The following is a 55492-nucleotide window of genomic DNA, read 5'->3' as shown; positions in this document are numbered from 1 at the left end:
ATGCAGCCCAGGTCGCCGGGCTTCTCGGCGCTGGCCTTGAACTCGTAGAACTCGTTGCGGTTGCAGCCGTGATGCACCAGCTGGTCGGCGTAGAAGCGCGGGCGGCCCAGGGCGTCGATGTCGGCCGCGCCGAACTGCCCCAGCGCAAGGGCCAGCAGGGTGTCGGTGACCCAGTCCGGGTGGGTGGGGCAGCCGGCCACGTTGATGACCGGCAGGCCGGCGCCGGAACGGTAGTCGCCCCCCAGCAGGCCGCCCCGGTGCTCGCCGTCGTACTGCAGGCCGATGGCGCCGGCCGGGTTGTTGCCCGCCGCGGTGATGCCGCCGTAGGCCGCGCAGGTGCCCACGCCCAGGGTGTAGCGGGCGCGGGCGGCGAGGCGCTTCACCCAGTCGATCATCGGCCGGCCGGTGCCCGCCAGCAGGTGGAAGCGCCCGCTGCCATTGGGGCCGGTGAGGAGCGAGCCTTCGACGCACAGCAGATCCAGCGGCCGGGCGCCGGATTCAAAATCGGCCAGCAGCGCCCGCACCTCGTCACCCGAGGCTTCCGACAACGACGGATGCCAGGCGAGCGCGATGCCCGCCGACGACAGCAGCCCCAGCACGTCCCGCGCACCGGAGCACAGCAGCGACATGGTGCAGCCGCCACAGCCGCCGGACTGGAGCCACAGGAGGTTCATTCGTCGTCGCCCCCCTTGCCGCCGTCGAGGCCGAAGCGGGCCAGCTTGGCGCGCAGGCCCACGCGGGACAGGCCCAGCTCGTTGGCGGCGCGGGTCTTGTTCCAGCGCAGGCGGATCAGGGTCTCCTTGAGCACGCGGGCCTCCAGCGCATCGACGCGCTCCTGCAGGGTGCCGGAGAAGCCCACCGCGGCGAGTTCGTCCACCGGGCCGTCGGGGCGGCCGTCGGCGCCGGCCTGGAGCACCCGCGGCGCCAGCAGGTGGGCGCCCAGGCGCGGCTCGGTGGCCAGCGCCAGCATGCGCAGGATGGCGTTCTGCAGCTCGCGCACGTTGCCCGGCCAGCGGTAGGCCGACAGGCAGGCCAGTGCCTCGGCGGTGAAGCCTTCGGTGTCCTTGCCCAGGGCGCGGCGGCTGGCGTCGAGGAGTCGTTCGGCGAGCAGCGGGATGTCCATCGGGCGTTCGCGCAGGGGCGGCACGTGGATGGGCACGATGGCGAGGCGGTAGTACAGATCCTCCCGGAAGCGGCCTTCGCGCACCTCGGTTTCCAGATCGCGGTTGGTGGCGGCAATCACCCGCACGTCCACCGTCACCGGGCGCGGGCTGCCCAGGGGGCGGAACTCGCCCTCCTGCAGCACCCGCAGCAGCTTGACCTGGAAGGCCGGCGAGGTTTCGCCGATCTCGTCGAGGAACAGCGTGCCGCCGTCGGCCTGCTGGAACAGGCCGGTGCGGTCTTCATAGGCGCCGGTGAAGGCGCCGCGCTTGTAGCCGAACAGCTCGGCCTCCAGCAGCTCGTCGGGCAGCGCGCCGCAGTTCTCCACCACGAAGGCCTTGTCGGCGCGGCGGCTGCGGTAGTGGATGGCACGGGCAATCATCTCCTTGCCGGTGCCGGATTCGCCGGAGATGAGCACGGAGAGGTCGAAGGGCGCCACCTGGGCGATGAGGTCGCACACCGGGTTCAGCGGGCTGTCGGGCGCGCGGGTGAGGCCGTCGAGCCCGAATTCGCGCTTCACGCGCTCGTACTTCATCTCGACGCGCTTCTTGAGCACCGGGCCGGTGGTGCGCAGCTCCAGGCTCAGGCGCTGGTTCTCGGCCTGCAGACGGTGCAGCTCGGCGGCGTTGCGCATGGCCATCAGCAGGTTGTCGGGCTGCCAGGGCTTGAGCAGGTACTGGTAGATGCCCGCGTCGTTGATGCCGGCGATGATGTCTTCCGAGTCGGTGTAGCCCGAGATGATGATGCGCACCACGTCGGGCCATTGTTCGCGCACCCGCTTGAGGAAGGCCACGCCGGACTCGCCGGGCATGCGCTGGTCGCACAGCAGCACCTGCACCGTCTCGCGTTCGAGGATCTTCCAGGCCTCGTCGGACGAGGACGCGGTGAACACCTCGAAGGCTTCGTCGAGGGTGCGGCGCAGGGCTTCCTGGGAGCGGACTTCGTCGTCCACCACCAGCACCGCGGGCAAGCGGGGGGCAGGTTTGATCGGGCTGTTCATCGCTGGGCTGGGCGGGCCCCGGCGCGGTCGCGGTGCCGGGCGAGGTGGCGGGGCGTCCACGACTGGGGGCTCTTCATCACGAAATGGTAGCGCGCCCCGTGGTAGCTGGGGTCGAAGCCGTAGAAGTTGCGGTGCATCCGGGCGAGTTCCTCGTCCCGGTAGGCGGAAAGAGGCTTGGCGGCTTCATCAAACGCGCGGCGGGCCTGTCTGGCGGCGAGGCGCGCGGCGTAGTCCGGCGCTTCGGCCAGCGCCTGGGCGCGGGCGAGCACTTCGGCCTCGAAGGCCGGGCGGTCGGCGCCGAAGGCGGCGTCGATCAGACCCGCCTGGGCGGCGCGGGGTGCGCCCAGGGGCAGGCGCTGGGCCATGATCGCCCGGGCCGCGGCGTCGCCCACCCGGCGGGGTAGCAGGTAGGTCCAGTACTCGGAGCCGTACAGGTTGCCCATGTTCTTGTAGTGGGGGTTGAGGATCACGCCCTCCCGCGCCCACACCTCATCCGCCGCCAGCGCCAGAAAGCAGCCGCCGGCCCCGGCGTTGCCGCGCAGCGCCGCCACGGTGAGACGATCCGTGAGCTGCAGGATGGCGAGGCACACGTCGTCCATCGCGTCGATGTTGGCCCAGGATTCGTCCGCCGCCGACCCGCCGGCCTGCTGCTGGGCCTCGATGCGGTTGAGGTGGATGCCGTTGGACCAGAAATCCGCCCCGCCCTCCAGCACCAGCACGCGGGTGGGCCGGGCGCGGGCGAAGGCGATGGCGTCGATGAGGCGCCGGCACTGGTCGGCGGCCATGGCGCCGTTGTAGAAGTCGAAGGACAGCAGGCCGACGGCGCCCTCCTCGCGGTAGCGCAGCTCGCCCCAGTCGGCGGCGTCGCGCATCAGCGGCGCCGGGCGCTCGGGCAGGCTGCCGACCTCGGCGGCGAAGGCGACGGTGGCGGGCAGCTTGATGCCGCCGGGGCGTTTGACGTGGCCGATCCACAGGGCGCCGTCGCGGGTGGCGCGCAGCACGGCACCGTCGCGGCGGGCGATGAGCTGGCCGGGCGTGGCGCCGGGCTCAGGCGCGGCCGGATGGGCGTCGAAGAGGTGGCAGGGCTGGCCGAACAGGGCGTCGGCCACGCCGGGAAAGCCGTCGGCGGCGCGGATGCGGGCGAGGATCGTCGCGGTATCGTCCCGGGCCCAGTCGATGGCGCGATCCGGCTGGCGCATCGGGGGCTGGAGCGTGCCGCGCACGGCCGGGTCGTCGGGCTGCGGGCGAGTCGGCTGCCAGCGGCCGGCGCGCCAGTCGTCGAAGCGGGCCAGCGCCTCGCGCACCGCGGCCAGCGCGGCCTCGGTCACTTCGCTGCGATAGAGGCTGGCCTTGGGCGCGGCGCGCATCGGGAAGACGCGGCTCGCCCACACCGGGCCGGCGTCCATCTCGGCCTCGGCCTGCAGCACGGTGACGCCCCACTCGGCCTCGCCCCGCTGGATCGCCCAATCCAGGGCCGACGGGCCGCGGTCGCCGACGATGCCCGGATGCACGACGAGGCACGGCAGGCGCGACCACACGGATTCGGGGATCGCCCGCTTGAGGAAGGGTGCCAGCAGCAGATCGGGCTGGAACAGGGCGACGGCCTCTTCGGTGACCGGGTCGGCGATGTCGAACTCCACCGACAGGTCGTGGCCGTCCACCGCCAGCGCGTCGAAGAGGCGCTGGGTGAGGCTGTTGAAGCTGTGGCAGAGGATGAGGATGCGCATTCGGCTTACAAGACGGCCTCGAAGCCCTCGAACTGGGGCGGGCCCAGGTAGATGTCGCGGCGGCTGCCGGCCCCGGCGTGGGCCTTGCGGAAGGCGTCGGAGCGCGTCCACGCCTCGAAGGCGGCGGCGGAGTTCCACACCGAGTGGCTGGCGAAGAGGGTGAACTCCGGCGTGGTGGGGCCCTGCAGCAGGTTGAAGGACTGGAAGCCGGGCACCTGATCGAGGTGGGATTCGCGCTGCTTCCAGATCTCGATGAAGTCGGCCTCGCGGCCGGGGGCGATGCGGAAGCGGTTCATGGCGATGAACATGGCGGGCTCTCGGGAAAAGGGAAAGACGGGATCAGCAGATGCGCGGCAGCTGCTCGCCGGCGAGCCAGTCCACCATGCGGCGGCCGCCGAAGGCGGTCTTCATCTGCACGAAGCGGTGCTCGTCGGCAATGACCTCACCCACCCGCGCGGCGCGGGTGCCAAGGGGGTGGGCGCGCAGCGCGGCGACCAGGGCGGCGGCTTCATCGCCCGGGCACACGGCGATCAGTTTGCCCTCGTTGGCGATGTTGAGGGGGTCGAGGCCCAGGAACTCGCAGGCGGCGGCCACCTGCGGGTCGACGGGAATCGCCGCCTCGTCGAGCACGATGCCGACGCCGGATTGCTGGGCGATCTCGTTGAGGGTGGCCGCCAGCCCGCCGCGGGTGGGGTCGCGCAGCAGGCGCAGGCCCGGCGCGGCGGCCATCGCCACGGCGGCGAGGCCGTGGAGCGCGGCGGTGTCGGAGCGGATTTCGGCGTCGAAGGCGAGGTTCTCGCGCTGGGCCATGATGGCCATGCCGTGATCGCCCAGGGTGCCGGAGACGATCACCGCGTCGCCCGCCCGGGCATTGGCGCCGGAGAGCTGGCGGCCAACCGGCAGCGCGCCGATGCCGGTGGTGGTGATGAACACCCCGTCGCCCTTGCCGCGCTCGACCACCTTGGTGTCGCCCGTGACCACCGGCACGCCGGCCTCCTTCGCCGCGGCGGCCATGCTGGCGACGATGCGGGCGAGGTCGGCGAGGGGGAAGCCCTCTTCGAGGATGAAGCTGGCGGCCAGATACAGCGGCCGGGCGCCCATCGCGGCCACGTCATTGACCGTGCCGTGCACCGCCAGGCAGCCGATGTCGCCGCCGGGAAAGCACAGCGGCGAGACCACGTGGGCGTCGGTGGCGACCACCAGCCGCTCGCCGGGGCCGGGGGCCGGCAGCACGGCGCCGTCGTCGCCCTGGCGCAGCCATTCGTTGTCGAAGGCCTTGCCGAAAACGTCGGCGATGAGCTGGACCATCGCGCGGCCGCCGCCGCCGTGGGAGAGGTCGACGCTGCCGTGACGCAGGTCGAGGGGTCGGACGTAGTTTTTTTTCATCGCACGCGTGTCGTTTCGGTCGGTGGCCCGGCCGGCCCGGCACGCGTGCACGTGCCCGGGCGCGGGGTCAGGCCTGGGTGAGCTGGTTTTCGGTGAGGTGTTTGAGGGTGTCGGCCACCGCCCGGGTGTGGTCGGCGTTGCCGGCGGTCTGGCTGCTGATGGTTTCGATGTCGGTGAGGAGCGACGACAGGTGCGACACGTCGCCGGACTGGCGTTCGATCTCCTGGGCCACGCGGCCGATCTCGCTGGCGAGCGACGAGATGTCGGCGCCGATCTCGCCTGCGCTGGTGCGGGATTTCTCGGCGAGCTTGCGCACCTCGTCGGCCACCACCGCAAAGCCGCGCCCGGCCTCGCCGGCCCGGGCGGCCTCGATGGCGGCGTTGAGGGCGAGCAGGTTGGTCTGGTCGGCGATCTGCTGGATCACCTCGACCACGCCCTGGATGCGTCCGCTGGCCTGGGCGAGCTGGCGGGCGCTGTCGGCAGCGGCGCTGGCCTGGCTGGTGAGGCGGGCGACCATCGATCCGGCGTCGTGGATTACCCGGCCCTGCTCGTCCACATGCCGGCCCAGCGCGCCGACCGAGGCGTAGAGATCGCCGGCACAGGCTTCGAGCTGGTGGGCGGTATCGGCGCGCAGGGCGCAGGACGACTGGAGGGTCTGCCCCAGGCTGTTGAGGCCGCGCACCACCGGCGCGATGTTGTCGTCGAAGCCGGACGGGTCGAGCTGGCTGTCGAAGCTCTCGGCCTGGTAGTCGGCGATCTGGCGGACGATCACCCGCGACAGGCCGGCAAACTTGTTGCTCTGACGACGCAGGAAGAAGGCCTTGAACTCGCCGTAGTGGGCGACGAAGTTGTCCACGAACTCGTCGCGGAAGGGCGCGCCCTCCGGCACCCGGAAGAAGAAGACCGCGGTGAGGGTCTGGTTGAGGTTGAGGCCGAGGATCTCGCCGAAGGTGGAGAAGCCGGCCATCTGCCCGCCGGGCAGCACCTCGCCGAGGCGGGCGAGTTCCTTGTCGTTGTAGAGCCGGCGCAGGATACAGTCGTTGAGGATGCCGGCCACCGGCAGGCCGGGCTTGCCGGTCATGAAGGCTTTGAAGTCGCGCTCGGTGGCCTGGGCAAGGCCGGTGCGGCGGACCAGCCGGAGGTCTTCGCCCGGCGAGATGTCGCAGTAGAAGCTGACCCGGCCGGCGGCCAGGTCGATGCCCGACACCGAGCGCACGAACAGCTCGTCGCCCACCTGGATGGCGAAGGAGTAGTCGGCCAGCTTGGTCTCCAGCGCCTCCGGCCCGCAGCGCAAGTGCCGGCACAGGGCGTCGATGAAGCCGACGATCTGCCCGTCGGCGTCGATGGTCTGGCTGACGTAGCGCTGCTCGGGCGAGGCGCCAATCACCGGGAAGCAGGCGCCGTCGGGCTGGAAGTTGTGGCTCTTGAACACGCCGAAGCGGGTGCCCCGGGCCACCTTGAGGAAGGCGATCAGGGCGTGGTTTTCGAGCTTGCGGGTGCCGTCGTGAATCCAGGTGTTCTTGAAGTCGAACTTGCCGCCGGCCGAACCGCCGACGAACAGGCACGGGAAACGCCCGGATTCGTAGAGGGCCTCCATGAAGAAGGATTCGGACGCCGACAGGCCGTCGAACAGGATGTGGGCGAAGGTGTCCCGGTGGTCGATGTCCAGGTCGACCCGCAGCTCGCGGATGCGCCGGGTGAGGGCGGCCACCCGCTCGCGCACCGGCAGGTCGCACTGGCCGCGGCGCAGGTCTTCGCAGCCCAGGGGCACGGCGACCACCTGGGCGCGGGCGATCAGCGACGCGTCGAAGCACTGGACGACCACCCGGTCCCAGCTGTTGCCGGTGGCGCAATAGAGCGGGCCGCCGCCGCTGCACAGCTCGCCGGCGGTGGAGCACAGCATCGTCGGCACACCGGGGAAGCGGGCCGTCACCGCCCGGGCGACGGACTCGATATCCACGTGGGGCGACACGTAGCCGCTGACGAAGGTGGGCTGGATGGCGACCGCGGCGAGGGCCGCGGTCAGGTCGCCGGCACGGCACTGCAGGGTGTGCACGCCCGGCTGCGGCGCACTGCGCAGCTTGTTGAACAGGTTCACTTCCAGTCTCCTTGCCGGCCTCGAAACGGGCCGTGTCCGGCGTGTATCGGCAGGCGGTCGGCAAGGTTGAGCGCGCGCCGGCAGAAGCCGCCCGCCCCGGGGGCGACATCCGTCATCGAGGCAGGCGAAGTGAGTAGCGGCGCCCGAAACCATCGCGGGTCAGCCGGCCACCACCGGAATGTCGCGGAAGCGCCCGTAGGTGTAGTGGGCGGCGCAGGCGCCTTCGGACGACACCATGCACGAGCCCATCGGCGTCTCGGGGGTGCACACCGTGCCGAAGAGCTTGCAGTCGAGGGGCGTCTTGACCCCGCGCAGGATCGCCCCGCACTCGCACGACTTGTGATCCGGCACGGGCTGATAGACCAGCCCGAAGCGGGCCTCGGCGTCGAAGGCGGCGAAGCGCTCGCGGATGCGCAGGGCCGAATACGGCACCAGACCCAGCCCGCGCCATTCGAAGGACTGGCGCAGCTCGAGCACCTCCGACACCAGGGCCTGGGCCTTGAGGTTGCCGTCTTCGGTGACGGCGCGGGTGAATTCGTTCTCCACCTCGGTGCGGCCTTCGTTCACCTGACGCACCAGCATGCGGATGGCCTGCATCACGTCCAGCGGCTCGAAGCCGGCGATCACCACCGGCTTGCGGTATTCCTCGGCAAAGTGGGCGTAGGGTCGGCTGCCGATGATGGTGCTGACGTGGGCCGGGCCGATGAAGCCGTCCAGCGGCACGGTGCCCAGTTCGCGCACCTCGGGGGATTCGAGGATCGCGGTGATCGCCGATGGGGTGAGCACATGACAGCACAGCACCGAGAAGTTGGTGAGCCCGAGCTGGGCCGCCTGACGGATCACCAGCGCAGTGGGCGGGGTGGTGGTCTCGAAGCCGATGGCGAAGAACACCACCTGGCGCTGCGGCTCCCGCTGGGCCAGCGCCAGCGCGTCGGCGGCGGAGTAGATCATCCGGATGTCGGCGCCGCGGGCGCGGGCGCGGAGCATGGAGAGCCCCTCGGAGGCCGGCACGCGCAGGGTGTCGCCGTAGGTGCACACCGTGACGCCCTCGTCCAGCGCCAGCTGGATGGCCTGGTCGATGCGGCCGATGGGCAGCACGCACACCGGGCAGCCGGGGCCGTGGATCATCCGCACGGAAGGCGGCAGCAGGTCGGCCACGCCGTAGCGGGAGATGGCGTGGGTGTGGCCGCCGCAGAACTCCATGAAGGCGTAGCGCCGGCCGGGCTCGACCTCGCGGGCGATGGCGGCGGCGAGGCCACGGGCCACGTCGCCGTCGCGGAACTCGTCGACGTACTTCATGGGGCTTCGGCCCCCACGTCGATACCGGCCTGGATCATCAGCGCGAGGGTCTGCTCGGCCTCGACGGGGTCGAGCCGGGTGAGCGCGTAGCCTACGTGGACGATCACGTAGTCGCCCACGGCCACGCCATCGACCAGCGCCAGCGAGATGGTCTTGCGGACGCCGCCCAGGTCGACCACGGCCTGGCTGTCGGGGAGGAGTTCGACCACGCGGGTCGGGATGGCGAGGCACATGAGGTCAATCCTTGCTGGCGCCGACGCGCGCCTTGCGCTCGGCGGTGTAGGCCCACCACGGGCGGGCCGGCTCGCCGCCCATGAAGCGGGTGGCGGCGATGAAGGTGTCGAGCAGGCAGGGGTCGTGGCGGGTGCCGGTGACGGCGTTGAGTTCGGCGTAGAGCGCGTAGGGGTCGCGTCCGACGAGGGCCATCGGGGTGTCGATGCCGATGCGGCGCAGGGCCGCGGCGACGGCCTTGCCCACATTGGGGATGTCTTCGAGCCGGCCGACGCTGACGGCGGTGGTCGGAGCCTCGATCACAGCAGCCCCCGTCGCAGCTCCGCCCGCGCCACCCAGGCCTGACCAAGGGCGATGCCGCCGTCGCCGGGCGGCACGTGCTGGGCCTCGAACACCGCGAGGCCGCGGGCACCGAGCTTGTGACGCAGGCCGCCGGCCAGCTCGCGATTGAGCAGACAGCCGCCGGAGAGCGCCACCCGGCGCTGCCCGGTGGCGTGGGCGGCGTCGCCGATCCACTGGGCGAGCCCGTCGATCAGGGTGGCGTGGAAGTGGCTGGCGCCGCGGGCGGCGTCGGTTTCGCCCACCAGCAGGTGGAGCAGCGGATAGAGGTTGAGCACCGAGGGGCCGTCGGCGCGGGTGTCGATGTGGTAGCCGCCGGCCAGCGGGAAGGTCTGGCCGATGCGCCGGGCGAGGGTCTCGAGGCGCATCGCGGCCTGACCTTCGAAGCTGGTGGTGTCGGCAAGGCCAAGCAGGCCGGCGGCGGCGTCGAACCAGCGCCCGAGGCTGGTGGTGGGCGGGCAGCGCACGCCGCGTTCGAGCATCGCCAGCACCTGCTCCACGGCCGGCTGGTGGGCGAAGCGGCGGGCGGCCTCGTCGCGCTGGCCCAGGGCGTGGAGCACGGCGCAGGCGACGCGCCAGGGCTCGCGGGCGGCCCGGTCGCCGCCGGGCAGGGCCAGCGGGCTGAGGTGGCCCAGGCGGCGGAACTCGGCGCCATCCACGTAGAGCAGCTCGCCGCCCCAGGGCAGGCCGTCGGTGCCAAGGCCCACCCCGTCGGCGGCAAACCCGAGCACCGGGCCGTCGAGGCGATGCTCGGCGCACACCGCGGCGATGTGGGCGTGGTGGTGGTGGACGGCGATGGAGGGCACGTCGAGGGCGTCCGCCAGCGCCAGCGCGGCGCGGGTGGAGTAGTAATCCGGGTGGGCGTCGTGGGCGACGGCGGCCGGGCGCACAGAGAGGATGGCCTGCAGGTGGGCGGCGGCTTCGTCGAGGGCGGCGCAGGCGGCGGGGTTGTCGAGCCCGCCGATGTGCTGGGACAGAAACGCCTCGGCCCCGCGGGCGAGGCACAAGGTGGCCTTGAAATGGGCGCCGAAGGCCAGCACCGCCGGGCCGCTGGCGTCGAGGGGCATCGCCAGCGGGGTGAAGCCCCGGGCGCGGCGCAGGAACTGCACGCCGGCGCGCTTGCCGTCGCCCTCGCCCGGCGTGGCGGGCAGGTCGGGCCGCAGGCGCAGCACCGAGTCGTCGCAGCGCACCACGATGTCCCGGTCGTGCATCAGCAGCACGTCGGCGATGTCGGCGAGGCGTTCGAAGGCTTCGTCGTTGCGCTGGACGAGCGGCTCGCCGTGGGGGTTGGCGCTGGTCATCACCAGGGCCAGGGGCTGGGCGTCGTCGAGCCAGGCGGTGCCGGCGGGGCGGCCGGCGGCTTCGTGGAACAGCAGGTAGTGGAGCGGCGTGCCGGGCAGCATCGCGCCGATCTCGTCGAGATCGGGGGCAATGCCGGGGAAGGCCTCGTCGCAGCCGGGCAGCTTGGCCAGCAGCACGATGGGGCGCTCGGGGCTTTCGAGCACCGCGGCCTCGGCGGCACCGATCTTCGCCCGACCGGCCAGGCTGGCGACGTTGGCGACCATCAGCGCGAGGGGCTGGTGGGGGCGCGCCTTGCGTTCGCGCAGGCGGGCGACGGCAGCGGCGTTGGACGCGTCGCAGGCCAGATGGAAGCCGCCCAGGCCCTTGAGGGCGACGATCTCGCCCAGCTGGAGCCGGCGCACGGCCTCGGCCAGCGGATCGCGGGCCAGGGCGGTGAGGCCGTGGGGCTCGTGCAAGCTGAGGCGCGGGCCGCACTCGGGGCAGGCGTTGGGTTCGGCGTGGAAGCGCCGGTCGCCGGGGTGGCCGTATTCGGCGGCGCAGCCGGCGCACAATTCGAAGGCGGCCATGCTGGTGCGCGCCCGGTCGTAGGGCAGGCTGCGGGTGATGGTGTAGCGCGGGCCGCAGTGGGTGCAGTTGATGAAGGGGTAGCGCCAGCGCCGGTCGTCGGGGTTGAACAGTTCGGAGAGGCAGGCGCGGCACACGCCCACGTCGGGGCCAATGGCGGTGGCGACCTCGCCTTCGGCGCTGGGCAGGATCGCGAAATCCTTGCGGGAGTGATCGGGCGGGATGACCTCCGGCTCGATGACGTCCACCCGCGCGAGGGGCGGCGCCTCGCTGGCGAGGCACTGGGTGAAGGCGTCGAGCACGGGCTCGCTGCCCTGGATCTCGATCTCCACCCCGCCGCCGTCGTTGCGCACCCAGCCGACGAGGCCGAGGGAGTTGGCGAAGCGGTACACGAAGGGCCGGAAGCCCACGCCCTGCACCACGCCACGCACGCGCAGGCGGCGGGCGACGCGGGTCGGGTCGACGACGATCAGCATGGGCGGGTCAGCCTTTCGCGGCGAGCTGCGCTTCGAGCTGGGCGATGCGGGCGCGCAGCTGCTCGACGGTGGCCACCCGGGCGGCCCGGGCCGCGGCGTGGCGCGCGTCGATCCAGCCCAGCCATTCGTCGAAGCCAGCGCCGGTGGTGGCGGACACCTGGATCACCTGCAGCTGGGGATTGACCCGGCGGGCGAAGTCGATGGCACGGGCCACGTCGAAGCTGAGGTAGGGCAACAGGTCAACCTTATTGACCAACATCAGGCTGGCGGCGGCGAACATGTCCGGGTATTTGAGGGGCTTGTCCTCGCCCTCGGTGACCGACAGCACCACCACCTTGGCGGCTTCGCCCAGGTCGAAGGCGGCCGGGCAGACGAGGTTGCCGACGTTCTCGATGAGCAGCACGCTGTCGTCGGGCGGGGCGAGCTTTTCGAGCGCGTGGCCGACCATCAGCGCATCGAGGTGGCAGCCCTTGCCGGTGTTGATCTGCAGCGCCGGGGCGCCAGTGGCGCGGATGCGCTCGGCGTCGAAGCTGGTCTGCTGGTCGCCTTCCACCACCGCCACCGGCACCGCGCCGGGGCGGGCCTTGAGGGCGTCGATGGTGCGCACCAGCAGGGTCGTCTTGCCCGAGCCGGGGCTGGACACAAGGTTGAGGGCGAGGATGCCCCGGTCGGCCAGCCAGCCGCGGTTGCGCTCGGCGTAGCCGTCGTTCTTGGCGAGGATGTTCTGCTCGATCTTGACCATCTGGGCCTGGCTCATGCCCGGGGCGTGGGCGCCGGCCGGGCCGTGGCCGTAGTGCAGGCTGCCGTCGCCGGCATCCGTGTGGGGATGGGCGTGGTCGGCGGTGTGGACGTGGTCGTGGCTGTGCCAGGTGCCGTCGGCGTGCCGGTGCAGGTGGCCGTGGGCGCCGGCGGGCACCCACTGGTGGCTGTGGGCGTGCTCGCCCTCGTGGCCGTGGGCGTGGCGGTGCACGGTGCCGTCGGCGTGGACGTGCTCGTGGGCGTGGCCATCCCGGTCCAGCGCCTCGCCTTCGATGCGGGTTTCTCCGGCCCCGCAGCCGCACACATTGCACATGTCAGTTTGCTTTCATTCGATTTCGAGTTCCTTCACCCGCATCTCGGTGCCGCCGGTGGCCTGCACCTGGTAGCTGCCGCAATGGGGGCACGGATCATACAGGGCGGCGATGGGCACGGTGGCGGCGCATTGCATGCACCAGCCCTGGCCGGGCACGGCGTCGATCTGGAGGGCGGCGCCGTCGGCGATGCTGTCCTTCATCACCACGTCGAAGCAGAAGGCGAGCGCCTCGGGTTCGACCGACGAGAGCTGGCCGATTTCCAGCACCACCGTCTTCACCTTGCGAAAACCCTGGGCGCGCCCGGCGTCCTCGACGATCTGGCGGATGCCTTCCGCCAGCGACATTTCATGCATCCACGATCTCCACGGTGTAAGGCACGCAGGGGTCGAGCAGCAGCACGGCCCGCTCCACGGCACGGCGGGCCGCCTCGATGCTGGGCAGGCTGGCCGGCAGGCGCTCCACGATACCCCTTTCGTCGGCGAAATTGCGATCCGTCGGCGCATCCACCTGCCAGCGGGCGACGCGCCCGTCGGCCAGCTGCAGCCCATGGCGCAGGCGCCCACGGGCGGTGTGGACCCAGGCATCCCCCTGACCGGCGGCGGGGCTGCCGTCGCTGCCCCAGGGGTAGGGGAGGTCGTCCTGCAGCGCCCGGGCGGCGGCGGCGAAGGCGGCGCGCCGGTCGGCGGCCTCGCCCTGAGCGGGGAGCGCGGCACTCACCTGCCGGGTGGCCTCGACGAGGGTGTCCCGGTTGTGGCGGGCGGCGCGCCAGGCGGCGAACGCCTGGGCCCGGGGCGCTTCGCCCATCAGCCGCGGCCAGTCGAGGAGCAGCCGCCAGAGGTGTTCGTGCAGGCATTCGGCCCACAGCTGCCAGGACGGCACCGGCGCGGCGCCCACCCAGCCGGCGGCGGCCAGGGCCAGCCGGCCGGCTTCGCGCTGGGCGTGGCTGCACAGGGAAAAATAGAGGGGGATGCGGGCCAGCGCGAGCGCCGGCTCAAGCCCGACGAGGGCGCGGGCCACCGGCGGGCGGACGAGCTGCACCTGCCAGCCGCCGAGCGCCCCCGCCTGCCAGCGGGCCGCAACCCGCAGGCTGCCGGCGAGCCCGGACGGGCTCATCGGGCCCGCCTCCGGGCTGCGCGCGCGCCCTCCTCCACCCGCCTAGCAGGGCGGTGAGCACCCGGGGCGGGCCGCCGCACGGGGGCGCTCATGCGGGGCTGCGCCCGAACAGCCAGCGACGCCGACCAGCCGCGGCCTGGGGCGCCGGGGGCTCGACGGGGGCCCGGAGCAGCGCCGTGAGGGCGGCGGCGGCGGTGTCGCAGGCGACTTCCATCGAGTCGAACTCCAGCGCGGGCGAGAACAGCGAGCACACCTGATAGGGGCCGAAGCCCACGTCGCTGCCGTAGACGAAGTCGTAGTCGCCGCTGGGAAAGCGCCAGCGGATCTTGGCGAGGGATTCGGCCTCCTGCCAAGGGGCGTCGCCGGGCAGGATCAGCAGGTTGATGGCCCACGGCATCACCAGCGCCGCCACCCGCACGCCCGCCCACTCCGCCAGCCCGGCCAGGCGCACCGACAGGCGCGGGTTGCAGATGGGCACGTCGGCCATCGGCCCCGCGGCAACGGCGCGGTAGTGGGCTTCGATGCGGGCACCGAGCTGGGCGGCAGTGGGCTGGCCGGTCACGCGTCGCCCTTCAGCACCATGAACTTGTGGCGCGGGGCGTCGCAGTTGGGGCAGCGCCAGTGTTCGGGCAGCTGCGCGAACGGCGTGCCGGGCGGGATGCCCCAGTGGGGGTCGCCCGCGGCGGGGTCGTACACCTGCCAGCAGATGCCGCATTCGAGGCGGTCGTCGGCGGCCAGCTTGTCGCCGTCGCCCAGGAAGGAGCCTTCGAACACGGTCAGCTTTCCCGCAGCATGGCGAGGTATTCGCCGAGACGTTCGAGGGTGTCGGCGTAGTCTTCCTGCGCGGCGAGCACCACCTCGGGCATGTCCACCACCTCGATGGTGTTGAGGATCAGGGTGTCCATACTGTTGAAGTACTGCACCCACCACACGTGGGCCAGCCGGGTGCTGGTGACCCGGCAGTTGCCGTAGCCGCGGGAGAGCATCGACACGTCCCGGTGGCCAAGGGCGCCGTAGAGGTAGTCCAGGTCGGCCTCGCTCACCGGCAACAGGGTGAGGTTGATGACATGGGCGGGCTGGCCGACCACGTGGCGGGCGGACTGCTGCTGGATTTCGGCGAGCAGGGCTTCGCCGTTCATCATGCCGGCGGCGAGGGGCGGCGGGGTGAGGGCCGGCAGGGTGGTGGCGCGCATGGCGGCGTAGAGTTCGGCCGGCAGCGGGCTGGCCTCCAGGCGGTCGGCGACGATGCGCCCGTCGGGCCCCTCTTCCAGCACCCGCCAGAGGGCGGCGAAGGCGGTCTCCTGCACGCGGATGCGGGTGGGCGCCAGGGTGAAGGCGGAGACTTCGCCGAAGCCCAGGGATTCGGTGAGCAGGTCGCGCACGCCGCGGGGTTCGCCGGCCAGGTCCACGGCGGGCGGCTGACCGGCGCCGAGGGCCTGGGCGCGCATCCCGGCGAGGAGCCGGGTCAGGATGTCGGCCGCGCGGGCGAGGTCGGCGTCGCTCATGGCTTCGGGCAGACGGGGGGCGCGGAAGGTGCTCATCCCGCTGGGCATGGCGAGGTATTCGGGGGATTCGTCGGTCTGGGAGCCGGGGCCGACCGGCACGACGGGAATCGGAAAGGGTTTCATGCGCAGCTCCGGGTGGCCTGGGTAGCGATGGAAATGGGCGGGCGGCTGGGCGCGAGGGCGCCAATCCGCGCAAGCTCGGTGACGAAGGGGCCCCAGTCGAGGATGCCGGTGAGCACGCCCAGGTAGGCGCCGTCCCGCAGCACGACCACCGCCGGGTAGCGATTGACGCCGAAGCGACGGGCGAGTGCCGGGCTCAGGTCGGCGCCGGCAGCAAGGCCCCGGGCGGCCATGCCGAGGGCGCTCAGGGCTTCCGGCAGCACCACCGCCACGTCGAGGCTTTCGGGGCTGCGCTGGGGGTCGTCGGTGAGGAGCAGCGCGGCCAGGCCGCTGCCGTCGAGGGCCGCGTCAAGGGCAGCCTCGTTGGCCAGACGCGTGAAGCCGTGGCGGTCGGCGAGCCGCTTGAGGGCGGCGTCGAGCTTGTCGAGGGTCGACGGGGGCGGGGCGAACTGGGCGCTCATCGAGGCTCCGTAAGGTGGGCGGGAAGGGTTGGCGTGCGCTCGATCAGATCGGCGAACAGGGCGTCGATGCCGGCCTGGTCGCCGCGCATGGCGGCGTCGAGGGCGGCCAGCGCGTTGTTGATGGCGTGGGCGCGCGCCGCGTCGATGACTTCGCGGGCCGCACCGAGAAAAGTGAGCAGCCAGGTGCCGGGCGGCTGCGCGCCGACCAGCGCCAGATCGATGGTCTGCTCGCCGTCCGGCCCCAGACAGCGGGCCGTCCAGCCGGTGGATTCGATGACCTGCACGGGAATGCCCAGGCACATGGCTCAGTCCTCCCGGATGAAGCGGGCGTCGCCGCTGCGCCAGGCGACCTGCTCGCTGGGGCGGCCGGCTTCGTAGGCGTCCATGGTCAGGCTGGCGGCGTTGAGGCGCGGGCCGGCGTCGGCGCGCGGCACCGGCGCGGCGCCCCAGCGGGTGAGCCAGTCGCAGGCCACCTCGAGGGCCGGGCCGATCTGGGCCTTCACCGCGTCGCGCAGGCTGCCGCCAAAGTCTTCCAGCTCGACCGGCTGGCAGCCGATCAGCACCAGCTCGTCGGGCAGGCGACCGAGCAGCTCGGCGGAGGCCAGCACCTCCTGGAAGCCGGTCTGGTGCAGGCTCATCTTCTTGGCGCCCATGAAGCGAGGCACCTCGTCGCCGACCACCACGCGCAGGGTGCCCGGCGGGTCGCCGTAGTCCACCGCGTCGAACACCAGCAGGCGGCGGGCCTCCTCCACGTAGGGCAGCAGGTAGAGGCCCTGGGTGCCGCCGTCCATCGCGGTGACCTGGGGCGGCAGCACGAAACGCTCGGCCAGCGCCTCGACGCAGCGCACGCCGAAGCCTTCGTCGGCCCACAGGAGGTTGCCGATACCCAGAACGAGAACGGAAGGAGGCGCGGTCATGGCAGCAGAAGCTTGAGGAGGTGGTCACCTTAATCAAGTTCCGTGCCGGCCTGCCCGGCCGGCGCAGGAATGGACAGGCGGCTTTCAGGACAAGGCTTTAGCGTAAGGCCCGAAACCGCCCAATCGGCAAAACGGAATAAACCCTTCCACTCATCACATAAAATGGAATTATTTCTTCCACACAACAAACCGGCGCCCTCAACGACATCGCCATGCCCGCCGCCGTCAGCGCCCCGCCGCACCCCCTCTCGCATGACATACGGCTCAAATTGGGTATTTTTGCAAGCTCACAATAAATATGACTTTTGTCGCGTCGCCACATCGGTTCACAATCCGCTCTCGCTCGCGCTGATTTATCGTTCCCGCCCATGAAAAACCTTGTTTCGGCCCTCTCGGCCCTCACCCTGCTCGCCGCGCCGCTCCCGGCGCTTGCCGCCACGGCGGGCGAAACCGCCCCCCAGAAGACCGAGGCCGCCCCCACCGCCGCGGGGGACACCGCCGCGCTGCCCGCCCCGCCGAAGGTGACCCGCTGGGAAGATACGGGGATGAAGCCGGCCGAAGCGCGGGAGTGGCAGAACTACGGCTTCTCGCCCCACGATGGCATGAACTGGCACACCGCGGGCTTCGAGCCGGTGGTGGCGCGCACCTGGTCCGACAAGGGCTTCGACGCCGACGAGGCGCGGGCGTGGCGCGACTCCGCCCGCCAGAGCCGGTCGATGATGGCGGAGCTGGACCACTCCGATCCGGCCGCCTGGAAACGCGAAGGCTTCTCGCCGGCGGACCGGCTGGCCTGGTGGGACGCCGGCTTCGTGTTCGACGACGCGGTGCTCCTGGCCCGCTCCGGCATGACGCCGAATCAGGCCGCCTGGCACGGCCACGAGAAGCTCAAGGAGCTGCGCAGCAGTGGCGCGAGCGTCGCCCCGGATGCCGCCAAGACGGCAAGCCCGGCCGCGCCGGCCGCCATCCAGGCCCCGAGCCCGGCCGCCATCTGGACCATCGTGGGCCCCTTCCTGAAGGTTGGCCTGGTGGCGCTGGTGGTGTTCCTCTCCGCGGGCTTCGCGTTCTTCATCTATCGGCGCGCCCAGGCCAACAGCAAGCTCGCCACGCTCAAGCCCAGCGCGGCGGACAGCGCGCCTGACAGCGAACTGCCCCCCGAATCCGAGCCGCCCGCCAAGCTCGGCCGCAAGGTGCTCGAGAAGCGCAAGCCGGCCCGGGCGGTGAAGCTCTTCAAGAGCGCCTCGCCCCACTGCATCCACTGCAAGAGCAGCAACGTGCGCCGCTCCAAGATGCACCCGCACAAGTTCGCCGGGATCAACTTCACCGAGTACTTCCGCTGCAAGAACTGCGGCCGGCACTTCGCGATCGTCAGCTACACCTCGATCCTGGCCGCCGGCGGCGCCGTCGTGCTGGCCCTGCTGCTGATCACCGCGTCCTTCATCTACGTGTTCTCGATCGCCTGACGAGGCGGCGGCCCGACGAAAAAATGGCCCGGTCGGAACCGGGCCATTTTGTCTGGCAAGGCGGGGGGCGTTCAGTCCTTGAACATCCGCCAGCCGGAGACCATCGTCGAGATCAGGCTCTGGCGGCTCATGATGTCCTCGCGGATCGCCGCGTACACGTGCACCACCACGAAGCTCATCATGATCCACATCCCCAGCCGGTGCAGGCTGTGGACCTGCATCGAGCCGCCCAGCAGCGGCAGCACCCAGCCAAAGAGACGATCCGCCCACGAGCCCAGCCCCAGGCCTTCGCTGTACAGGGCGAAGCCGGTGAAGAGCATCCCGAAGGCCAGCACGGTAAAGAAGAAGAACATCATCAGCTGGGCCATCGGGTTGTGGCCGACGTACTTCTTGGGGTGCTTCTCGAGGAACAGATACCAGCGCAGCTCGAAGAACACCTCGCCCCACCACTGCCCGTTGGTGATCGGCAGCTTGAAGATCTGCCGGGCGTGGTGGTTGCCCACCAGCGCCCAGTAGGCCCGGCCCACCAACCCCACCGCGAAGATGTAGGCCGCGGCGAAGTGGGCGAAGCGGATGTAGCCCATCAGGAAGTGGTCCGACGCCTCGCCGGGCATCGTCGGCAGCGGCTTGCCGATGAAGTAGCCGCTCGCCGCCAGCACGACGATGGCCAGGGCGTTGATCCAGTGCCACAGGCGCACCGGCGCCTCATACACGTAGATCGACCGCACCTGCCGGCCGTGCCGTTCGGCCTCCAGCATGTCTTGTTGTGAAAGCATGGCCAGCCCTCCTTGTCAGCGGACCTTGATCGACGCCATTTCCTGCCCGTCCGGCGACAGCACATGGGTGGAGCAGGCCATGCACGGGTCGAAGGAATGCAGGGTGCGCAGGATCTCCAGCGGCTCGTCGGCCTTGGCCACCGGGGTATCCAGCAGCGAGGCCTCGAAGGCGCCGATCTGACCCTTGGCGTCCCGCGGGCCGCCGTTCCAGGTGGTGGGCACCACGGCCTGGTAGTTGTCGATCCGGGTGTCCTTGATGCGGATCCAGTGGCCCAGCGCGCCGCGCGGCGCCTCGGTGAAGCCCACGCCCTTGGCCTCCTTCGGCCAGGTGGCGGGTTCCCACTTGTCGATGTTGGCGGTGGAGAGATCGCCGGCCTTGAGGTTGGCCATCAGCTTGTCGAAGAAGTAGCGCGACTTGTGGGCCGCCCAGGATGCCTCCAGCCCCCGCGCCGCGGTGCGGCCGAGGGTGGAGAAGATCGCCTTGAGGGGCAGGCCGAGATCCTTCAGCAGCTTGTCCACCGGCTCCTTGAACTCGGGGTTGTTCTGGGCGTAGCCGATCACGTAGCGCGACAGGGGGCCAACCTCCATCGCGTGGCCGCGCCAGCGGGGGGCCTTGATCCACGAGTACTTGCCCGCTTCGTCCAGGTTCTCGATCCTGGTCTTGGTGCCCTTGGTGGCCTTGCCCAGCTCGAAGTTGGGCTCGGTGACGCCGTCCCACGGGTGCAGGCCGCGGGTCTCATCGGCGTACTTGTACCAGCTGTGGGCCACATGTTCCTGCACCTGCTCGGGGTCGCGCAGGTCAACCTCGTGCACCTTGGTGAGGTCGCCGTTGATGATGGCGCCGCGGGGCAGCAGCAGGTTCTTGGCCGAGTAGTCGTTGGCCACGTCCGGGATGTCGCCGTACGACAGCACGCACTGGCTCGACAGCCCGCCGCCGTAGGTCCAGTCCTTGTAGAAGCTGGCGATGGCCACGAGATCCGGCACGTACACCATGTCGATGAACTCGATGCAGCGGTCGATGATCGAGGCGATCAGGTTGAGCCGCTCCATGTTGATCGCGCCCACCGCGCCCGCACCTTCCAGGTTGATCGCGCAGGGCACGCCGCCCACCAGCCAGTTCGGGTGCGGGTTCTTGCCGCCGAAGATGGTGTGGATCTTGACGATCTCCTTCTGGAAGTCGAGCGCCTCCAGGTAGTGGGTGACCGCCATCAGGTTGGCTTCCGGCGGCAGCCGGTAGGCCGGGTTGCCCCAGTAGCCGTTCATGAAGGGGCCCAGCTGGCCGGATTCGACGAACTTCTTCAGGCGGTTCTGCACGTCGCGGAAGTAGCCCGGCGACGACAGCGGCCAGCTGGAGATGCTCTGGGCGAGTTCGGAGGTCTTCTTGGGATCGGCCTTCAGGGCCGACACCACGTCCACCCAGTCCAGCGCGTGCAGGTGGTAGAAGTGAACCAGGTGGTCGTGAATCTGGAGCGCCAGCTGCATCAGGTTGCGGATGATGTTGGCGTTGTCGGGAATCTTGATGTTGAGGGCGTCTTCCACCGCCCGCACCGAGGTGAGCGCGTGGGTGCCGGTGCACACGCCGCAGATCCGCTCGGTGAAGGCCCACGCGTCGCGCGGGTCGCGGCCCTTCAGGATCACCTCCAGCCCGCGCCACATGGTGCCGGTCGACACCGCGTTGCGGATCACGTTCTTTTCGTCGATGTTCACCTCGACGCGCAGGTGGCCCTCGATCCGGCACACAGGATCGACCACCACGCGCTTGCCCGAGTTGTCGAGCTTGAAGCCCTGGGTTTCCAGCACGGTCATTGTTTGTCTCCCGAGTTCTTGTCTTCATGCTGCGAGCGGGCGCGCGCCAGCGCCGTCACCGCCGCGTGGGCCGCCACCGCGGCGCCCACCGCGCCGGCGGCCGCCATGCCCACCTTGTCCGCATTGCTCTCGACGCCGAACTGGTGAATGTCGGTCACCCGGTCGTAGAAGCTGCCCTTGTCCCAGAAGCCCTCTTCCGAGCAGCCGATGCAGCCGTGGCCGGACTGCACCGGCCAGCTCACGCCGCCGTTCCAGCGCATCGACGAGCAGGCGTTGTAGGTGGTCGGGCCCTTGCAGCCCATCTTGTAGAGGCAGTAGCCCTTGCGCGCGGCGTCGTCGTCCCAGTTCTCGACGAACTGGCCGGCGTCGAAGTGCGGGCGGCGGTAGCACTTGTCGTGGATGCGCTGGCCGTAGAACATCTTCGGCCGGCCCTGGCGGTCCAGCTCGGGGATGCGGTCGAAGGTCAGCATGTAGGTGACCACGCCAGTCATCACCTCGGCGATCGGCGGGCAGCCGGGCACGCGGACGATGGGCTTGTTGGTGATGACCTGATGCACCGGGGTGGCGCGGGTCGGGTTCGGCTTGGCGGCCTGCACGCAGCCGTAGGACGCACAGGCGCCCCAGCTGATGATCGCCTTGGCGTCGGCGCAGGTCTCCTTCAGCACCTCCACGAAGGGCCGGCCGCCGTGGATGCAGAACATCCCGTCCTCGTTGAGGGGCGGGTTGCCCTCCACCGCCACGATGTAGTTGCCCTTGTACTTCTTCTTGACCTCTTCGATGATCGCCTCGGCCTGGTGGCCAGCGGCGGCCATCAGGGTGTCGTCGTAGTCGAGGGACAGCATCGACAGCACCACGTCCTTGGTGAGCGGGTGCGCCGAGCGGATGAAAGATTCGGAACAGCAGGTGCATTCCAGCCCGTGCAGCCAGATCACCGGCGTGCGCGGCTTGGTCTCCAGCGCGTGGGCGATCTTCGGCACAAAGGCGCTGCCCAGCCCCAGCGACGTGGCGGTGAGGCTGCAGAACTTCATGAAGCTGCGCCGGGTGATCCCCTGCCGGCGCAGCACCTCGTAAAATGTTTCGGTCATGGACGTCAGCCCTCCCCTCCTGGAACATCGCGCCCGGATATCTTCTGATCTGCCGCGACGAAACCGGGCCAACAAGGTCGCGCAGCCAGAGGAGGAAATAACAAGAACCATGCCCAAACCGGCCACCCGTCAAAAACCCTGCCGTCGCAAAGGCTTAGCGCCTGGGGGCGGCGGCGACGAGAGCCCTCCCGGCGATACCGGCAAGCCACTGACCGGCCAATCGGAAACCCACTAACCAGCCCTTCCGCTCCAGATGACCACCCTCACCCTCCAGCCCGTCGACTTCGACGACCCACGGCAGACCGCCGATTTCCTGTTCCTGCTCGACCACTACATGCGCGGCCCCACCGGCAGCGGCGAGCCCATGGGCGACGAGCTGCGCGCCCGCCTGCCGGAGGCCCTGCGCCGCCGGCCAACCGTCCTGAGCTACCTCGCCTACGCCGGAGGCGACGACGGACAGCCCCAGCCCGCCGGGCTCATCAACTGCGTCGAAGGCTTCTCCACCTTTGCCGGCAAGCCGCTGCTCAACATCCACGACATCGTGGTGCACGAGGATTTCCGCCGCCGCGGCATCGCCCGCGCCCTGCTCGCCCACGCCGAAGCGGTGGCCCGGGAACGGGGCTGCTGCAAACTGACGCTGGAGGTGCTGGAAGGCAACCGCGGCGCCCACCGGGCCTATCTGGATTTCGGCTTTACGGCCTACCAGCTCGACCCGGCGATGGGCGCCGCGATGTTCATGGAAAAGAAACTGGGCTGAAGCCCGGCGGGCGAGGCCGCCCTCAGAAGGCGACCCACTCTTCGAGCAGGCGGTATTCGCTGCCCCGCAGCCCCTGCTTGAAGCGGCCGTAGCCGTCGGACGACGAGTAGCCGCCCAGGTCGAAGCGCTCGCAGCCGCGGGCCTGCATGGAAAGCAGCGCGTTCCACATCAGAAAGTTGCCGGCCTTCTTCCGCCGCGCCTCCGGGCCGAACCAGCCGACGAAATACTCGGCGCTGCGGGCGAAGCGGAACACCAGCATCCCGGCCAGGGGCTCGCCGTCGTGGAGCACCCGGCACACGAAGACATCCGCCGGCGCCCGCTCCCACAGCGCCCGCAGGAAATCCGGCGAGGTGCCGGCGAAGCCCTTGTCGCGCATGTTTTCCTGGTGGCGGGCGAGCATCCACTCGAAATCGGCCTCCGCCCCGGAGACCTCGAACACCAGCCCAGCCCGCTCCGCACCGTTGAGCTGGGTGCGCCAGGTGGAGGCCAGGCGCCGACGCAGCACGGCGGCGTCTTCGGTCAGATCCAGCACCGCCGAACACCAGCCCGCCGCACGCCGGGGGATGAAGCCCGCCTCCCGCAGCCACTGGCGGTGTTCGTCCGATTCGGCGAGGCCCGGCGCCAGCACCAGCAGGCCGCGACGGCCGAAACGCCAGCGCTTGCGCAGCGCCGCGTACACGGCGCGCACCTCGTCGGCTACCGGGCGAGACGCAAGGAACTGCGGCCCGCGGTTGATCCGCGCCGCCAACGCCAGCCCCAGCACACGCTTCACCAGCACCTGGCAGATCGCCACCGGCTGACCGCCGCGCTCGAAGACCAGCCGCTCCACCCGCCAGCCACCCGCCGCCTTGGCCTCGCCGTAGGCCCAGGCCTGGACGATGGCCGGCGCAGGCAGGCGCGCGAACAGCCCATCCCACTCGTCGCGCCCGCGGGCCGGCCGCAGCAGGCAGTCGTTCACGGACGAAAACGGCAGCGACGCCAGGGAAAAATCGCAGGAGCCATGCTTCATGAAGGGGGAAGATCGGGGGAACGGCCGGAGTCTAGCCATGGATGCCCCCGCGCCCCGCAACGCCCGTCACAACAAGACACAAACACCCGACGATCTGCACCGCGGGCGGGCGGAAGTCACGCCCCCGGAAGCGAAAAGCCCGGCACGGGGCCGGGCTTTCCTTGCTGCTCGGACGAAACGATCAGCGCTGGACTTGGGTCACGTCGCGCACCGCGCCGGTGTCGGCGCTGGTGGTAAGCGCCGCGTAGGCCTGCAGCGCGGCGGACACCACGCGCTCCCGGCTCGCCGGCTTCCAGCCCCGGGCGTCCTGGGCAGCCCGGCGGGCAGCCAGCACGTCGTCGGCCACCGCCAGATGGATGCGACGGTTGGGGATGTCGATCTCGATGGTGTCACCCTCTTCCACCAGGCCGATGGCGCCGCCGCAGGCGGCCTCCGGCGAGGCATGGCCGATGGACAGGCCGGAAGTGCCACCCGAGAAGCGGCCGTCGGTGAGCAGCGCACAGCTCTTGCCCAGGCCCTTGGACTTGAGATAGCTGGTGGGGTAGAGCATCTCCTGCATGCCCGGGCCGCCCTTCGGGCCTTCGTAGCGGATCACCACCACGTCGCCGGCCACGATCTGGTCGGCGAGGATGCCGGCCACGGCGTCTTCCTGGCTTTCGAACACACGGGCGCGGCCGGTGAAGGTCCAGATGGATTCATCCACCCCGGCGGTCTTCACGATGCAGCCCTTCTCGGCGATGTTGCCGTACAGCACGGCGAGGCCGCCGTCCTGGCTGAAGGCGTTGGCCTTGTCGCGGATCACGCCGTGGCTGCGGTCCAGGTCGAGTTCGTTCCAGCGGCGATCCTGGCTGAACGCCACCTGGGTGGGCACGCCGCCCGGCGCGGCCTTGAAGAAGTTGAACACCCCCGCGTCGTGGGCCTTCATCACGTCCCAGGTGGCCAGCGCCTCGGCCATGGTCTTGCTGTGGACGGTGGGCAGGTCGGTATGGAGCAGGCCGGCGCGGTTAAGCTCGCCCAGGATGCCCATGATGCCGCCGGCGCGGTGCACGTCCTCGATGTGCACGTCGGCCACCGCCGGCGCCACCTTGCACAGGCAGGGCACCTTGCGGGAGATGCGGTCGATGTCCTTCATCGTGAAGTCGACGCCGGCCTCCTTGGCCGCGGCCAGCAGGTGCAGCACGGTGTTGGTGGAGCCGCCCATGGCCACGTCGAGGCTGATGGCGTTCTCGAAGGCCTTGAAGCTGGCGATCGAGCGCGGCAGCACCGAGGCGTCGTCCTTCTCGTAGTAGCGGCGGGCCAGCTCGACGATGCGGCGGCCGGCTTCCTTGAACAGGCGCTCGCGGTCGGCGTGGGTGGCCACCACCGTGCCGTTGCCGGGCAGCGACAGGCCCAGGGCTTCGGTCAGGCAGTTCATGGAGTTGGCGGTGAACATGCCGGAGCAGGAGCCGCAGGTGGGGCAAGCGGAGCGCTCGACGGCGTCCACTTCCTCGTCGGAACAGCTGCTGTCGGCGGCCTTGACCATCGCGTCGACCAGATCGAGCGAGATCACCTTGGCCTCCCACTTCACCTTGCCGGCTTCCATCGGGCCGCCGGAGACGAAGATGGCGGGGATGTTGAGGCGCAGCGCGGCCATCAGCATGCCCGGGGTGATCTTGTCGCAGTTGGAGATGCACACCAGCGCGTCGGCGGTGTGGGCGTTGGCCATGTACTCGACGCTGTCGGCGATCAGGTCGCGGGAGGGCAGCGAGTAGAGCATGCCGCCGTGGCCCATGGCGATGCCGTCGTCGATGGCGATGGTGTTGAATTCCTTGGCGACGCCGCCGGCGGCTTCGATCTCGCGCGCCACCAGCTGGCCCAGATCCTTCAGGTGGACATGGCCCGGCACAAACTGGGTGAAGCTGTTGACCACGGCGACGATCGGCTTTTCAAAGTCGCCGTCCTTCATGCCGGTGGCGCGCCACAGGGCGCGGGCGCCGGCCATGTTGCGACCGGCGGTGGAGGTGCGGGAACGATACTGGGGCATCTCGGGAAACTCCGTCTTCAACGAATGGGGTGTTGCTGACCTTCCATTCTAGCGCGTTGGGAGGCGCGCGCCGCCCCGCGTTGCATCAATTCCGCGCGGGCTCCGTGGCGGCCACCGGGCGCGGCTGGCTGCGGGCCGCCATGCCGATCAGCCACAGCAGGATGACCGATGCCGGATAGGCGAAATAGCGCTCGGTGTAGATCGGCAGCAACGCCAGATGGGCTAGCACGAAAAGCCCGGGCACCAGCAGCAGCAGGCGGGTGGCGTGAGGGTCGGCGCCGGCCGCGCGCCCCTCGCCGAACAGCGCCTTGCGATGGATGAAGGCCACGCACGCCGCCACGAAGTAGATCGCCACATGAGGGCTGCGGGTGAGCGTCTTGAGCATCCGCCCGTAGGCCGCCAGATAGTCGGCCGGGTTGGTGGAGACGGCCAGGGTGGCCGGGTAAGGGTCGAGGCCGATCAGGGTGAAGTGGAACACGGTGAGAAAACTGTAGCCGGCATTGAGCCGATTGTTGAGCACGTAAGCCGCCACCGCCGCGACCAGCCCGGCCACCGCGATCCGACGCTCCCCACGCAGGAACAACACCCCCATCAGCAGGGCCGAGAACAGCACGAAATCGGTGCGCACCAGGGGCAGCGCCACCGCAAAGAGGCAGGCCCACGGGCTGCGCCTCAGCGCCAGCAGGGTGGCGGCCAGGGTGAAGGCGCAGGCCATCGCGTCGGGGGTCGAGAGCTGGGCCAGCTCACCGTAGTTGGCGAGGAACACGACTCCCGGGATCGCCCAGGGCGACACCCCGATCCGGGCCGCGATGGCGCCCAGCAGCAGCACCGAGATGGCCTGGAAGCAGGCAGCGATGAGATAGGACGAGCGGGCGTAATCCACCCCCGCCCGGTGGGCGAGTTCCATCAGCCAGACATAGCCCTGGCGGATGCGGTAGAAGGGCAACTGCTGTTCGAGGGACACCGGGTCGTTGCGCACGGTGCTGCCGTAGGGGCCGGAGAGCAGCGCCGCCAGACGGGCATCGCCGATCTCGGCGCTCACCTCGGCGTAGGTCTGGCTGGCCAGCGCTTCGCCGCGCAGGCCCTGGTTGTAGTGGGCGGTGGCCACGTAACCCACGATGTCGAAGTTGTGGGCGGGCCGCAAGGCCCCCACGAGGAGGATGGCGAGCGCCGTGGCCAGCACGATCAGGTAGCGCAGTTGCATGGGGTCACCCGGGTCCGGTTGCTTCGGCGGTCGCCGTGCCAAACCGGGACGCCGCGTCGAGGGTCTCAATTGTGGCGAAACGTGAGCAGCGCGCAAGCATGTCGGCCGCCCTCAGTGTGACCTATTCCCGCCCGCCCCGCAGACGTCATGCCGGAATGACAAAAGGCCGGCCGGGCCGGCCTCCGTCGGAGGGCGCCGGCGTCACACCCGGAAGCGGGACACCGTCTGCTGGAGCTGGCTGGCCAGCGCTTCCATGTCGCGGGCGGCAGCGGCGGTGGATTCGACGGCGGTGTCGTTCTCCCGGGCGGTGGCGGTGATGGCGCCGATGCTGTCCACCACCTCCTCGCCGGCCCGCCGCTGGTTTTCGGTGGCGACGGCGATCTCGTCGAGGCCGTGGCCCACCGCCACCACCGACGCGTTGGCCGCCTCGATTGCCGCCGACACGGTGCTCACCGCCTCCCGGCTGGAGGCCAGGTGGTCAAGCCCCGAGTGGATGGCATCGCGCACCGCCACCGACTGACGGGAGATCTGCGACGTGACCGCGTCGATCTCGCCGGCCGACCGGGCCGACTTCTCGGCCAGCTTGCGCACCTCGTCGGCGACCACCGCGAAGCCGCGGCCCTGTTCGCCGGCGCGCGCCGCCTCGATCGCCGCATTGAGGGCGAGGAGGTTGGTCTGGTCGGCGATCTCCCGCACCTCGCGGGTCATGGTGGTGATGACCGTGGTGGACTGGACGAACTGCTCCACCGAATCGGCCATCTGGCGGACGGCGTCCTCGGCCAGATTGACCTCGGCCACCAGCGAGTCGAGCGTCCTGCTGCCCTCGCCGGCCCGGCGCAGGCTCTCCTGGGAGCGTTGGTGAACCTGCTCCGCGCTCACGGTGACATCCGAAATGTTGGCCGCCATCCGCGCCACCGCCTCGCTCGCCTGGTCCGACTGGTCGTGCTGGCGGCGGGAGCCTTCCGTCACCAGCGCGGCGCCGGCCGCAAGCTGGTGGGACGAACCGATCACCCGCCCGGCGGCCTCGCTCACTTGCCGCACGAGCTGAGCGATGGTGCCCAGCATCTCGTTGAAGGCGGAGGCGGTCTGCCCGATCTCATCCTGGCCGGTCACCTTCAGGCGCCGGGTCAGATCGCCCTCGCCCTTGGCGATCTCGGCGAGGCTGCGGTTCATCTCCCGCAGCGGGGTGACCACGAAGCGGTGAACGAAGAAGGCCACGAAACCGATCAGCGGCAAGGCGATGAGCACCGCCGCAACGATCCGCTGCCACATGAATCGATCCACCGCGGCGTTCACCTTCTCGAGGGACACCTTCATGCTCACCAGCCCGAGCACCGTGCCCGCCGGCACCTGGTGGCAGGCGATGCAGTTCTTGCCCAGATAGTTCTCGGCGGCCACGGTGGGCTTGACCACCCGCAGGTACTCGCCCGCCTGGGCGTCGTTCTCCACCTTCACCACCGGCTTGCTGGAGGCCAGCACCGCCTGCTCGTCCGCATCGAGGGCGGGCTGGGTTCGCGTGCCGGCCCCGAACTGACGGCTCACCGCATCCGCCCGGATCACCTGGAGGTCGCGTATCACGCTGAGTTGCTTGATCTGATCGAGGAAGACCTCGCGCTGGCCGACGGTGCCGGTAATCATCATCCCGGTCAGCCCCGCCATGGTCATCTCGTGGATCGAGTTGGCGAAGTCCTCTGCCTGGTCGATGGCGGTCTCGCGATTGACCCGGGTTTCCCAGGCGATCATGCCGCCCCAGGCAACGACCAGCATCAGCCAGATGGCTGCGGTCAGTCGCAGCCAGACGGGCGTATCGGAAAGTTTGCGCATTTAAGAGTCCCCTCCATCGGGCGGACGCTCGGGGCGCCGCCCTGATTTATGGCGGGTCTACGGCGGGAGGGCGACAAGCTTTAAGTCGTCCTGCGACGACGTGCCCCGCTCAGGGCGTCGGGCGGGGCGGCTTGGGGGCGGCCGGGCGGGTATTGAGGCGCTGGGTGGCGGCGTTCCAGTCGCCCCGCGCCATCAGCGGCCAGGCCAGCAGGGCGCGGTCGAGGGATTCGTCGATGAGTTCGGACTCCTCGCGACGAGGCGGCTTGAGGACGAAGTTGACCACCTCGTTGCGGTCGCCCGGGTGGCCGATGCCAACCCGCAGGCGCCAGTAATCCTGGGTGCCCAGATGGGCGGTGATGTCTTTCAGGCCGTTGTGGCCACCGAGGCCGCCGCCAAACTTGAGGCGCAGCTGGCCTGGAGGAATGTCGAGTTCGTCATGGACGACGAGGATCTCGGCCGGATCGATCCGGTAAAAACGGGCAAGCGCGGCGACCGACTGACCGGAACGGTTCATGAAGGTCTGGGGCATCAGCAGCCACACGCCATCGGCGCGGGCGTTAGCGGCGAGGCCGTGGAAACGCGCCTCCTTGCCGAAGGAGACGCCCAGCTCGCGAGCCAGGCGCTCACAAAACCAAAACCCGGCGTTATGCCGGGTTTCAGCGTATTCCGCACCGGGGTTGCCAAGGCCGACGATGAGCTTTGGTGCAAGCTGGCTCATGGTGTCGACGGCCCTGCAACCCCGCGGGACGATCAGGCAGCCGGGGTTTCCTCGGCGGCGTCGTCGCCACCGCGGATCGCCAGAATGGTGGCCACGACCGGGTCTTCACCGTGGGTCAGGGCCTTCACGCCGGCCGGCAGGTTGAGGTTGGAGACGTGGATGGAGGCGCCGCTCTTCAGGTCCTTCAGGTCAACTTCGATGAACTCCGGCAGCACGCCCGGCAGGCAGCCGACGGTCAGCTCGGTGATCGGGTGGGAGACCATGCCGCCTTCGAGCTTGACGCCCGGGGCGATGTCGGCGTTGATGAAGTGCAGCGGCACCTTCACGTGGATCTCGTGGGTGGCGTCGACGCGCTGGAAGTCCAGGTGCAGCACTTGCTGCTTATACGGGTGCCACTGGGTGTCCTTCAGGATCACGGACTCGGTGGCACCGTCGAGGTTCATGGACAGCACGGACGAGTGGAACGCCTCATTGCGCAGGGCGTGGTAAATCTCGTTGTGGTCGACCTCGATGCGGGTCGGCTCGCCGGAACCGAAGACGATGGCGGGGACGCTGCCGGCACGACGCAGGCGGCGGCTCGCACTCGAACCCTGCACTTCGCGCTTCTTGGCGTTGAATTGAATGGTCATTACAGCTACTCCAGGTTGTATCGCCCGACCGCGACCAGACGGGCGTCGGAAAAAAGCCGGCGGGCTTGCACCCACCGGCTCGAGAAAAACAGGCTTACTCGTTGAACAGCGAGCTGACCGACTCTTCGTTGCTGATCCGCAGGATGGTGTCGGCCAGCAGTTCGGCGATCGACACGCTGCGGATGCGCTTGCAGGCGCGGGCCTCGTCGGACAGCGGGATGGTGTCGGTGACGACCAGCTCGTCCAGATCGGATTCGTTGATGCGGCTGATCGCCGGGCCGGACAGCACGGCGTGGGTGGCGTAGGCCATCACGCGCTTGGCGCCGTTTTCCTTGAGGGCCTGCGCGGCCTTGCAGAGGGTGCCGGCGGTATCGACGATGTCGTCCATGATCACGCAGGTGCGGCCTTCGACCTCGCCGATGATGTTCATCACTTCGGACACGTTGGCCTTCGGCCGACGCTTGTCGATGATCGCCAGATCGCACTCGAGGCGCTTGGCGAAGGCCCGGGCGCGCACCACGCCGCCCACGTCCGGCGAGACGACCAGCAGGTCGTCGATCCGCTGCTTCTCGAGGTCGTCGAGCAGCACCGGCGCGGCGTAGATGTTGTCGACGGGGATGTCGAAGAAGCCCTGGATCTGGTCGGCGTGGAGATCGACGGTGAGGACGCGCTGCACCCCGGCGGCCTGCAGCATGTTGGCCACGACCTTGGCGGTGATGGGCACGCGGGCAGAACGAGGACGGCGGTCCTGACGGGCGTAGCCGAAGTAGGGAATCGCTGCGGTGATGCGGCCGGCCGAAGCCCGCTTGAGCGCATCCACCATGATCAGCAATTCCATGATGTTATCGTTGGTGGGAACGCAGGTCGGCTGAAGGACGAAGACGTCCTTGCCGCGCACGTTTTCCAGCAGTTCGACATTGACCTCGCCGTCCGAGAAACGCCCCACGGTGGCGGAACCCAGAGACTTGCCCAGGCGCCGCACCACATCTGCGGCAAGCTTGGGGTTGGCGTTGCCGGTGAAAACCATCAGGCTGCCCGAAGCCATGATCACCTCACGTTGCTGCTATCAAAAGATGCAAAAAACAAAACGGGCAGGCTTTCGGCCTGCCCGCTGAGTTTGGCTGAGGAGGAAGGATTCGAACCTTCGAATGCCGGAATCAAAATCCGGTGCCTTGACCAACTTGGCGACTCCCCAAGAAATCGTTTTCACAGCTACACGACCCAGCCCTTCAGCGGATGCCTGTCAAGCCCTTGGGCGATCCAGACGCGCCAGCCTTCCGGGGCCTTGGCCCTGACTTGCTCTGCCGCTGCCTTCGAATCGAAGGGAGCGAAGATACAAGCCCCCGAACCGCTCATTCTTGCTGCCCCGAACTGCGACAACCAATCGAGCGCTTCAGCCACTTCGGGAAACAGCTTGCAGACCGTTGCCTGCATGTCGTTTCGCGTTGCGTGTGTTGCGAAGCCCCGCATTATTATGGGTTCGCTATCCCGTGTCAACTCCGGCGCAGAAAAAATTTGAGCGGTGGGCACCGACACCTTCGGCGCGACCATCACATACCAGGCCGGCGGCACGTCGAGGGGCTGCAGGGCCTCGCCCACGCCTTCGGCAAACGCGGTCTCGCCGAACACGAAGAACGGCACGTCGGCGCCCAAGGCGAGGCCGATCTCCTGCAGGCGGGCACGCGACAGGCCGCAACCCCAGATGCGGTTGAGGGCGATCAGCACGCTGGCGGCGTCCGAGCTGCCGCCACCGAGCCCGCCGCCCATCGGGATGCGCTTGTCTACACCGATGTCGGCGCCGAAGGGCGATCCGGTGGCGGCCTTCAGGGCCCGCGCGGCGCGCACCACCAGATCGGCTTCGGGCGGCACGCCGGGCACGTCGGTGGCGCGCAGGATCTGCCCGTCGTCGCGCCGCTGCAGGCTGATCTCGTCGCCCCAGTCGATCATCCGGAAGGCGGTCTGAAGGAGGTGGTAGCCGTCGGGGCGACGCCCGACGATGTGCAGAAAGAGGTTGATCTTGGCCGGCGCGGGGACGCGCACGGGAGCGGCGGGGTCGAAGGTTTGGGTGGTCGTCATCTCAGGGGTTCCAGGCATCGACGATGAGGCGCAGCCGGGTGTCGCCCCGGTGGATGTCGATCTTGCGCGGCAGCGCGTCGGCGGCGCCCTCGTCGGCGTATTCGGCGTAGTCGATGGTCCAGCCCAGATCCACCAGCTGGCGCGGCCGGCCCTGGGCATCGACGGCCCGCACCTGGGCGCCGGCGCCGGGCCTGGCGGTGATCCAGCGCGGCAGGCTCGCGAAGGGCGCCTCCACGCCAAGCAGGGAGGCGGCCAGCTCCGCCGCGGAGGCTGCCTCGGCGCGCCGCCCGTCGGAGAGCGTCATGCGGGCGCCGGCGGCATCGGATTCGATCCGCGCGAGGCCCTGCCCCAGCGGCCCGGTGAACAGCCATTCGTCCCGCGGGCCGTCGTGCAGCCAGTCGAAGCCTACCGCCGCGCTGCGCTCGCCGTCGCGCACCTGGAGCCGGCCCTCGACCGCGAAGCGGGCGATCTCGGCGACGGGCGCCAGATCGGCCGGCGGTGTGCGCAGCGCAGGCGCCGCGCAGCCGACGAGGCCGAACGCAAGGATCAGGGCAACGGGCTTCAAGGCTTGAACTTCTTGATGACGTCGGCCAGCACGGTGTTGTCGGGGTGCGCCTTGGCGGCTTCGCGCCAGGTTTTGGCGGCCTCGTCCCGGCGCCCCAGCATCCACAGCACCTCGCCCAGGTGAGCGGCGATCTCGGGGTCGGCGCGCAGCCCGTAGGCGCGCTGCAGGGTTTCGAGGGCTTCGCCCAGCTTGCCCCGGCGGTACTGGGCCCAGCCCAGGCTGTCGATGATGAAGGGGTCGTTCGGCGCCAGGGCCAGGCCCTTGCGGATCAGGGCCTCGGCCTCGTCGAGGCGCAGGTTGCGATCGACCAGCGAGTAACCCAGCGCGTTGTAGGCGTGGGCGTGGTCGGGCTTGAGGGCGATGAGCTTGCGTAGCCGGCCTTCCATGACTTCGGCGCGGCCGATCCGCTCGGCCATCAAGGCGGATTCGTAGAGCAGCTCCGGGTTGTCGGGCGACGGGCGCAGCGCCTCGTCGAGCACCGCGAAGGCGTCTTCGCTGCGCCCGGCGTCGCGGAGGAGCTGGGATTCGAGGAGCACGTACTGCACCCGGTCGGTCTCCGACGCGGCCTGGGCGAGAGCCTGGAGATGGGCCCGGGCGTCGGCCAGCCGGCCCCGATCGGCCAGCACCTGGGCGATCCGCCCCTGCGCCGTCAGGAACTGCGCGCCCGGCGCAACGGCCTTGTACCAGCCGATGGCGTCGTCGGGGCGCTTGGCCTCTTCGGCCATCTGACCGAGGTACATGCGGATGGTGTCGGACTCGGAGAAGCCCAGGTCGAGCAGGTGCCGGAAGTGCCGCTCGGCCACCGGCCGGTCGCCCTGCTGCATGGCCAGCAGCGCAGCGGCGTGCACCACGTCGCGGTCGTCGGGGGCCCGCTTGAGCAGCTCGTCGAACTGCTCCCGCGCGGGGCCGAACTGCTTGCCCGCCACCAGCAGGCGGGCAAGGGTGATGCGCGGCTCGCGGGCGTCGGGGTGGGCGGCGACGTAGCCTCGGAGCGCCTCGATGCCCTTGCCGGGCGAGGACTCCTGGAGCAGCTGGGCCTGCAGCACCACGGCCTGCTCCCAGTCGGGGCGCAGGCGCAGGGCGCCCTCCAGGGCCTCGGCGGCGGCGGCAGCATCGCCTGCGGTGTAGGCCGCGTTGGCGCGGGCAAAGTGCGCCTCGGGCAGGGCGAGGTAGGGTTGGGTGAGATCGGTGACCAGCCGGCGGATCAGCGCCTTGTCGGGGATTCGCGCCAGCCCGCGGTTGAGGCCCATCAGCGCGGGGCCCACCTTGTCGCCCTGACGGGCCAGCGCCGCGGCGAGGTGGGATTCGAGTTCTTCGATGCGCGCGCTGCTGGCCGCCGTGCCGGCGGCAACCTGCTGGGCCTGGGCGGAGGCCGGGTCAAGCTCCAGCCACAGGCGGGAGGCGTCGCTGGCGAGATCGGTCTGACGGGCCACGATGGCCACCTCGGCAGCCCGGCGGGCGATCCGCGCATCGCGGGTGCGCCGGGCCAGATCGAGGTAGGACTGGGCCGCCATCGCGCCCTGCCCCCGCGCACCGGCGATCTCGGCGAGCATGAACTGGTAGAGGATCTGGGGCGTGAGCGCCTGGGCCGGATAGCCCGCCCGGGCGGCCGCGTCGTCGTCCGCCCCGTCCGGCTGCTGGGCATGGGCCGGGCCGGCCAGCAGGCCACCGGCGAGCAGCAGGGAGGCGAGCAGACGGGCCGGGCGCACGGAGCAAAGGGAGGGCTTCATGGAGGATGACTCGGGCTGGACTTTCGGATCTTTGCCCGATGCATCGGGCAACGGCTGCGTGAGCTTGGATCGCGCCGCTACAATAGGGTTCGCCCGATGTTAGGCGCTTTCCCGAAGGCCAGCAAGCAAGCGGCCCTCGCACCTTTTTGCGACCCTGCCCATGCCCGAACTTCCCGAAGTCGAGACCACCCGCCGGGGCATCGCCCCCGAGCTTGCCGGCTGCGTGGCCACCGGCGCCACGATCCGCAACGGCCGGCTGCGCGAGCCGGTGCCGGCCGATCTGGCCGCCAGCCTCGCCGGCCAGCGCCTCGTCGCCGTCGAGCGGCGCGCCAAGTACCTGCTGCTGCGCTTTCCAGCCGGCAGCCTGGTGGTGCACCTGGGGATGTCCGGCAGCCTGCGCATCGTGCCGGCCGATCTGCCCCCCGAAAAGCACGACCACCTGGATATTGTCTTCGGCCCCCGCGCCCTGCGCCTGCGCGACCCGCGGCGCTTCGGGCTGGTGATGTGGCAGCCGGGCGAGGCCCCGCACCCGCTCCTCGCCCGCCTCGGCATCGAGCCGCTGGCCGACGCCTTCGACGGCCCCTGGCTGCACAAGGCCAGCCGCGACCGGCGCACGCCGGTGAAGCTCTTCATCATGGACGGCAGCGTGGTGGTGGGGATCGGCAACATCTACGCGTCGGAGAGCCTGTTCCGCGCCGGCATCGACCCGACCACCCCGGTGGGCGAACTGGGCCCGAAGCGCTGCGCCCGGCTCGTCGCGTGCATCCGCGAGACCCTCGCCGACGCCCTGGCGGCAGGTGGCAGCACCCTGCGGGATTTCGTCGGCAGCAACGGGGCGCCGGGCTACTTCCAGCAGCAGTATTTCGTCTACGGCCGCGACGGCGAGGCCTGCCGGCGCTGCGCCACCCCGATCCGCAAACGCATCATGGGTCAGCGTGCCACCTTCTATTGCCCTCGCTGCCAACGCTGAAAGCCATTCCGGAGCGGGGCGATCCCGTTTATGCTATCAACTCGCAAAATAGCGCCGGCAAGACGGCGCGTGGCCAGGAATCGAGCTCGTGAAAGACGCACAAATGCTTGCTGAACATTTCTCCGCCTACACCCAGTGGCGCGGAGACGTTGCCTCGGGGATCGGGGAGCTTCGCAAGTGGCTGCAGGAGAACGAGATCGGCGATGCCCAGTCCGATCTGCGCCTGCAGTACCTGCTCGACCGCCTGCGCGAGGACAAACTGATCGTCGCCTTCGTGGCCGAGTTCTCCCGCGGCAAATCCGAACTCATCAACGCCGTGTTCTTCGCCGGCTACGGCAACCGCATCCTGCCCTCCAGCGCCGGGCGCACCACCATGTGCCCCACCGAGCTGCAGTGGCAGGAAGGCGACAAGCCCGAGATCCGCCTGCTGCCCATCGAGAGCCGCAAGACCAACGCCAGCATCACCGAACTCAAGCGCTACCCCGGCGAGTGGCAGATCCGCCCCCTCGACACCAGCTCGGCCGAAAGCCTCCAGCAGGCCCTGGCCCAGGTGGGCGAGACGCGCATGGCCACCGTCGAAGAGGCCGAAGCGCTGGGGTTCCCCATCGACGAGAGCGGCGACCACGGCATCCGCCCCGACGCCCAGGGCAAGGTCGAGATCCCTCTGTGGCGCCACGCCATCATCCAGTTTCCGCACCCGCTGCTCGAACAGGGCCTGGTGATCCTCGACACCCCGGGCCTCAACGCCATCGGCGCGGAGCCCGAACTCACCCTCAACCTGCTGCCCAACGCCCACGCAGTGCTGTTCATCCTGGCCGCCGACACCGGCGTCACCCAGAGCGATCTGGCCGTGTGGCGCGAGCACGTCAACGCCGGGCGCCGCCAGCGCGGGCGCATCGTCGCCCTCAACAAGATCGACGGGCTGTGGGACGGCCTGCGCACCGACGCCGAGATCGAACGCGAGATCGCCGGCCAAGTAGCCAGCGTCGCCAGCACCCTCGAGATCGAGCCATCCCACGTCTTCCCGGTGTCCGCCCAGAAGGGGCTGGTGGCCAAGGTGAGCGACGACGACGCGCTGCTCGAGCGCAGCCGCCTCGTGCAGCTTGAACGGGCGCTATCCACCGAGCTGCTGCCCACCAAGCGCGACATCGTCCGCGACAACACCCACGGCGACGTGACCGACATCGTCAGCCGCAGCCGCGAACTGCTCAACGCCCGCCTCACCGGCCTGCGCGAGCAGCTCCAGGAACTCACCGACCTGCGCGGCAAGAACCAGAACGTCATCGAATACATGATGCGCAAGGTGCGCTCCGAGAAGGACGAGTTCGAGCAGGGCCTGCAGAAGTACTACGCCGTGCGCAGCGTGTTCTCCAACCTCTCGAACAACCTCTTCGGCCACCTGGGCCTCGACGCCCTGCGTGACGAAACCCGCCGCACCCGCGAGGCCATGCTCGACGCCGCCTTCTCCCGCGGGCTGCGCGAGGCCATGAAAGGCTTCTTCCAGCACCTGCGCGGCAACCTCAAGAAGTCCACCGACGAGATCGGCGAGATCTCCAAGATGCTCGACGCCATGTACAAGCGCTTCACCGTCGAGCACGGCCTCAAGCTCGCCGCGCCCACCGCCTTCTCCACGCTGCGCTACGAGAAGGAAATCGAGCGCCTGGAGGCAGCCTTCAACAGCCAGTTCAACACGGTGCTGACCATCGTCACCACCGAGAAGCACACCCTCACCCAGAAGTTCTTCGAGACCGTCGCGGTCGAGGCCCGGCGCACCTTCGAGGTGGCCAACCGGGATGCCGAGCAGTGGCTGCGGGCGGTGATGGCCCCGCTGGAAACCCAGGTGCGCGAATACCAGCTCCAGCTCAAGCGCCGGCTCGAAAGCGTGAAACGCATCCACCAGGCCACCGACACCCTCGAAGACCGGGTGCGCGAACTGCAGCAGGCCGAGGACATGTTCGTCCGGCAGCTCAACGAACTCGACTACCTGGCCGATCAAATCGACCGCGCCCTCGAGATGCCGGTGACCGACGACCCGACGCCCTCCGCCCTCGCGGCGTAAGGCCGCAACGTCCCAAAGCAGAAAAGCCGGCGCACCCGAGGGTGCAGCCGGCTTTTTTCTTGCCTGACGCGACGGCTTACTTGTCGGCGGTCAGCTTGAGGAACTTCTCCATCAGGTCGTCCTTGCTCTCCGGATGCTCCGGATCGAAGGGGATGCAATCGACCGGGCAGACCTGCTGGCACTGGGGCTCGTCGAAGTGGCCGACGCACTCGGTGCACTTGTTCGGGTCGATCACGTAGATTTCATCACCTTGGGAGATGGCGCCATTGGGGCATTCCGGCTCGCAGACGTCGCAGTTGATGCACTCGTCGGTAATCATCAAGGCCATTTTGCTTGTTTCCTTTATTGCTTACTGTTTGTTGATCTTCGCAAGCAGCCGCGCGTTGACGCTCGGCTGCACAAATTTGCTGACATCGCCCCCGAGCCGTGCGATCTCGCGCACCATGGTGGCGGAGATGAACATGTACTCGTCGGCGGGCGTCAGGAACACCGTCTCGACGTCCGGGTAGAGCTTGCGGTTCATGCCGGCCATCTGGAACTCGTACTCGAAATCCGACACCGCCCGCAGCCCCCGCAGGATGACCCGCGCCTCGTTCCGGCGCAGGAACTCCATCAACAGGCAGGAAAAGCCCTGCACCTCGACGTTCGGGTAAGGCGCCAGCACCTCCCGGGCGATCTCCACGCGCTCCTCGAGGGAGAAGATCGGCCCTTTGCCACCGCTCGCCGCCACACCGATGATGAGCTTCTCGAACAGACGGGAAGCCCGCCGCACCAGATCCTCATGTCCGCGTGTGAATGGATCGAAGGTCCCCGGATAAACCGCGATACCGTCCCTCATGCAAAGCCCCTCCCGGCCGGCGAGATCGACGCCGATCAGACCGCGCGGGCGAAGAGGTGGTAATACACCTGTCCGGCCGAGCCGTGCTTGATTCGCGTCAATCGGTCGATGTTGTCGATTTTATATTCCGCTTCCACATAAACCAGCCCCTCGTCGGTGAGGAGTTTCGGCAGGAGCGGCGCGATGCGATCGATCCAGCCGGCCCGGTAGGGCGGGTCGACGAACACGACGTCAAAGAGCTGGTTCGTGGAACGGGCGAAGTTTAGCGCATCGCCCCGCACAATCTGTACACGCGTCGCCTGTAGGGTTTTCGCGTTGGCCTGGAGCGCCGCCAGCGCGACCGGGTCCTGCTCGATCATCGTGACCCCCGCGGCGCCCCGCGAGGCCGCCTCGAACCCCAGCGCGCCGCTGCCGGCGAAGAGGTCGAGGCAGTGCAGGCCGTCCATCTCCTGCCCGAGCCAGTTGAAGAGGGTTTCGCGCACCCGGTCCGGCGTGGGGCGCAGGCCCTTCACGGTGCGCACGTCGATCAGGCGCGAGCGCCACTCGCCGCCGACGATGCGAATCCGGCTCAACGGGCGGCTCCGTTTTTCGGCGCGGCGGTCTTGTCGCCGTCGCCGCCAACCACCACCGTCACCAGATTGTCCTGGGACACGTGGCGACGGAAGGCATCGCGGATCTGCTGGGCGGTGACCGCGCGCACCTTGTCGCGCCAGGTGTCGAGGTAATCCAGCGGCAGGCCGAAGCTGCCGATGGCCGCCACCTGATCGAGCATCTTGCGGTTGGAATCCAGGCGCAGGGCGAAGCCGTTGATGAGGTTGTCCTTGGCGGCTTTCAGTTCGGCTTCGGTCGGGCCCTTGGCGAGGAATTCGTCGAGGGTGGCACCGACCACCTTGAGCGCGTCGTCGGCCTGGCTGCCCTTGGTCTGCAGGCCGATCTGGAACGGGCCCACATCCCGCTGGGGCGCGAAGTAGCTGTACACGCTGTAGGCGTAGCCGCGCTTCTCGCGCACCTCGCCGGTGAGCCGCGACACGAAACCGCCGCCGCCCAGGATGTAGTTGCCGACGAACAGCGGGAAGAAATCCGGATCGCCCCGGCGGATGCCCGGCTGGCCGACGGCGATGTGGGCCTGGGCCGACGGGTGCGGCACGCGGATCTCTTGACGCGCCGGCAGGGTGGTGTTGACGCTCGCCACCGGCGCCTCGCCCACGGGCAGATCGCCCACCAGCCGGTTGGCGATGGCCTCGGCCTCGGCGCGGGAGACATCCCCGACGATGCTCACCGTGGCCCGGGCGGAGGTGTAGTTGCGGCGGTGAAAATCCGCCAGATCGTCGCGACCGATCGCGCCGACCGTGTCGACGGTGGGCGTGCGGCCGTAGGGGTGATCGGGGAAGACCGCCGCCGCGAAGCGCCGGGCGAGGATCGAATCGGGCTGGGTCTCGGCTTCCTTCAGGCCGGCGACGAGGCGGGATTTCTCGCGCTCGACCGCGGCGGCCGGGAAGGTGGGCTTGCCGATCAGGGTGGCGAGCAGGTCCACCGCGCCGTCGCGCTCGGTGACGCTGCTGAGGGTGCGCAGGGAGAGCGAAGCCCGATCCATGTCGGCGCCGCCGCGGGGGGGGGCGGCCGGCGCCGCCCCCCGGGGGGGGGGGGGCGCGCCGAACAGGGAGCCCCCGCCGCCCTCGAGGAGGCTGCGGGTCAGCCCGGCGAGGCCGGCCTTGCCGGCGGGAACTTCAGTGCCGGCGGCGCGGAAATCCACCTGCACGTCGACGATGGGCAGGGCCCGGCTCTCGACGAAGAACACCCGGGCGCCGCCGGGGGTGGTCCAGTGCTGGATGGCGAGCCCGGCGCGGGCGGGGGAGGAAAGCAGCGTGGCGACGGTCAGGGCGAGGGCCAGACCGAAGCGTTGGCGAGGAGAGATCATCGATCGATTCACCTGAAGGAACGGGGTGTCAGTGGCGATGGCCGCCGGCCGCCTGCGCCTTGGCGCGGGCCTGCGGGTCCACCGGCAGGGGGTCGAGCTGGGCGACGGTGAGGCTGTCGTCGCTGAAATACTTGCGGGCCACGGCCTGGACTTCGGCCGGCGTCACCGCGCGGATGCGCGCCAGCATCTCGGCGTCGTTCTTCCACGACAGGCCGACCATCTCGGCCATGCCGATCTCCATGGCCTGGCCCATCAGGGAGTCGCGCTTGTACACCTGGCCGGACACCGCCTGGGCCTTCACCCGGCGCAGCTCGTCCTCGGAGACGCCGTCGGTCTGGATGCGGGCAAGCTCGGCGCGCAGGGCGGCCTCCACGTCGGCCACCGTCTTGCCGGCGGCGGGGGCGCCGTCCATCACGAAGAGCGATTCGCCCCGGGCGGTGCCGTCGTAGCCGGCGCCGGCGGTCACCGCCACCCGGCTGCCGCGCACGATGTTCTTGCCCAGCCGGGCGCCGTCGTAGCCGTCGAGCACCGCGGCGAGCACCTGCAGGGCGTAGTAGTCGCCGTCCTTGTGAATGTCGCGCAGGGTGGGCACGCGCCACGCGAGGGCCACGTAGGGCAGCTCGGCCGGGGCCTTCACCACGGTGCGGCGGGGGCCGGCCTGCTCGGGCTCGACGAGCGGCTTGCGCTCCGGCAGCACGCGGGCCCTGGCGTGGCCGTAGGTGCGCGCGGCCTCCTCGAAGACCGCGGCGTGATCCACGTCACCCACCACCACCAGGGTGGCGTTGTTGGGCACGTACCAGCGCCGGTGCCAGTCGCGGGCGTCGTGGGCGGTCATGTTGTCCAGGTCGGACATCCAGCCGATGATGGGCCGGCGATAGGGGTGGGCCTGGAAGGCGGTGGCCATCAGCTGCTCGATGACAAGCGCGCGGGGCTTGTCGTCGGTGCGCAGGCGACGCTCCTCCTTGACCACCTCGATCTCCTTGCGGAAGCCCTCCTCGGTGATCTGCAGGTTGCTCATCCGGTCGGCCTCGAGCGTCATCATCTTGCCGAGGGCCTCCTTCGGCACCTGCTGGAAGTAGGCCGTGTAGTCGTAGCTGGTGAAGGCGTTGTCGCGCCCACCGGCCGCCGCCACCTGCTTGTTGAACTCGCCGGGGCCGACCTTCTTCGTGCCCTTGAACATCATGTGTTCAAGCAGGTGAGCGACGCCCGAGGTGCCATCCACCTCGTCCATCGCGCCCACCCGGTACCACACCATGTGCACCACCGACGGCGCCCGCCGGTCTTCCTTGACGATCAGCTTCATCCCGTTGGGGAGGGTGCTCTCGAAAGGGTTGGCCCAGGCCGGCACGGCGAAGGCCACCGCCAGGGCGCCGGCGACGAAGCCGGCGCGCAAACTGCGATTCATCATAGGCTTTTGAAGCATCTGGTAAAATTTAAGATGCAGGCTGTCGGAAGCTTCTGTCTGAAGCCTTACTGCCAACTGAACGCCCGCTGCGCCCCACGGGTTCGCGCGGCATCATAGCGGCAACCGACACCCCGGCCAACCGGCCTTGGCGCGTGGCACAACGTGCCGACGGCCAAGAATCGACCCACACTCAGACCCGGCTCCTCATGTTTGGTTTCCTGAAGAAAACCCTCAAGGGCGGCGACGCGCCGCCCGAAACGCCAACGCCGGAAACGGCCGCGGCCCCCGCCCAGGCACCGGCCGCCACCCCTGCCGCGCCGCCGGCGCCCGCCCCCGAACCCGAGAAGAAGCGTTCGTGGATGGATCGCCTGCGAGCCGGCCTGTCCCGCACCCGCGAGCAGATCGGCGGCGGCCTCGGCGGCATCGCCAACCTGTTCTCCCGGCGCAAGATCGACGAGGAATTCCTCGAAGAACTCGAGACCACCCTGCTGATGGCCGATTGCGGCGTCGAGGCCACCCAGCACCTGCTCAAGGAGCTGCGCCTGCGCTGGAAGCGCGACAAGCTGGAGACCGCCGACCAGCTCCAGGACGCGCTCTCCGAGGGCCTCCTGTCCATCCTCCAGCCGCTGGAAAAGCCCCTCGAGATCACCGGCCACAAGCCCTACATCATCATGATCGCGGGCGTGAACGGCTCCGGCAAGACGACCTCCATCGGCAAGCTCGCCAAGCACTTCCAGAACCAGGGCAAGAGCGTGCTGCTGGCCGCCGGCGACACCTTCCGCGCCGCCGCCCGCGAGCAACTGATGACCTGGGGCGAGCGCAACGGCGTGGCCGTCATCGCCCAGGAATCCGGCGATCCGGCCGCGGTGGTGTTCGACGCGATCAGCGCCGCCCGCGCCCGCAACATCGACATCGTGCTGGCCGACACCGCCGGCCGCCTGCCCACCCAGCTGCACCTGATGGAAGAGATCGCCAAGGTGCGCCGGGTGATCCAGAAGGCCGAGCCCTCCGGCCCTCACGAAGTGCTGCTGGTGCTCGACGCCAACATCGGCCAGAACGCCCTGCAGCAGGTCAAGGCCTTCGACGCCGCGATTGGCGTCACCGGCCTCGTGCTCACCAAGCTCGACGGCACCGCCAAGGGCGGCGTGGTGGCCGCCATCGCTCGCCAGAGCCCCAAGCCCCTGCGCTTCATCGGCGTGGGCGAGCAGATCGACGACCTCCAGACCTTCCGCGCCCGCGAGTTCGTCGACGCCCTGTTCGCCCCGGCAGGCGGCAACACCGACCCCCAAGGCTGAGCCCGCCCCCCTCCGCAGGGAGCCCCCCGCGGAGGGTCGGACGCATCGCCGCGTGCATCGCCGCCCCGGCTGGCTTATGCTTGCCAGCTGAGGGGGCAACAGCTTTCCACGCATCCGCCCCCGCCCAGGAGTGCCGCGGATGTCTCTCCCAGTGCGCCAGCCCGCTGCTGCGCCGGAAACTCCCCGATTCACCACCGTCCGCTGGCTGCGGATCGGCCTCCTGCTGTTCGTCGCCCAGGCCCTCGCCCTCGGGCTGCAGGCCCTGCTGCTGATCCACAAAGAAGCCGATCTCCTCACCGGGCTCACCGCCTCGCGGATCGGCATCGCCGCCGACGAAGTCCGCGCCACCTTCGCCCGCAGCGCCGCCAACGGCCTCACCCTGGCCGAAGCCCGCGGCATCGACCGGCTGCTCCCCGCGCTGGCCGCCGACGACCCCGAGATCGCCGCCATCCAGGTGTTCGACCGTCACCGGCGGCGCCTCTTCGCCAGCGGCAGCGACACCCTTCCCCCAGGCGCCTCCGACGCCATCCTTCACCACACCGGCCGCTGGTCTCGCGGCGCCCAGGGCGAGCCGCTGCTGGTGGGCCAGTCCTTGCGCGACGCGGAGGGCGAGCTGGCCGGCGGCGTCGTGTTCGCGGTGCGGAGCGAGGTGCTGCAGGCGCGTCTGGCCGCCAGCCGCACGACCACCTTCGAACACTTGAGGCTGACCCTCGCCGGCGTCGCCCTCGCCCTGCCCCTGTTCCTGGCGGCCGCGGCCCGCCTTGGCCAACGCCTTGCCCTGCGCCTTCGGCTGCTCGCGGCGGCCCTGGCGCTCGCCTGCGTCAGCAGCCTCAGCCTGAGCCTGCAGGCCCTGCCCGGGTTTTCGGAGCAGCTCGCCCCGGCCCTCGACGCCAAAGCCACCGCCCTCGGGCGCCTGCTGGCCGGGCGCATCGACAACGCCCTCGCCCTGGGCATTCCCTTCGCTCATCTCGCCGGCGTGGCGGACTACTTCGACGACACCCTCGCCCGCCACCCGGAGATCCTCGCCTTCCGGCTGGAGGGCCCCGGCCGCGACGACCAGGCCCGCCGCACCGGGCAACCCGGCAGCGAGGTGAGCGCCGCGCTCGCCCTGCAGCCCGACGCCCGGGTGCGGGTGGTCACCGACGCCGACGTGGTCGCCCGCGAGCTGCGCAGCCTCAACCTCGATCTGGCCATCGTGTTCGTGGTGGCGGTGGTGCTGTTCAACGAGACCCTCGGGGCGATCCTCGCCGGCGACGCGCTCGCCCCCGCCGCCAGCCGCGCCCGTCTGGGCCTGGCCCGGCTGGCGGTGTTCCTGCTGATCCTGTCGGAGGAGCTAACCCGCGCCTTCCTGCCGCTCCACATCGCCAGCCTCACCCCCGCCGACGGCGCCGCCATCGGGCTGCCGATCTCCGCCTACATGCTCAGTTTTGCGCTGTTCACCCCCTTCGCCGGCCGCTGGGCAGAGCGCTACGGCGTGGCCCGCACCTTCGCCGTGGGCGCGCTGCTGTCGACGGCCGGCTTCGGCTGGGCGATGGCCGGCGGCGGCTACTGGGCCTTCGTCGCCGCCCGCTGCCTGTGCGCCGCCGGCTACGCGGTGGGCACGATGGCCATGCAGCAGCACTTCCTGAACGCCGCAGCCCCGGGCGAGCGCACCCGCGCCCTGGCCCTCTACGTGGGCGCCCTGCAGACCGCCGCGATCTGCGGCTCGGCCATCGGCGGGCTGCTCGCCGAACGCTTCGGCGCCGCGACGGTGTTCGCCGGTGCCGCCGGGCTGGGGCTGCTCGCCCTGCTCGTCCAGCGGGCCGACCTCGCCCCCGGCCCCGCCGGCGCGCCCCGCCCCGCCGCGCCGCTGCTGCCGGTGCTGGGGCGAGCCCGAGTGTGGGTGCCGCTGCTCACCGCCGCGCTGCCCGCCAAGCTGGCCCTGGCCGGTTTTCTGTTCTATCTGGTGCCGCTGGCCCTGCGCCAGGAGGGCTACGGCAGCGGCACCACCGGGCGGGCGCTGATGCTGTACTTCCTCCTCGCCGCCCTCGCCAACCCGGTGGGCTCGTGGCTGTCGGACCGCTTCGGCTGGAACCGCCGCCTCGTCGTCGGCGGCGGGCTGGTGATCGGCGCGGGCGGCCTGGCCGGGCTGATGCAGGGCCCCGTCGCGCTGGCGGTGGGCATCGCCACCCTCGGCATCGGCACCGGGCTGGGCGCCGCCGCGCTGCAGTCGATGATCGGCCGCGACGGCCCGCCGGCGCTGGTGCTGCTGCGCACCGGCGAGCGCCTCGGCGCGGTGGCCGGCCCGCTCTTCGCCGGCAGCCTGTTCGGGCTGCTGGCTTATGGCGGTACGATGGCGGCAATCGGCGTCGTGGTGCTCACCGCGATCCTGATCTTCGCCCTGTCCCCCAACGGGAAGGAACCTGCACCATGAAACGCCTCACCGCTCGCCTGCTCCCCCTGCTGCTGGCGGCTGCCAGCCTGCTGCCGACCACCGTCCGCGCGGCCGAGGCGCCCCCCTACCGCGTCGCCATGCTGCTGTTCCGGGGCTGCGAAGAGGCCTGCCGCGGCTTCCAGGGCTACTTCCGCCAGCACGGCATCGCCGCCGAGTTCATCCTGCGCGACGCCGCCCAGGACAAACGGCGGATCGCCGGCATGGTGGACGAGGTCCGCCGCCTCAAACCCGATCTGGTGGTCACCTGGGGCTCGTCGGTCACCCTCGACGCCGTCGGCCCGTGGAAGGGGGCCGACCCCCGCCGCCACATCACCGACCTGCCGGTGATCTTCATGATCGTCTCCGACCCGGTCGCCCTGGGCATCATCGAAGCCCCCGACAAGCCCCGCCGCAACGTCACCGGCACCCTCTACCTGCTGCCGATGGAAACCCAGATCAAGGCCGCCCGCAGCTACCTGGATTTCAGGCGCGTGGGCTACATCCTCAACGAGACCGAGAACAACTCGATCACCGCCCGGGACGACCTGCGCGCCCTCGCCCAGGCCCAGGGCTTCACGCTGGTCGAGCGCAGCCTGCCGGTGTCGCCCGCCGGCGCCCCCGACGCCCGCGCCATCCCCGCCATCCTCGACGCCTTCCGGCAGGAGAAGGTGGACCTCATCTACCAGGGCCCCGATACCTTCCTCAACAGCCGCCGCGAGCTGCTCACCGACGGCGCCCTGGCCCTCGGCATCCCGGTCTTCGCCGCCGCCGAAAACCCCGTCCAGAACGCCCGCGCGCTGCTGGGCGTAGTGAACAAATACGAAGACGTGGGCCGCTTCACCGCTGCCCAGGCCCTGCGCATCCTGCGCGACAAGACCCCGCCGGGGCGGATTCCCGTCGAGCTGCCGCGCAACTTCTCTTACCTCATCAACCTGCCGGTGGCCCTGCAGCTCGGGCGTTACCCGCCCCTCAAGCTGCTCGACGTGGCCGAAATCGTCGGCGTGCAATCGGAGGACCGCTGATGCGCATCCTGGTGTGCACCAAGCTCGACCTGCACGGCGCCCACTTCGCCAACCGCCTGCTGCCGGCCCTGGCCGGGCACGAGGTGGTCGGCCTGTGGCTGGCCGACAAGCAGCGCCCGGCCGAAGACAGCGTGCCCGAGCTGGCCCAGCTGCGCTTCCTCGAACGTCGCCTGCCGGTGGAGCTGCTCTTTCCCCTCATCGACGCCCTGCCGGCCGCGCAGGCCGACCGCGCCCCCGACGCCACCTTCGCCACCCTCGGCCGCCGCCACCGGATACCGGTCGAGATCGTCGCCGCCCTCGACGCCACCGCCCGCGCCCGCCTCGCCGCCCTCGCGCCGGACATCGTCATCGTCGCCCGCTTCAGCCACCTCTTCGACGCCGCCAGCATCGCGCTGCCGCGCCACGGGCTGCTCAACGTCCACCCCGGCCGCCTGCCCGCCTTCGCCGGCCTGCACGCCCCGCTCCGGGCCGTCACCGAAGGCGCCGGCGCCTTCGGCTGCAGCGTCCACTGGATCGCCCCCGGCATCGACGACGGCCCGCTGCTCACCGTGATCGACCGGCCCATCGACCTGGCCGGCAACCTGCTCGACCAGACCGCCGCCCTCTACCCGCTGGCCATCCCCACCCTGCTCGCCACCATCGACGCCTGCGGCGCCGGCCGCCGCCCCCCCGGCACGCCCCAGCTTCTTCGCCTGCGCCGCTACCGCTCGATGCCCGACGCCGCCCCCTTCGCCGCCCTCGCCCGGCTCGGCATGAAGCTGTGGGATCCGGACGCCTTCACCGCCTGGCTCACCTGCTACCTGCCCCCGGGCGTCGCCCTCCCCCCCCTGCCCGGAGCCCTGCCATGAAGTTCGCCCGGCAGATCTTCATCAGCTACGCCCACCTGGACAACCAACCCCTCAGCGCCGACCAGATGGGCTGGGTCAGCCTGTTCCACAGCACCCTGCAGACCCTCCTCAGCCAGCGCCTGGGCGCCCCCGCCGACATCTGGCGCGACGACAAGCTCCACGGCAACGACGACTTCTCCGACGAGATCCTCGACCAGCTCGCCGGCACCGCCGTCTTCGTCTCCATCCTCACCCCGCGCTACCTCAAATCCGACTGGTGCAAGAAGGAGATCCGCAGCTTCTGCCAGCGCGCCGAAGCCGACAACAGCCTGGTGGTCGACAACAAAGCCCGGGTCATCAAGGTGCTCAAACTCCCGGTCGAAGCCGGCGACGCCCTGCCGCCGGTGCTCGGGCGCCTGCTCGGCTACGACTTCTACGAGATCGACGACGAGCACGTCCCCCACGAACTCGACCCCGCCTACGGCGACAAGCCGCGGCAAGCCTTCCTGCGCAAGACCAACAAGCTCGCCTGGGATCTGGCCGCCCAGCTCACCGAACTCCAGCGCCGGCCCCAGGTTGCCGAAAACGCCGCCAACGACCCCGGCCCGGGCCCCAGGCCCACCGTGTACCTCGCCGAATGCAGCCGCGACCGGCGCGAAGCCCGCGACGCCATCGCCAGCGAACTGGCCTGCTGCGGCTTCACCGTGCTCCCCGACGAACGCCTGCCCGACGACGAGGACGACTACCTCGCCACGGTCGGCCGGCTGCTCGAACGCTGCGCCCTGTCGGTGCATCTGGTCGGCAGCGGCTACGGCCGGGTGCCCGACGGCGACCGCCAGCAATCGGTGGTCGTGCTCCAGAACGAACTCGCCGCCGCCCACAGCCGCCAGCACGGCCTGCGCCGGGTGATCTGGCTGCCCGCCGGCGTCGCCTCGCCCCAACCCGCCCAGCAAGCCTTCATCGACGCCCTCCAGACCGACGCCGCCCTGCAGTTCGGCGCCGATCTGGTGAGCGGCGACCTGGAAACCGTCAAATCCGCCGTCCACGCCGCCCTCAAGCCCCCCGAACCCGCGCCGCCGCCCCCGGCGCCTGCCGACGGCGCCCGGGTGCACCTGGTGTGCGACGCCGCCGACCGCAAGGCCGTGGTCCCCCTCATCAAGCTGCTGCGCGCCCGCGGGCTGGAGGTCAGCCTGCCCGCCTTCGTCGGCGACGCCGCCCAGGTGCGCGAGACCAACCGCCAGCTCGCCCTCGACTGCGACGCCATCCTCCTCTACTACGGGGCCGGCGACGAAGCCTGGAAGTTCCACCAGCAGAACGACCTGCGCAAGCTCCTGGGCAGCGCCCGCGAACGCCCCCTCAAGGCCAACCTCACCCTCCTCGCCGCGCCCCCCAGCGACGACAAGGCCGTGCTCCAGGCCCTCGCCGACCCAGACCTCCTCGACGGCCTCGAGCGCATCGACGACACCACCCTCAGCCCCCTCCTCGCCGCCCTCGGCGCGAAGGAGCCCACATGAGCGCCCCGACCCTGCCCACCAGCCCCTACCCCGGCATCCGCCCCTTCCGCGAAGACGAGGAATACCTCTTCTTCGGCCGCGAATCCCAGGTGGACGCGATGGTGGACACCCTCGCCCGCGGCCGCTTCCTGGCCGTGATCGGCAGCTCCGGCTGCGGCAAGTCGTCCCTCGTCAACTGCGGCCTGCGCCCCGCGCTGCACCGGGGCCTGCTCACCCGGGCCGGCAGCGCCTGGCGGATGGCCAGCTGCCGCCCCGGCGGCCACCCCCTGCGGGCGCTGGCCCAGGCCCTCGCCGCCCCCGGCGCCCTCTACCGCAAGATGGACAGCGGCCCCTTCACCCTGGCCGAATTCATCGAGACCACCCTCGCCATGAGCCGGCGGGGCCTGGTCGAAGCCTGGCAACAGGCCCGCCTGCCCGAAGGCACCAACCTGCTGGTGATCGTCGACCAGTTCGAAGAGCTGTTCCGCTACCGCCAGCTCGCCCCGGCCGACGAAGACCCCGCCACCGCCTTCGTCAACCTGCTGCTCCAGGCCCGCGCCGAAGACCTGCCGATCCACGTCGTGCTCACCATGCGCTCGGATTTCCTCGGCGACTGCGCCCGCTTCGCCGGCCTGCCGGAAGCCATCAACGGCGGCCAGTACCTCGTGCCGCGGATGAGCCGGGACGACCGCCGCGCCGCCATCCTCGGCCCTGCCCGGGTGTGCGGCGCCGACATCGAGCCCACCCTGCTCACCCGCCTCGTCAACGACGTGGGCGACGACCCCGACCAACTCTCCCTGCTCCAGCACGCCCTCGCCCGCTGCTGGGAGCACTGGCGCGCCAGCGGCGACCCCAGCCCCATCGAAGCCCGCCACTACGACGCCGTCGGCACCCTCGCCCACGCCCTCAACCAACACGCCGAAGAAATCTTCGACACCCTGGCGGCGCCCCACCGGCTGCGCTGCGCCGCCGTCTTCCGGGCCCTCACCGACACCGGCACCGACCCCCGCGGCATCCGTCGCCCCACCCGCTTCGCCACCCTCGACGCCATCACCGCCGGCAACGCCGAAGCCGCCGCCGCCCCCCTGGCCGACGTGCTCGCCCCCTTCCGCGCGCCCGGCGCCGCCTTCCTCATGCCGCCCGCCGGCGAAGCGCTCGAAGCCGATACCGTGATCGACCTCGCCCACGAAAGCCTGATGCGCATCTGGGACCGCCTGCGCGACTGGGGCGAGCGCGAAGCCGACGCCGCCCGCATGCTGCGCCGTCTGGCCGACGCCGCCGAACTCCACGCCGCCGGCCAGGCCAGCCTGTGGCGCGACCCCGAACTCCAGTTCGCCCTCGACTGGCGCGCCCGCAACCACCCCACCGAAGCCTGGGCCCGCCAGTACGGCCGCGCCCTCGCCCCGCCCCTAGCCTTCCTCGACGCCAGCCGCGAAGCCCACGAAGAAGCCCTCGCCGCCCGCGCCGCCCGCATCGACGCCGAGCGCCGCACCGAAGCCGAACGCCAGCGCACCCGGCGCCGCTGGCACCTGGCCCTCGCCGGCGTCACCCTCACCAGCCTCCTCGCCGGGGTCACCCTGGTCCTGTGGCGCAAGGCCGAGAACGAATCCGACATCGCCCGCGCCATGGCCAACCAGGCCCAGCTCACCAGCGCCATCGCCAGCGCACGCCAGCTCGCCGCCCAATCCACCGTCGAGCTGGCCAACGGCAACCTCAGCCGCGCCCTCGACCTGGCCGCCGCCAGCTACGGCCAGAACCCCGTCCTCGAAGCCCGCGAAAGCCTGCTCGCCGCCCTCGCCGCGGCCCCCCGCCGACTGGCTGCAGACCGGCCAGCAAGGCATCCACGCCATCGCCGTCAGCCCCGACGGGCGCCTCGTCGCCACCGGCGGGCACGACGGCAGCATCCGCATCGCCCACCCCGACGGCCGGCAACTGGCGCGCCTGCGCGGCCACACCGACCGGGTGCTCGACCTCGCCTTCTCGCCGGACAGCCAGACCCTCGCCTCCGCCGGGCTGGACGGCAGCGTGCGGCGCTGGGACCCGACCCGCGCCCAACCCATCGGCGAGCCCCTCCAGGTGAGCGAAGGCGCCATGCTCGCCGTCGCCTACTCCCCCGACGGCCGCATCCTCGCCAGCGCCGGGGCCGACCGCACCCTGGCGCTGCACGACGCCGCCACCGGCAAGCGCCTCCACCCGCCCCTCGCCGGCCACCGGGACACCGTCACCCACCTCGCCTTCAGCCCCGACGGGCGCAGCATCGCCTCGGTCGGCTACGACGGCGGGCTCCTGCTGTGGGACACCGCCAGCGCCAAGCTGCGGGCCGGCACCACCCACGGCGCCATCCTCCACCACGTCGCCTTCTCCCCCGACGGGCGCACCCTCGCCACCGCCGGCGCCGACCGCCGCGTAAGCCTGTGGGACAGCAAGACCCTCGCACCGATCGGCGAACCCCAGACCGATCATGGCGCCGCCGTCCGCGCGGTCGCCTTCAGCCAGAACGGCCTCGACGTCGCAGCCGCGGGCGACGATCATCGCCTGCTGCTGTGGGCGCGCGCCCGCTGGCAGGATGCGCCCCGCGCCCTCGCCGGCCACTTCGCCCCCATCAACGCCCTCGTGCCGGCGCCCGACGGCAGCCTGTGGAGCGGCGACGGCGACGGGGTGCTGGTCCGCCACGCGCCGCGCGCCCACCCGCCCTTCGCCGGCCTGCTGCCCAAGGTAGCCGGCGCCGCCTGGGCCCTCGCCTGGCGCCCCGACGGCCAGCAACTCGCCCGCAGCCGCAAGGACGGCACCGTCGAAATCCTCGACGCCCGCAGCGGCGAACCCGTCACCCCGCCCCTCGCCGGCCACGACGCCATCGTCACCAGCCTCGCCTGGAGCCCCGACGGCAAGACCCTCGCCAGCGCCGGTCAGGACGGTCGCCTCCTGCTGTGGCAGCCCGGCCGACAAGCCCCCGCCCAGGCCCTCGTCCCCCCCGGCCCGCCCCTGCGCCGGGCCAGCATCAGCCCCGACGGCCGCCACCTCGCCGCCGCCGGCCAGGACGGCCGCATCCACCTCTTCGCGCTGCCCGGCGGCCGCCCCGCCGGCTTCCTGCCCGAGCACGGCGCCGCGGTGGCCGACCTCGCCTTCTCGCCGGACAGCCGCACCCTCGCCAGCGCCGGCTACGACGGCCGGGTGCGCCTGTGGAAGGTCGCCGACGGCCAGCCCACCGACACCCCGCTGCCCCCCCTCGACGCCGGCGCGGTGCACCGCCTCGCCTGGTCGCCCGACGCCGACCAGCTCTACCTGGCCACCCGCCGCCACGGCCTGATGCGCTGGACCCTCGCCGACGGAAAGGTCGGCCCGGTGGGCGACGAGCGCACTGCGCTGCTCGACCTGACCCTCTCCCCCGACGGCCAGACCCTCGCCAGCGCCGACCGGGACGGCCATGTCCGGCTGTGGGACATGACCGCCGGCCAGACCTACCGCATGCCCATCCTGCATCACGCCGGCCCGCCCCTGGCCCTCGCCTGGGCGCCCGACGGCCAGCGCCTCGCCAGCGCCGGCTGGGATCGCGGCATCGTCGTGCTGCGCACCTCGCCGACCGACTGGACCGACATGGCCTGCGCCCTCGTGCACCGCAACCCGCCCGGCGGGGCCGCCGGATGCCCAAGCCCGGCAACGCAACCTTGACAAACGCGAATCCGGGTTTAGGATAAATAGCTATTCTCGAATTTTTCGCCACCGCCCGCTGCGCCTCGCATCGACCGCGTGGCAGCCCCTCCACCTGAGATCGGGAGAGCCTCATGACCCTCATCATCCCCGGCGTCGAAGTCACCGTCGTCAAGGAAGTCCTGGCACCCCAGCTTGCCCCCTCGGGCGTGCTCGGTCTGGTGGGCATTGTCGAGAACGCCGCCGAAGGCGTCGGCCGGGCCGCCAGCTGGCGCAGCTTCCTCACCGCCTACGGCGGGGCCAGCACCTTCAGCCTCCCCGAAGCCGCCCAGGCCCTGGCCAACGGCGTCTTCGAGCTGGTCGTCTGCCCGGTGGCCTGCGACAGCCGCGCCAGCATCAAGATCCCCCCCGCCAGCGGCAGCGGCACGGCCTTCACCCTCACCGCCCGGGCGCCCGGCCCCTGGGGCAACGCCATCGCCGCCAGCGTCGCCAGCCGCCAGGTGCCCACCGGCAAGAAGGCCGACGACGGCAGCGACGAAGCCCGCACGGTGTTCGACCTCACCCTGCGCTACAAAGGCAGCGCCTACACCGAGGTGCATCGCAACCTCTCCATCGACACCGGCGACCAGACCCGCAACGTCCGCGACGTGCTGGCCGCCCAATCCCAGCTGGTGCGCATCGACGAAGCCCGCGACAAGCTCAAGCTGCCCAAGGACAGCCCCGACACCGCCGCAGCCGGCGGCGCGCCCTACGCCCTCGCCGGCGCCGTGGATGCCGAGCCGGACGCCTACCGGGCAGCCATCGCCCTGCTCGAAAACGAAGCCGACGTGGACATGGTGCTCGTCTCGGTGCAAGACACCGCCGACACCACCCGCGTCGGGCGCATCTACGCCGACGCGATCAGCCACTGCGACCGCATGAGCACCCTCAGCCAGGGCCGCATCGGCTTCGGCGAGGTGCCCGGCACCACCGCCAAGGAGATCGCCAGCGCCGCCGACAAGCTCACCGGCACGCTGGTATCCGACCGCTTCGTGCTCGTCGCCCCTGCCGGCGTGGTGGGCGCGGTAGCCGGCATGACCGGCAGCCTCGACTACTTCCAGTCGCCCACCTTCAAGCGCCTGTCGGGCCTGGGCGAGCCCGCCCCCGCGCTGGGCGTCGAAGCCCAGCAGGAACTGCTGCGCAAGAACGTCGTGCCCATCGTCGCCCAGCGCGGCCGGGGCGTGATCGTGGTGCGCGGACTCACCACCGACAACGACCAGATCAGCGTACGCCGGGTGGCCGACCACGCCGTGCGCGGCGTCAAGACCATCGGCGAGCTGTTCATCGGCCGCCTCAACAACGAGGAAGGCCGCGGCGCCCTCAAGCAGAAGCTGGTGGAGTTCCTCGTCCAGATGCAGAAGGAAGGCGCCATCGTGCCCTCCACCGACGGCACCGACCCGGCCTTCAAGGTCAGCGTCTATTCCAGCCAGCAGGATTTCGCCCAGGGCATCGTGCGGGTCGACCTGGCCGTGCGGCCGGTTCGCGCCATCGACTACATCTACGCCACCGTGCTGGTCCAGGTCTGAGCCCCGGCCGCCCGACGCCTTTCACCCCTGACTCACCGGAGAACCCGCCATGCCGACCGTCTTTTCCGCCAACCGCTCCAGCGTGCTGGTCGATGGCGAAGCCATCGAAGGGCTGCAATCCCTGGCCTTCCGGGTCGTCACCGAGCGCGAGGACATCCGCGCCGTGGGCAGCGACGAACGGGTCGCCGTCAGCTTCGGCCTGCGCACCGTGCAGGGCGAACTCACCGTGCGCTCCGCCAACTTCAAGCTCGACGGCCACCTCGACAAGCAGGCCAGGTTCCAGCTCGTCGCCAACCTCAAGAAAGACGACGCCGCCGACTCGCCCAAGCGCACCCTGTCCTTCGACGACTGCTACATCGAGGACAAATCCTTCAGCCTCGGCGCCGGTGGCACGGTGGTGACCGCCTACAGCTTCAGCGCCACCCGCGTCCGCGAGGAGTAAGACCATGAGCAGGCTGGCGCTGGACCTCTCCGGCACGCCCTGCCTGCTCGATTTCCAGGGCTTTCACTGCCCGCTCGGCGTCACCGCCGCGGGCCTGGATTTCACCCTCGCCCCCTGGACCTACCGCCGCCACATGGACACCCTGCGCGCCAGCACCCGCGCCGCCGGCGCCGACCTGCGCCTCGACACCCGTCGCCTTGGCGCCGCCGTGCTGGCCGGCCTCGACCTGCCCGACCCCGTCGCCCGCGCCCTCGAACCCCTCGCCCTGTGGTGGGCCGCCGGCGGCGACGACGCCCTGCCCGCCCCGCCGCTCGAGGGCGAGTGGCTCGACCTGGGCCCCGCCGGCCGCGCCCGCCTGCGCCCCTGGACCGAACGCCAGCGCTTCGCAGCCCTCTCCGCCGCCCTCGAAGGCGACGGCGACGACACCTGGTTCGACCCGGTCGCCTACCTCGACGCCATGGTCCGCGCCAGCCTGCTGGTGCTCGACGGCCCCGCCCCGCTGGATGATGTAGACGCCCGCGCCACCGCCGTGCTGCTCCACGCCACCGTCGCCCTCAACCTCGCCGGCGACGAAGAAGAAGCCCTGCTCGACGGCGGCCCCGTCGCCCGCGAATGGGCCGCCCGCACCCTGCGTCTGTGCCAGGCCCTGGGCTGGACACCCGCCCGCGTGTGGGCCACCCCGGCGGCAGAGGTCGACCGCCTGCTGCGCCTGCTCGATCTGGTCCGCCCGCCGGCCCAGCCCGGCGCCCGCGCCCCCCGCCTTGCCGACCACCCCGACGCCACGGTCATCCACATCGAGGACGACCCGCCGAGGGCCGCGCCATGATCTCCGCCCACACCGCCCCGGCCGATCTGGTCGCCCGCATCCTGCGCCCCCTCGCCCGCAGCCTGGAGGAGGCCCGCCAGCATCTGGCCCTGGAAGACGTGGCCCACGACGCCCCGGCCGACGACACCGTCCCCGCCCCCGACACCGCTCCGGCCCTGCGCCTCGCCCCTTCGGCCCCACCCCAAGCCGCCCCCGCCCACGGCCAGCCCGCGACAGTGATGCCGGAAGGCCGCGCGCCGTCGGCGCCGCCCCTCAGCCCATCCGCGACGACACCGCCTGCCGACATCGCCGCCAGCCAGACCACGCCGACAACCCCGCCCGCGCCCGCCGGCAGCCC

General features: G+C 70.7%; 50 protein-coding genes, 1 tRNA gene and 4 pseudogenes (1 of these 55 cut by a window edge). 15 read left to right on the top strand and 40 right to left on the bottom strand.

The genetic code is table 11. The features are described 5' to 3' along the window. From ACE3N6_RS07155 to ACE3N6_RS07060, 20 genes and pseudogenes are all read right to left on the bottom strand, one after another. On the bottom strand, positions 1 to 674 hold the 5' portion of the coding sequence (locus ACE3N6_RS07155; RefSeq protein WP_374244496.1) for a HupU protein. Its footprint begins 322 nt before the window's first position; 674 of the gene's 996 nt are visible here — the first part of the coding sequence; its start codon is at positions 672 to 674; its stop codon lies beyond the left edge, outside the window. Then, positions 671 to 2161, bottom strand: a complete 1491-nt coding sequence (locus ACE3N6_RS07150) for a sigma-54-dependent transcriptional regulator (RefSeq protein ID WP_374244495.1) — start codon at positions 2159 to 2161, stop codon at positions 671 to 673. The genes ACE3N6_RS07155 and ACE3N6_RS07150 overlap by 4 nt, the downstream gene beginning before the upstream one ends. Further along, positions 2158 to 3888 carry a hydrogenase maturation protein gene (locus ACE3N6_RS07145; protein ID WP_374244494.1) on the bottom strand — a complete coding sequence of 577 codons (1731 nt, stop codon included), beginning with the start codon at positions 3886 to 3888 and terminating at the stop codon, positions 2158 to 2160. The genes ACE3N6_RS07150 and ACE3N6_RS07145 overlap by 4 nt, the downstream gene beginning before the upstream one ends. A gap of 5 nt (positions 3889 to 3893) precedes the next feature. Then, positions 3894 to 4196, bottom strand: a complete 303-nt coding sequence (locus ACE3N6_RS07140) for an antibiotic biosynthesis monooxygenase (RefSeq protein WP_374244493.1) — start codon at positions 4194 to 4196, stop codon at positions 3894 to 3896. Between the two features lie 31 nt (positions 4197 to 4227). After that, complete coding sequence (gene hypE / locus ACE3N6_RS07135) at positions 4228 to 5274, bottom strand: hydrogenase expression/formation protein HypE (RefSeq protein ID WP_374244492.1); 1047 nt, start codon at positions 5272 to 5274, stop codon at positions 4228 to 4230. Between the two features lie 67 nt (positions 5275 to 5341). Then, a pseudogene (locus tag ACE3N6_RS07130) lies at positions 5342 to 5698 on the bottom strand (methyl-accepting chemotaxis protein); the annotation flags it as partial. 525 nt (positions 5699 to 6223) lie between these two features. Beyond that, a pseudogene (locus ACE3N6_RS07125) lies at positions 6224 to 7525 on the bottom strand (FIST signal transduction protein); the annotation flags it as partial. A gap of 6 nt (positions 7526 to 7531) precedes the next feature. Then, entirely contained in the window at positions 7532 to 8671 is a 1140-nt protein-coding gene (gene hypD, locus ACE3N6_RS07120; RefSeq protein ID WP_374244491.1) for a hydrogenase formation protein HypD, read from the bottom strand. Continuing rightward, positions 8668 to 8904: a HypC/HybG/HupF family hydrogenase formation chaperone gene (locus ACE3N6_RS07115; RefSeq protein WP_374244490.1), complete on the bottom strand. Its 237-nt coding sequence runs from the start codon at positions 8902 to 8904 to the stop codon at positions 8668 to 8670. The genes hypD and ACE3N6_RS07115 overlap by 4 nt, the downstream gene beginning before the upstream one ends. 4 nt (positions 8905 to 8908) lie before the next feature. Next, on the bottom strand, positions 8909 to 9205 hold the full coding sequence (locus tag ACE3N6_RS07110; protein ID WP_374244489.1) for a helix-hairpin-helix domain-containing protein: 297 nt from the start codon (positions 9203 to 9205) through the stop codon (positions 8909 to 8911). Then, positions 9202 to 11583, bottom strand: a complete 2382-nt coding sequence (hypF, locus tag ACE3N6_RS07105; protein WP_374244488.1) for a carbamoyltransferase HypF — start codon at positions 11581 to 11583, stop codon at positions 9202 to 9204. The genes ACE3N6_RS07110 and hypF overlap by 4 nt, the downstream gene beginning before the upstream one ends. A gap of 7 nt (positions 11584 to 11590) precedes the next feature. Then, complete coding sequence (hypB, locus tag ACE3N6_RS07100; RefSeq protein WP_374244487.1) at positions 11591 to 12655, bottom strand: hydrogenase nickel incorporation protein HypB; 1065 nt, start codon at positions 12653 to 12655, stop codon at positions 11591 to 11593. A gap of 12 nt (positions 12656 to 12667) precedes the next feature. Next, on the bottom strand, positions 12668 to 13009 hold the full coding sequence (hypA, locus tag ACE3N6_RS07095) for a hydrogenase maturation nickel metallochaperone HypA (protein ID WP_374244486.1): 342 nt from the start codon (positions 13007 to 13009) through the stop codon (positions 12668 to 12670). Further along, positions 13002 to 13769, bottom strand: a complete 768-nt coding sequence (locus ACE3N6_RS07090; RefSeq protein ID WP_374244485.1) for a hypothetical protein — start codon at positions 13767 to 13769, stop codon at positions 13002 to 13004. Before ACE3N6_RS07090 ends, hypA begins: the two co-directional genes overlap by 8 nt. An 88-nt stretch (positions 13770 to 13857) precedes the next feature. Beyond that, positions 13858 to 14331 (bottom strand): [NiFe]-hydrogenase assembly chaperone HybE, encoded by a 474-nt coding sequence (gene hybE, locus ACE3N6_RS07085; RefSeq protein WP_374244484.1) that lies wholly within the window; start codon positions 14329 to 14331, stop codon positions 13858 to 13860. Beyond that, entirely contained in the window at positions 14328 to 14543 is a 216-nt protein-coding gene (locus ACE3N6_RS07080; RefSeq protein ID WP_374244483.1) for a rubredoxin, read from the bottom strand. The genes hybE and ACE3N6_RS07080 overlap by 4 nt, the downstream gene beginning before the upstream one ends. Positions 14544 to 14545: 2 nt before the next feature. Further along, the gene (locus ACE3N6_RS07075; RefSeq protein ID WP_374244482.1) at positions 14546 to 15397 is read right to left on the bottom strand and encodes a hydrogenase expression/formation protein; all 852 of its coding nucleotides are present in this window, start codon (positions 15395 to 15397) and stop codon (positions 14546 to 14548) included. Beyond that, the gene (locus ACE3N6_RS07070; protein WP_374244481.1) at positions 15394 to 15855 is read right to left on the bottom strand and encodes a hypothetical protein; all 462 of its coding nucleotides are present in this window, start codon (positions 15853 to 15855) and stop codon (positions 15394 to 15396) included. Before ACE3N6_RS07070 ends, ACE3N6_RS07075 begins: the two co-directional genes overlap by 4 nt. Next, entirely contained in the window at positions 15852 to 16157 is a 306-nt protein-coding gene (locus ACE3N6_RS07065; RefSeq protein WP_374244480.1) for a HypC/HybG/HupF family hydrogenase formation chaperone, read from the bottom strand. The genes ACE3N6_RS07070 and ACE3N6_RS07065 overlap by 4 nt, the downstream gene beginning before the upstream one ends. A 3-nt stretch (positions 16158 to 16160) precedes the next feature. After that, the gene (locus ACE3N6_RS07060; RefSeq protein WP_374244479.1) at positions 16161 to 16772 is read right to left on the bottom strand and encodes a HyaD/HybD family hydrogenase maturation endopeptidase; all 612 of its coding nucleotides are present in this window, start codon (positions 16770 to 16772) and stop codon (positions 16161 to 16163) included. 368 nt (positions 16773 to 17140) lie between these two features. Here ACE3N6_RS07060 and ACE3N6_RS07055 point away from each other — a divergent pair, with 368 nt between their 5' ends. Beyond that, positions 17141 to 18232 carry a hypothetical protein gene (locus ACE3N6_RS07055; protein ID WP_374244478.1) on the top strand — a complete coding sequence of 364 codons (1092 nt, stop codon included), beginning with the start codon at positions 17141 to 17143 and terminating at the stop codon, positions 18230 to 18232. A gap of 71 nt (positions 18233 to 18303) precedes the next feature. On the opposite strand, the gene cybH is transcribed toward ACE3N6_RS07055, so the two are convergent. The 3 genes from cybH to ACE3N6_RS07040 are packed head-to-tail and all read right to left on the bottom strand — an operon-like array spanning position 18304 to position 21899. Next, a complete protein-coding gene (gene cybH, locus ACE3N6_RS07050; RefSeq protein WP_374244477.1) occupies positions 18304 to 19008 on the bottom strand; it encodes a Ni/Fe-hydrogenase, b-type cytochrome subunit in 705 nt (234 codons plus the stop codon). A gap of 15 nt (positions 19009 to 19023) precedes the next feature. Beyond that, a complete protein-coding gene (locus ACE3N6_RS07045; RefSeq protein ID WP_374244476.1) occupies positions 19024 to 20814 on the bottom strand; it encodes a nickel-dependent hydrogenase large subunit in 1791 nt (596 codons plus the stop codon). Next, positions 20811 to 21899, bottom strand: a complete 1089-nt coding sequence (locus ACE3N6_RS07040) for a hydrogenase small subunit (RefSeq protein WP_374244475.1) — start codon at positions 21897 to 21899, stop codon at positions 20811 to 20813. Before ACE3N6_RS07040 ends, ACE3N6_RS07045 begins: the two co-directional genes overlap by 4 nt. Positions 21900 to 22152: 253 nt before the next feature. Between ACE3N6_RS07040 and ACE3N6_RS07035 the strand changes: the two genes are divergently transcribed. Then, complete coding sequence (locus ACE3N6_RS07035; RefSeq protein ID WP_374244474.1) at positions 22153 to 22656, top strand: GNAT family N-acetyltransferase; 504 nt, start codon at positions 22153 to 22155, stop codon at positions 22654 to 22656. A 22-nt stretch (positions 22657 to 22678) separates the two neighbouring features. Here ACE3N6_RS07035 and ACE3N6_RS07030 read toward each other — a convergent pair whose 3' ends face one another. From ACE3N6_RS07030 to ACE3N6_RS06980, 11 genes are all read right to left on the bottom strand, one after another. Continuing rightward, entirely contained in the window at positions 22679 to 23665 is a 987-nt protein-coding gene (locus tag ACE3N6_RS07030) for a lipid II:glycine glycyltransferase FemX (RefSeq protein ID WP_374244473.1), read from the bottom strand. 181 nt (positions 23666 to 23846) lie between these two features. Beyond that, positions 23847 to 25688: a dihydroxy-acid dehydratase gene (gene ilvD / locus ACE3N6_RS07025; protein ID WP_374244472.1), complete on the bottom strand. Its 1842-nt coding sequence runs from the start codon at positions 25686 to 25688 to the stop codon at positions 23847 to 23849. 85 nt (positions 25689 to 25773) lie between these two features. Then, entirely contained in the window at positions 25774 to 26892 is a 1119-nt protein-coding gene (locus ACE3N6_RS07020; protein ID WP_374244471.1) for a hypothetical protein, read from the bottom strand. A gap of 201 nt (positions 26893 to 27093) precedes the next feature. After that, on the bottom strand, positions 27094 to 28716 hold the full coding sequence (locus ACE3N6_RS07015) for a methyl-accepting chemotaxis protein (RefSeq protein ID WP_374244470.1): 1623 nt from the start codon (positions 28714 to 28716) through the stop codon (positions 27094 to 27096). 109 nt (positions 28717 to 28825) lie between these two features. Continuing rightward, positions 28826 to 29434, bottom strand: a complete 609-nt coding sequence (gene pth, locus ACE3N6_RS07010; RefSeq protein WP_374244469.1) for an aminoacyl-tRNA hydrolase — start codon at positions 29432 to 29434, stop codon at positions 28826 to 28828. Between the two features lie 32 nt (positions 29435 to 29466). After that, positions 29467 to 30063, bottom strand: a complete 597-nt coding sequence (locus ACE3N6_RS07005) for a 50S ribosomal protein L25/general stress protein Ctc (RefSeq protein WP_374244468.1) — start codon at positions 30061 to 30063, stop codon at positions 29467 to 29469. Positions 30064 to 30157: 94 nt separating this feature from the next. Continuing rightward, a complete protein-coding gene (locus ACE3N6_RS07000; RefSeq protein ID WP_374244467.1) occupies positions 30158 to 31108 on the bottom strand; it encodes a ribose-phosphate pyrophosphokinase in 951 nt (316 codons plus the stop codon). 73 nt (positions 31109 to 31181) lie between these two features. Then, positions 31182 to 31258, bottom strand: a tRNA-Gln gene (locus ACE3N6_RS06995). Between the two features lie 17 nt (positions 31259 to 31275). Next, complete coding sequence (gene ispE, locus ACE3N6_RS06990; protein ID WP_374244466.1) at positions 31276 to 32139, bottom strand: 4-(cytidine 5'-diphospho)-2-C-methyl-D-erythritol kinase; 864 nt, start codon at positions 32137 to 32139, stop codon at positions 31276 to 31278. Position 32140: 1 nt separating this feature from the next. After that, the gene (lolB, locus tag ACE3N6_RS06985) at positions 32141 to 32704 is read right to left on the bottom strand and encodes a lipoprotein insertase outer membrane protein LolB (RefSeq protein WP_374244465.1); all 564 of its coding nucleotides are present in this window, start codon (positions 32702 to 32704) and stop codon (positions 32141 to 32143) included. Then, entirely contained in the window at positions 32701 to 34434 is a 1734-nt protein-coding gene (locus tag ACE3N6_RS06980; protein WP_374244464.1) for a tetratricopeptide repeat protein, read from the bottom strand. Before ACE3N6_RS06980 ends, lolB begins: the two co-directional genes overlap by 4 nt. Positions 34435 to 34594: 160 nt before the next feature. On the opposite strand from ACE3N6_RS06980, the gene mutM reads away from it, so the two are divergent. Together mutM and ACE3N6_RS06970 are read left to right on the top strand one after the other, a co-directional pair. Further along, complete coding sequence (mutM, locus tag ACE3N6_RS06975) at positions 34595 to 35404, top strand: bifunctional DNA-formamidopyrimidine glycosylase/DNA-(apurinic or apyrimidinic site) lyase (RefSeq protein WP_374244463.1); 810 nt, start codon at positions 34595 to 34597, stop codon at positions 35402 to 35404. Positions 35405 to 35507: 103 nt separating this feature from the next. Continuing rightward, complete coding sequence (locus ACE3N6_RS06970) at positions 35508 to 37463, top strand: dynamin family protein (RefSeq protein ID WP_374244462.1); 1956 nt, start codon at positions 35508 to 35510, stop codon at positions 37461 to 37463. Positions 37464 to 37539: 76 nt separating this feature from the next. On the opposite strand, the gene ACE3N6_RS06965 is transcribed toward ACE3N6_RS06970, so the two are convergent. The 5 genes from ACE3N6_RS06965 to ACE3N6_RS06945 are packed head-to-tail and all read right to left on the bottom strand — an operon-like array spanning position 37540 to position 41624. Then, on the bottom strand, positions 37540 to 37791 hold the full coding sequence (locus tag ACE3N6_RS06965; protein ID WP_374244461.1) for a YfhL family 4Fe-4S dicluster ferredoxin: 252 nt from the start codon (positions 37789 to 37791) through the stop codon (positions 37540 to 37542). 21 nt (positions 37792 to 37812) lie between these two features. Further along, positions 37813 to 38301: a pantetheine-phosphate adenylyltransferase gene (gene coaD, locus ACE3N6_RS06960; RefSeq protein ID WP_374244460.1), complete on the bottom strand. Its 489-nt coding sequence runs from the start codon at positions 38299 to 38301 to the stop codon at positions 37813 to 37815. 35 nt (positions 38302 to 38336) lie between these two features. Next, positions 38337 to 38873, bottom strand: coding sequence for a 16S rRNA (guanine(966)-N(2))-methyltransferase RsmD (rsmD, locus tag ACE3N6_RS06955; protein WP_374244459.1), 537 nt, complete (start codon positions 38871 to 38873; stop codon positions 38337 to 38339). Beyond that, a complete protein-coding gene (locus ACE3N6_RS06950) occupies positions 38870 to 40219 on the bottom strand; it encodes a M16 family metallopeptidase (protein ID WP_374244458.1) in 1350 nt (449 codons plus the stop codon). Before ACE3N6_RS06950 ends, rsmD begins: the two co-directional genes overlap by 4 nt. A gap of 28 nt (positions 40220 to 40247) precedes the next feature. After that, positions 40248 to 41624 carry a M16 family metallopeptidase gene (locus ACE3N6_RS06945; RefSeq protein ID WP_374244457.1) on the bottom strand — a complete coding sequence of 459 codons (1377 nt, stop codon included), beginning with the start codon at positions 41622 to 41624 and terminating at the stop codon, positions 40248 to 40250. A gap of 206 nt (positions 41625 to 41830) precedes the next feature. Here ACE3N6_RS06945 and ftsY point away from each other — a divergent pair, with 206 nt between their 5' ends. The 6 genes and pseudogenes from ftsY to ACE3N6_RS06915 form a co-directional block, all read left to right on the top strand. Beyond that, positions 41831 to 42919: a signal recognition particle-docking protein FtsY gene (gene ftsY, locus ACE3N6_RS06940; protein WP_374244456.1), complete on the top strand. Its 1089-nt coding sequence runs from the start codon at positions 41831 to 41833 to the stop codon at positions 42917 to 42919. A gap of 139 nt (positions 42920 to 43058) precedes the next feature. Continuing rightward, positions 43059 to 45332: an MFS transporter gene (locus tag ACE3N6_RS06935; RefSeq protein WP_374244455.1), complete on the top strand. Its 2274-nt coding sequence runs from the start codon at positions 43059 to 43061 to the stop codon at positions 45330 to 45332. Continuing rightward, entirely contained in the window at positions 45329 to 46354 is a 1026-nt protein-coding gene (locus ACE3N6_RS06930; RefSeq protein ID WP_374244454.1) for an ABC transporter substrate-binding protein, read from the top strand. The genes ACE3N6_RS06935 and ACE3N6_RS06930 overlap by 4 nt, the downstream gene beginning before the upstream one ends. Further along, on the top strand, positions 46354 to 47202 hold the full coding sequence (locus ACE3N6_RS06925; RefSeq protein ID WP_374244453.1) for a formyltransferase family protein: 849 nt from the start codon (positions 46354 to 46356) through the stop codon (positions 47200 to 47202). The genes ACE3N6_RS06930 and ACE3N6_RS06925 overlap by 1 nt, the downstream gene beginning before the upstream one ends. Continuing rightward, positions 47199 to 48695 (top strand): TIR domain-containing protein, encoded by a 1497-nt coding sequence (locus tag ACE3N6_RS06920; RefSeq protein WP_374244452.1) that lies wholly within the window; start codon positions 47199 to 47201, stop codon positions 48693 to 48695. The genes ACE3N6_RS06925 and ACE3N6_RS06920 overlap by 4 nt, the downstream gene beginning before the upstream one ends. After that, a pseudogene (locus tag ACE3N6_RS06915) lies at positions 48692 to 49906 on the top strand (hypothetical protein); the annotation flags it as partial. The gene ACE3N6_RS06920 and the pseudogene ACE3N6_RS06915, both read left to right, overlap by 4 nt. Before the next feature lie 177 nt (positions 49907 to 50083). Here the strand turns inward: ACE3N6_RS06915 and ACE3N6_RS06910 are convergent. Further along, on the bottom strand, positions 50084 to 50584 hold the full coding sequence (locus tag ACE3N6_RS06910) for a hypothetical protein (protein WP_374244451.1): 501 nt from the start codon (positions 50582 to 50584) through the stop codon (positions 50084 to 50086). Here ACE3N6_RS06910 and ACE3N6_RS06905 point away from each other — a divergent pair. The 5 genes and pseudogenes from ACE3N6_RS06905 to ACE3N6_RS06885 all read left to right on the top strand — a co-directional run. Next, positions 50493 to 52343, top strand: coding sequence for a WD40 repeat domain-containing protein (locus ACE3N6_RS06905; RefSeq protein WP_374244498.1), 1851 nt, complete (start codon positions 50493 to 50495; stop codon positions 52341 to 52343). The genes ACE3N6_RS06910 and ACE3N6_RS06905 overlap by 92 nt on opposite strands. A gap of 113 nt (positions 52344 to 52456) precedes the next feature. Next, on the top strand, positions 52457 to 53887 hold the full coding sequence (locus ACE3N6_RS06900) for a phage tail sheath subtilisin-like domain-containing protein (RefSeq protein ID WP_374244450.1): 1431 nt from the start codon (positions 52457 to 52459) through the stop codon (positions 53885 to 53887). 49 nt (positions 53888 to 53936) lie between these two features. Beyond that, entirely contained in the window at positions 53937 to 54329 is a 393-nt protein-coding gene (locus tag ACE3N6_RS06895; RefSeq protein WP_374244449.1) for a hypothetical protein, read from the top strand. A gap of 4 nt (positions 54330 to 54333) precedes the next feature. Further along, positions 54334 to 55155, top strand: coding sequence for a hypothetical protein (locus ACE3N6_RS06890; RefSeq protein ID WP_374244448.1), 822 nt, complete (start codon positions 54334 to 54336; stop codon positions 55153 to 55155). Then, positions 55152 to 55492: pseudogene (locus ACE3N6_RS06885) on the top strand (hypothetical protein); the annotation flags it as partial. The gene ACE3N6_RS06890 and the pseudogene ACE3N6_RS06885, both read left to right, overlap by 4 nt.

It is taken from the genome of Zoogloea sp. (genome assembly GCF_041904905.1).
GTDB lineage: Bacteria > Pseudomonadota > Gammaproteobacteria > Burkholderiales > Rhodocyclaceae > Zoogloea.
Note: the sequence above shows the minus strand (reverse complement) of the source record. Positions and strands in the feature narration are given on the sequence as shown.

Coding starts and splice junctions, on each gene's coding strand:
- ACE3N6_RS07150 (WP_374244495.1), bottom strand. CDS start 2,161: ATGAACAGCCCGATCAAACCTGCCCCCCGCTTGCCCGCGGTGCTGGTG.
- ACE3N6_RS07145 (WP_374244494.1), bottom strand. CDS start 3,888: ATGCGCATCCTCATCCTCTGCCACAGCTTCAACAGCCTCACCCAGCGC.
- ACE3N6_RS07140 (WP_374244493.1), bottom strand. CDS start 4,196: ATGTTCATCGCCATGAACCGCTTCCGCATCGCCCCCGGCCGCGAGGCC.
- hypE (WP_374244492.1), bottom strand. CDS start 5,274: ATGAAAAAAAACTACGTCCGACCCCTCGACCTGCGTCACGGCAGCGTC.
- hypD (WP_374244491.1), bottom strand. CDS start 8,671: ATGAAGTACGTCGACGAGTTCCGCGACGGCGACGTGGCCCGTGGCCTC.
- ACE3N6_RS07115 (WP_374244490.1), bottom strand. CDS start 8,904: ATGTGCCTCGCCATCCCGACCCGCGTGGTCGAACTCCTCCCCGACAGC.
- hypF (WP_374244488.1), bottom strand. CDS start 11,583: ATGCTGATCGTCGTCGACCCGACCCGCGTCGCCCGCCGCCTGCGCGTG.
- hypB (WP_374244487.1), bottom strand. CDS start 12,655: ATGTGCAATGTGTGCGGCTGCGGGGCCGGAGAAACCCGCATCGAAGGC.
- hypA (WP_374244486.1), bottom strand. CDS start 13,009: ATGCATGAAATGTCGCTGGCGGAAGGCATCCGCCAGATCGTCGAGGAC.
- ACE3N6_RS07090 (WP_374244485.1), bottom strand. CDS start 13,769: ATGAGCCCGTCCGGGCTCGCCGGCAGCCTGCGGGTTGCGGCCCGCTGG.
- ACE3N6_RS07075 (WP_374244482.1), bottom strand. CDS start 15,397: ATGAAACCCTTTCCGATTCCCGTCGTGCCGGTCGGCCCCGGCTCCCAG.
- ACE3N6_RS07070 (WP_374244481.1), bottom strand. CDS start 15,855: ATGAGCGCCCAGTTCGCCCCGCCCCCGTCGACCCTCGACAAGCTCGAC.
- ACE3N6_RS07065 (WP_374244480.1), bottom strand. CDS start 16,157: ATGTGCCTGGGCATTCCCGTGCAGGTCATCGAATCCACCGGCTGGACG.
- ACE3N6_RS07060 (WP_374244479.1), bottom strand. CDS start 16,772: ATGACCGCGCCTCCTTCCGTTCTCGTTCTGGGTATCGGCAACCTCCTG.
- ACE3N6_RS07055 (WP_374244478.1), top strand. CDS start 17,141: ATGAAAAACCTTGTTTCGGCCCTCTCGGCCCTCACCCTGCTCGCCGCG.
- cybH (WP_374244477.1), bottom strand. CDS start 19,008: ATGCTTTCACAACAAGACATGCTGGAGGCCGAACGGCACGGCCGGCAG.
- ACE3N6_RS07045 (WP_374244476.1), bottom strand. CDS start 20,814: ATGACCGTGCTGGAAACCCAGGGCTTCAAGCTCGACAACTCGGGCAAG.
- ACE3N6_RS07040 (WP_374244475.1), bottom strand. CDS start 21,899: ATGACCGAAACATTTTACGAGGTGCTGCGCCGGCAGGGGATCACCCGG.
- ACE3N6_RS07035 (WP_374244474.1), top strand. CDS start 22,153: ATGACCACCCTCACCCTCCAGCCCGTCGACTTCGACGACCCACGGCAG.
- ACE3N6_RS07030 (WP_374244473.1), bottom strand. CDS start 23,665: ATGAAGCATGGCTCCTGCGATTTTTCCCTGGCGTCGCTGCCGTTTTCG.
- ilvD (WP_374244472.1), bottom strand. CDS start 25,688: ATGCCCCAGTATCGTTCCCGCACCTCCACCGCCGGTCGCAACATGGCC.
- ACE3N6_RS07020 (WP_374244471.1), bottom strand. CDS start 26,892: ATGCAACTGCGCTACCTGATCGTGCTGGCCACGGCGCTCGCCATCCTC.
- ACE3N6_RS07015 (WP_374244470.1), bottom strand. CDS start 28,716: ATGCGCAAACTTTCCGATACGCCCGTCTGGCTGCGACTGACCGCAGCC.
- pth (WP_374244469.1), bottom strand. CDS start 29,434: ATGAGCCAGCTTGCACCAAAGCTCATCGTCGGCCTTGGCAACCCCGGT.
- ACE3N6_RS07005 (WP_374244468.1), bottom strand. CDS start 30,063: ATGACCATTCAATTCAACGCCAAGAAGCGCGAAGTGCAGGGTTCGAGT.
- ACE3N6_RS07000 (WP_374244467.1), bottom strand. CDS start 31,108: ATGGCTTCGGGCAGCCTGATGGTTTTCACCGGCAACGCCAACCCCAAG.
- ispE (WP_374244466.1), bottom strand. CDS start 32,139: ATGACGACCACCCAAACCTTCGACCCCGCCGCTCCCGTGCGCGTCCCC.
- ACE3N6_RS06980 (WP_374244464.1), bottom strand. CDS start 34,434: ATGAAGCCCTCCCTTTGCTCCGTGCGCCCGGCCCGTCTGCTCGCCTCC.
- mutM (WP_374244463.1), top strand. CDS start 34,595: ATGCCCGAACTTCCCGAAGTCGAGACCACCCGCCGGGGCATCGCCCCC.
- ACE3N6_RS06970 (WP_374244462.1), top strand. CDS start 35,508: ATGCTTGCTGAACATTTCTCCGCCTACACCCAGTGGCGCGGAGACGTT.
- ACE3N6_RS06965 (WP_374244461.1), bottom strand. CDS start 37,791: ATGGCCTTGATGATTACCGACGAGTGCATCAACTGCGACGTCTGCGAG.
- coaD (WP_374244460.1), bottom strand. CDS start 38,301: ATGAGGGACGGTATCGCGGTTTATCCGGGGACCTTCGATCCATTCACA.
- ACE3N6_RS06950 (WP_374244458.1), bottom strand. CDS start 40,219: ATGATCTCTCCTCGCCAACGCTTCGGTCTGGCCCTCGCCCTGACCGTC.
- ACE3N6_RS06945 (WP_374244457.1), bottom strand. CDS start 41,624: ATGAATCGCAGTTTGCGCGCCGGCTTCGTCGCCGGCGCCCTGGCGGTG.
- ftsY (WP_374244456.1), top strand. CDS start 41,831: ATGTTTGGTTTCCTGAAGAAAACCCTCAAGGGCGGCGACGCGCCGCCC.
- ACE3N6_RS06935 (WP_374244455.1), top strand. CDS start 43,059: ATGTCTCTCCCAGTGCGCCAGCCCGCTGCTGCGCCGGAAACTCCCCGA.
- ACE3N6_RS06930 (WP_374244454.1), top strand. CDS start 45,329: ATGAAACGCCTCACCGCTCGCCTGCTCCCCCTGCTGCTGGCGGCTGCC.
- ACE3N6_RS06925 (WP_374244453.1), top strand. CDS start 46,354: ATGCGCATCCTGGTGTGCACCAAGCTCGACCTGCACGGCGCCCACTTC.
- ACE3N6_RS06920 (WP_374244452.1), top strand. CDS start 47,199: ATGAAGTTCGCCCGGCAGATCTTCATCAGCTACGCCCACCTGGACAAC.
- ACE3N6_RS06910 (WP_374244451.1), bottom strand. CDS start 50,584: ATGCGGATGCTGCCGTCGTGCCCGCCGGTGGCGACGAGGCGCCCGTCG.
- ACE3N6_RS06900 (WP_374244450.1), top strand. CDS start 52,457: ATGACCCTCATCATCCCCGGCGTCGAAGTCACCGTCGTCAAGGAAGTC.
- ACE3N6_RS06895 (WP_374244449.1), top strand. CDS start 53,937: ATGCCGACCGTCTTTTCCGCCAACCGCTCCAGCGTGCTGGTCGATGGC.
- ACE3N6_RS06890 (WP_374244448.1), top strand. CDS start 54,334: ATGAGCAGGCTGGCGCTGGACCTCTCCGGCACGCCCTGCCTGCTCGAT.